The following is a 57,671-nucleotide window of genomic DNA, read 5'->3' on the forward strand; positions in this document are numbered from 1 at the left end:
TCGCCAGTCGATCGGCACTGTTGCTGGTGAAATATCTATTGCTAAACTGGGTACGGTCGCTTTTGTCCAATCCGATTTTGTTCGTAACTAGACTAAGGGTATTCAAATGAAACTATCCGTTATCGTAGCCGCTTTGTTGGCCGCACTTGCTTTGGCAGCTTGCAAAAAAGAAGAGCCAGCTTCTGAAGCTCCAGCTTCTGAAGTAGTAGCTTCTGAAGCTCCAGCATCTGAAGCACCAGCTTCTGAAGCACCAGCATCTGAAGCTCCAGCTTCTGAAGCAGCTGCATCTGAAGCACCAGCATCTAACTAATTTTAGTTAGTTGTCTGTAAAAAAGCCGGCCGTATGGTCGGCTTTTTGTTTTTGATGTTTAATTATTTGTATTTTATTTGTAATTCTTGCTAGATTATTTTGGTCGGCGCTTTAATTTAAATATCATTAAATTTCTAATTAAATCATTCATATAGATGCAAAAAAGCCGATTAAATAACCGGCTTTTTGTTAGTGAATACCTGATGCGTTAAATGCCTAGTTGATCCCATATTTCATCTATGTGTTTTTTTATTTCCGGCTTCATTATGATGGGGGTTCCCCACTCTCTAAATGTTTCTCCTGGCCATTTGTTTGTGGCATCTAACCCCATCTTACTGCCAAGTCCTGAGACTGGGCTCGCAAAGTCAAGATAGTCAATTGGTGTGTGGTCAACTAGGGTGGTATCTCTAGATGGGTCCATGCGTGTGGTAATTGCCCACATCACTTCTTTCCAGTCTCGTGTGTTTACATCGTCATCAACTACCACGATAAATTTTGTATACATAAACTGGCGTAAATAACTCCAGATACCAAACATCACTCTTTTTGCATGTCCAGGGTATTGTTTCTTAATTGAAACAACCGCCATTCGGTAAGAGCAGCCTTCTGGCGGCAGATAAAAATCTACAATTTCTGGAAATTGCTTTTGTAAAATGGGTACAAAGACTTCGTTTAGCGCAACACCAAGCACGGCGGGTTCATCGGGCGGTTTACCCGTGTAAGTACTGTGATAAATTGGGTTTTCACGCATGGTGATGCGATCTATTGTAAATACCGGGAAACGATCTTGCTCATTGTAGTAACCCGTGTGATCACCATATGGCCCTTCTAGTGCAGATTCAAAGCCACTTGCATCATTGGCATCAGGATAAATATGGCCTTCTAATACAATTTCTGCATTAGCCGGAACTTGTAGTTCGCTGCCAATGCATTTAACGAGTTCTGTCTTGCTTCCACGTAATAGTCCAGCAAATTGGTATTCGGATAAAGTATCCGGCACCGGGGTCACTGCGCCTAAAATGGTAGCGGGGTCACAACCTAGCACAACAGCAACAGGGTAGGGTGTGTTTGGAAATTGTTTGGCGTGCTCTCTAAAATCTAATGCACCACCTCTGTGAGCAAGCCAACGCATGATAACTTTATTTTTATCAATGACTTGTTGACGATAAATACCTAGGTTTTGGCGTTTTTTATTTGGACCTTTGGTAACGACCAATCCCCATGTGATCAACGGGGCGATATCGCCTGGCCAACAGTGCTGAATGGGAATGTCATTTAAATCAACATCATTACCTTCCAGCACAATCTCTTGGCAGGCGCCTTTTCGAAGCACTTTCGGTGCCATATTCCATACTTGCTTCAAAATAGGGAGTTTTTCCCATGCGTCTTTCAGGCCTTTTGGAGGTTCTGGTTCTTTTAGGTAGGCAAGTAGTTTGCCAATTTCTCTTAGAGAGCTAACTGACTCCGCGCCCATTCCCATGGCCACCCGCTTTGGCGTGCCAAATAAGTTGGTTAGAACGGGCATGGATGGTTTGCCGTTCTTGGTAATATGTGTGGGATTTGTAAAGAGTAAGGCAGGTCCTTCATGTCTCAGAACTCGGTCCGAAATTTCGGTCATTTCTAGGTTAGGAGACACCGGATGGCTGATTCGTTTTAATTCACCCTGTGCTTCAAGCTGCTTCATGAAGTCTCTTAGATCATGGTATTGCATGTAGCAATCTTTCTAATATTCAACTTGGTGCTATTGTAACGAAACCCAATCAAAACCGCTGCTTTGTGTGGCGATAATGGTTTCACAGTCGATGATATCCGTCGTTTCAATCAATGCTTTGACGAGCATTGGCTGGTTATTTTCTTTGCTTAGATGTGCCGCCACCAGAATTTGAAGTTCCGAGGTATCTAATTTTCTTAATAAGTGGATTGCTTGTTGGTTAGATAAATGACCAAACTTTCCACCAATTCTGTGCTTGAGCGAAGGAGGGTACTTGCTGTGAATCAACATGTCCTCATCGTGGTTAAATTCGAGCACTAAACCATCTAATTGGTTGAGTCTCTCAATGATGTTAGGCGTGCTGCAGCCAACATCGGTGAGAATCCCTAGTCGTAAGTGTCCGCTCTGAACCACATACTGTGTAGGTTCTTTTGCGTCGTGTGGGACGGTAAATGGTTCGACACTAAAAGGACCAATTTGAATAGGGCTTGCTTCATGACTATCAAATGGCTGCATTCGCAGCAGCTTTTCCGATATACGAGGTGCGCCATTAAAGGTGCCAAAACTTGCAAAAACAGGTATGTGATAGCGATTAGCTAATTTATCTACACCGCTAATATGATCTGCGTGCTCGTGGGTAATGAAAATACCAAGAATCGACGCGGGCGGAATTTGTTTGCTTTCAAGCCGAGCTTGCATTTCTTTCCAGCCAAAACCGCAATCGATCATGATGTATTGATCATGAGATTGTATGACTAGTGAGTTGCCTTCGCTGCCGCTACCTAAAGAGCAAAATTTCATTTCGTGTAAATATCAGGTGGATAAAAAAACGCGGCTTGCGCCGCGTTTTTTGGGGTTGGCTTTAAGCTTAACGAAGCTGTTCAAATAGAATGCCTGTCAATTTCTTGCCAATTTCAGAAGTTTCTGCCGCGCCATTCTTGTCTTGGACAAGTACTTTGCTTGCATTATCTCCATCGCCACGCACCGCGATGCGATATTGAATTACTTCTGGTTTTTTCTTGTCGTCATTGCTTCCCCATAACCAAGAGAACCAGCCGTCACCGGAGCTCTCTGGTTTTTGTTCATCTTTGTAGCTAACAAAGTAAACACCATCGGTACGGTTTCTATCTACAACGGTAAAGCCACTACGATCAAGTACTAGACCTACACGGCGCCATGCACGATCAAAGCCTTCGTCAAGTTGTACATAAGCACTGTTATCTGCTTTTACAATCTTAGCGCGCTGTATTGATGCATTTTGTTTTGCCTCTAGTGCTTGTTTAGCTGCATTTTCTTCCATGCCTAGACGAATCATTAGGCGGTTCATCATTTCCGCTTCTAGCTCTGGTTCTGCTGGACGAGGTTGCCAAACGGTAGAAGATGTGCCGTTGCCACTTTTTTCTACATAAGCTTCATACATGCCGCGATGAGAAATGTAGATTTCCGTTTTGCCATCCGCGCGTCTTTCCATGCGAGTGCGGAACTTGTCACGCTCATCAGTCGAGTAGGCACTATCAAACCATTTGCCAAATGTATTGCGAATGATGTCATCTGGAATGTTCGCTCTGTTTTCTGCCCAGTCTGTTTCCATGATGCCAGTAGTTGGCTCATCCACTTTGATGATAAACCCTAACTCTTGCCAGAAATCTTTGATTGGTAACCAAAGTTGATCTGGCGTTGCATCGACAACAAGCCAGCGTGTATTGCCGGTTTTTTCAACTGCGACTTTATTCACCTTCGGTAAGATGGTGGTATCTGTCGAGGTTGCTGCAACTTGGGTACCATCTGCATAGGTGTTGAATGATGCAGTACCCCCACGATTTACTTCTGGCATGGCAAAGCGATTGTCATAGCTTGGCTTGCTCAAGTCGGGAGGAACATCCAGTCCTGGTGCTTCGCCAGCGCTTCGGTAATCAATTTTTTTACCTTGAAATAGCGAACTGCTACAACCAGATAGTAATAAAGCGAGTAACAGGCAACTTGGAATCAGTTTCTTGCTTGAGCGCATGCACATCTTTCTTTGTTAAGTAATCGAGAGGGCGTTGAGTGCCAACAATGATTAATTACGGTTTTACAATTAATTCGCCAGCTTTTGCGATGGCAGATTGAACTGCCGCTTGGCCTGCTTCGGTCAATGGGGTTAGTGGCAAACGAATGCCGTGTTTCATTAAACCAAGTTCTGCGGCGGCCCATTTCACTGGAATTGGATTTGCTTCAACAAACAATTTGGTATGTAAGCCAAATAGTCCATCATTGATACGGCGTGCTTCAGCAATATTGCCACTACGAGCGGCAACACATAAGTCGTGCATTGCTTTTGGGGCAACGTTGGCTGTCACAGAAATCACACCATGACCACCTAGCAACATAAACGGCAGCGCAGTTGCATCATCACCAGTGTACATCGCAAATGTTTCAGGCACACGTGCAATAAGGTCTGTTGCACGCGCTAGATCTGCGGTTGCATCTTTGATACCGATGATGTTTGGAAGTTGAGCTAGACGAACAACGGTGTCGTTATGAAGATCCGCAACCGTACGACCTGGTACGTTGTATAAAATCACTGGAATGTCTACTGCTTCAACAATCGCCTTGAAGTGCTGATATAGACCTTCTTGGGTAGGTTTGTTGTAGTAAGGTACAACAGATAAGCAGGCACTTGCACCCGCTGATTTCGCTGCTTTTGTCAGTGCAATCGCTTCGTGGGTAGAGTTAGCTCCGGTGCCTGCAATAATTGGAAGGCGACCTTTTGCATGTTCTACTGCAAAACGAATTAGTTCGATATGTTCTTCAACGGTGACAGTTGGTGATTCACCTGTCGTGCCCACAACGACCAAGCCGTCAGACTTCTGTTCGATGTGAAATTCAATCAGTTGGCGGAACGCCTCGAAATCGAGCGAACCGTCTTCGTGCATGGGGGTCACAATTGCAACAAGACTGCCGGTCAGCATGGTAGAAATCTTCCAGATAAAATTAATAATATTATGGCACTTACCCAGTGTGCATCAAAGTGCGCGAGCGTGTCTCTGTCTCTAAACTGGGTAAACACTAAAAGACCATAGTGTAACCGAATCATATTACAAGAGAAAATACCGTTGTTCACCAAGAGTCTGAATTGCTTGGGTAAATATGCTAGAATTTACACATTTGATTAACAGATTCAGGGATTTAAGCAAAAGCTTACACCTGAATGGCAGATTTAATAGAGGAAATTCAAGTTGCTAAGTTCCAATAGCGTAACGATGCAGTTCGGCGCCAAACCACTATTCGAGAAGGTGTCGGTAAAGTTTGGTGACGGTAACCGTTATGGTCTGATCGGTGCGAATGGTGCCGGTAAGTCAACTTTTATGAAAATTTTAGGCGGTGATTTGGAGCCTTCTCACGGTAATGTGAGTTTAGATCCGGGTGAGCGCTTAGGTAAATTGAAGCAGGATCAATTTGCTTACGAAGATTCGCGAGTGCTAGATGTGGTGATGATGGGCCACCTAGAAATGTGGGCAGCTAGAGAAGAGCGTGATGCGATTTACGCCAATTTAGAAGCCACTGAAGATGACTACATGCGTGCAGCTGAGTTGGAAACGCGCTTCGGTGAAATGGGCGGCTATGATGCAGAAGCACGTGCTGGTGCATTGCTAATTGGTGCTGGCATCCCTGAGTCTTTGCATACAGGCCCAATGAGTGAAGTGGCGCCCGGTTTTAAACTACGTGTCCTGCTAGCTCAAGCGTTGTTCTCTAACCCTGATGTGTTGTTGCTTGACGAACCAACCAACAACTTGGACATCAATACGATTCGTTGGCTAGAAGAAGTGCTAAATAGCCGTGAGTCGACCATGATTATTATTTCTCACGATCGTCACTTCTTGAACTCTGTGTGTACTCACATTGCTGACTTGGATTATGGTGAAGTTCGTGTCTATCCTGGTAATTACGACGATTATATGTTGGCGTCTAGTGAAGCACGTGCTCGACTAATTACGGATAACGCAAAAGCAAAAGAGAAAGTGGCTGAACTGCAGGCATTTGCGGCACGTTTTGCAGCAAACAAATCAAAATCCCGCCAAGCGACTTCTCGTTTGCGTTTAGCGGACAAAATTAAGTCTGAGATGGTGACAGTGAAGCCTTCTTCACGTCAGAACCCATACATTCGTTTTGAACCAGATGACAAGAATAAACTTCACCGTCAAGCAGTTGAAATGACGAGTGTGTCTAAGTCTTTTGACAAAGCGTTGTTTAAAGATTTGAATCTGATCGTTGAAGCAGGCCAAAAGATTGCAGTGATTGGCCCTAACGGTGCGGGTAAAACCACATTGCTACGTACTTTAGTTGGCGAAGTGGCGCCGGATCATGGTGGCATTAAGTGGGCAGAAAAAGCGCAAGTAGGTTACTTTGCGCAGGATCATGCTGCTGACTTTGATACCGATATGAACCTGTACGACTGGATGTATCAGTGGGCACAACCAGGTGATGACGAGCAAGTGATTCGCGGTACGTTAGGTCGTTTGTTGTTCTCTAGTGACGACACAAAGAAGAGCGCACGTGTGCTTTCTGGTGGTGAAAAGTGCCGTATGTTGTTTGGTAAGTTATTGCTTCAAAAAGATAACGTACTGATCATGGATGAACCGACCAACCACTTAGATATGGAATCGATCGAATCATTGAACATGGCATTGGAAATGTTCAAAGGTACATTGATTTTTGTTTCACACGATCGTCAGTTTGTTAGCTCATTGGCAACGCAGGTATTGGAACTAGATGGTGAAGGCGGCTACACCCATTATCTTGGTTCTTATGATGATTACTTGCAAAGCCGTGGTTTAGAGTAATAGATGTATTTTGCGCTGCTGTTAGTGCGTTTGTATTAACAGTGGCGCAATTTATGACTGGTGTGTCTCTTCATTTTGTTTCGTCGGCAATGACGCGATCTCTTCCTGTCGCTTTTGCTTTATAAAGCGCTTTGTCGGCTCTCTGCAACAGACTGTTAATATCTCCCTCATCTTGTCCGTTCAGTACAGCAACGCCAATACTTACCGTTACTGGTATATCGATATTGAGTACATGTATTGGTGTTTGACGGATTTGCTCACATATCTGCTCGGCAATTTTCTCGGCAGCTAGTCGCGATGAGTCGGGTAACAGTACCGCGAACTCTTCTCCTCCCATGCGGGCAAGCAGGCAATTTTTACCCAGTAGATTCTGGGTCCTTAGTACTATATTTTTGAGTGCTTCGTCACCATATTCGTGTCCGTGCTTATCATTGATGACTTTGAAGTAATCTATATCCATGATTAAGGCTGATAGTGGACTATTTTTCTCTTGATGTTGGCGAATCAATTGGTCTGCTTGGCTAAAGAAGTAGCGGCGGTTGGCAATCCCCGTTAGTGGGTCAATATGTGCCATTTTTCTGAGCGCAGCAGCTTGGGCAAGCTGTTCTGTTACATCTAAATAGATATTAACGTGTTTATCTCCAATGGCACGAAAGCGGAATTCAATATTTTTCCGGCTGCCATCTTTACAACATACCTCCCAAGTTTGTGGCGGCATATCAATGCCTTTTTCGGCTGCCTCTTTCGTGGCACTCAACCAAGTATCGGATACTAGTTTTCTGTACTCCGGATCTGGGTAGGCCACTTCCCACCATTCATCTAGGGTCTGCACATCTTGCTCTGGAGTGTAGCCAAAAATGTCGAAAAACTTGTTATTGATGAAGAGTGTGTCTGCCGCTTGGGTGTTAGCCGACGCTACTTCAATTGCTACTGGCAGCCAGTTAAGAATGGCTTTCGTTTCATCACTCAGCAGGGCCATATCCTTGGGAGGGGGTGGGAATTCTGCACCGCCTGTTTTATCGATAATAGTGAGTAAAAGATGATCTGGCAGTTCTAGATTGCTGACTCGACCTACTAAAGTGCGAGTCATGCCGTTTCGTTGGCGAAGGTGAAAGGGAATCCCTGTACCAGGATGTTTGTCATGCGTGTTGTGAATGACAGGTTTGAGTGTGCCCAATGTGTCTGCATCTAGCAAAGTATCTAGTAAGACATGTTGATGCAGTTGATGATCAAACAAACGGCTCGCAGACTGATTGTACTCAGCAACAACAATTTCTCGCTCATTAAGGAGATGTAAAACCAGCAATGCCGTGCCAACCTGATGTATCCAGGGGAAATGGTTGGAGTAATCGATTGTTGCATTATCGATTGTCACGCGCTGTTCTGCCTATCAAGCAAAGTAACGGATTAAAGTACCTATCAACAAATTGTTTCCATCATAGCACTTAGTTCAACATTTTGTGGAGTGGGAATATTTCCCACATTGGTTGATGTATTGACATTACAATGACTGTTATGAATAAAGAATCCTCATCCATTTCCCCTGACCCCGTTTCGCCGCCTCCCTCTCGTATGCTGCGGGCTGCGGCTTGGGCATTAAGACCACTGGTGAAGTTGTTATTGCACCGCGGAGTGATGTATCCAGAGTTTGCCGAGCAGCTTAAGGCTGTATTTGTAGATGTGGCTGCGAAAGAGTTTCCGATTCCGGGCAAACGGGATACAGATAGCCGCATCAGTGTGCTTACCGGTATTTACCGGCGTGATGTGAAGCGTATTCGGCAGGAGCTTGCGAATGATCAAGAGACAGACGTTTCGATTGCAGATGTGAAAGCGACGGAAGAAATGTCATTAAGTGCTCGTGTAGTTGGCCTATGGACCGGACTCCCCGAATTTACCGATCAATATGGTATGCCAAAGCCGATTGCTCGCCTGGCTAGTAAAGGGGGGCAGATTTCATTTGAGGCGTTGGTTAAACGGGTAAACCGAGATACCCATGCACGTACGCTACTAGACGAGTGGGTGCGTGTGGGTGCTGCCAGTATCGATGAGCATAATGATGTGCATCTTCATATAGATGCGTTTCTTTCCGGTAAGTCCTTGGATGAGAAAGCCTTTTACTTACAACATAATGCGCATGATCACCTTGCGGCGCTTACGCATAACTTGACTGGGCAGACACCGGTGATGCTGGAGCGTTGCGTGATTTATCGAGGGTTAAGTGAGCCATCGATTCAAATCTTGGCTGCGCTAGCAAGAACCAAAGGAATGCAAGTCCTGCATCAGGTCAACCAACGTGCGATTGAATTGAAGGAAGTTGATGTCGGAAAAATGGATGCGAATTATCGGTTCAATTTTGGCACGTATTTTTATCATGAGCACAGTAAAAATGGTGAAAACGATGAGTAGGCTATTTTCTGCTTCATCTTTGCGGATCCTGCCATTCGCTATGGCGGTTAGCATTGGGCTGAAGATCACAACTGCTCAGGCAAATCCCTGTACTAATCAAGCGCCGGTTGATACGTTGACTGCAATTGCTGACCGCAAGATAGTGACGGATCCGGAAGGCTTGGGAGGAACCGGCGTTAAAGTCGCTGGTGGAAGTGATCAGCAGAATGAAGGGCCCGAGGGGTTGGGTGGAACGGGTATTGCCGGCATGATTACAGGCTTTGGCAGCATTTGTGTCAATGGTATTGAGGTAAATTACGATAGTGCCACACCAATAGAAGTGGATGGCAAATTGGTGAATGCAAGCACGCTAAAAGTCGGGCAACGGGTGGTGATCGAGGCCTTAGGACTAGGGACAGAGGTAGTTGCTAAACGCGTCTCTATCGAACCTGTTCTTGTTGGCCGAGTGGATACAGTTGCTGCGGATAAGTCGGTCATTACTATGCTTGGGCAAACGGTGGTCATGGCAAATCAAAAGCCAATTACCCCTGGGGCGACAGTACGTGTAAGTGGATATTGGGGGCCAGATGGGATTGTATATGCCAGTTTACTAGAAGAGGTTACAGATGTAACTGCACTGGTAACGGGCCCGGTGACAGTAACGAATGGGCTTATGCGTGTTGGTAATGTGCCGGTACAAGGGGTGTCGGCTGCACACAGTGGCACAATCATGAGCGTACATGGCAATTGGTCTGGTGGGGCTTTACAAGCTTCAGGTGCGCGTGAGTCTGCATCAGCTCAATTGCTTGGGAAGACGGGATTAACTAACTTTGAACTTCAAGGATTGACCCAACTGAAAGATCGTCAAACTTTGAATCTGGCTGGGCAGCAGATTCGTATCATGCCAACTACCCGCTTTGTGGGCGTCGAAGACGTGAAGTCTTCTGAGATTCAGCAGGTTCGGGTGAGCGGGCGACTGAAAGACGGACGATTGGTAGCTGAAACGGTGAAGGTGGAGAGTAAAGCCCTATCCTTTAAAGGTTCCGGAGGCGATAGGCGGAAAACTGCTGCTTGGCTAGAAAGCAAGCAGGAGCAGTCTGATGACAGTGCTGGGCGCGATGATGGGGATGATGATCATAGTGGTTCATCATCGTCTTCGGATGATGGTAAAGGGGGGAGTTCCTCAGGTTCTTCTGATGACAGCAAGGGGACGAGTTCTTCTGGCTCAAGTGGCTCAAGTGGCTCAAGTGGCTCAAGCGGTAAAGGGTCTGGCGATAGCAAAGGCTCTAAGAGTGGTTCGTCAAAGTCTTAAAAAAATTTAATTAACGCTCATCTGGGAAAACGATCAGGAATGGTCGTTTTTTTTTAACTTAAAAATAAATGGTAATTTTTACCATTTTTATGGTATCGTTAAATTATGTAAAGAAATGTTGTTGATTCACGGTGGATGTTGCAAAAGCTAGCGCTGTGAAATTGATGATAAACAAACGATGCTGGTAGGGGATAAGGCCGGATAACTGGCTTGCCTCTGCATACTTAGCTATCGGTGAATGAAGCCCACATATGAGGAGATCACAATGAATCAATTACTTGCACTACTACTGTCTGTTGTCGTTGCCTCTGCTCCTTTAACCGTTCATGCGTCGGGTACCGATGATGTAACACCGAGCACATCATCGACTACCGAGGTGGAGGTTGAGCACGGTACAGAAGTTGAATCTGAGCACGGTGCAGAGGCTGAAGGAACGCATCAAACTCGTACTCGCTCAGGTGATAGCACTAGTGATGACAATAAATCAAAAGCTAGTCGCGACTCAAAGTCTGAATCAGGCAAAAAGTGAAAGCAAAGGTTCTAGCAGTAATTCAGGAAAAGGTAGCTCGGGTGGTGGATCATCAGGCAAAGGCAGTGGTAAAAAATAATACTGGACGTGTCTAATCAAACAGCCCACATCCTATTCGTGGTGTGGGCGGTTTGATTGGGGGAACTTAGGCTGTCAGCGCCATCTGTTTTAGGGTGACGTAATCGGTTTTACCGGTACCCAACAAAGGAATCGCTTCTAATAATCGAATTTTGCGGGGGACAGATAGTTCTGGAAGTCCTTGCTGTTGTGCTGTTTGTAGTAGTCGCTCTCGCGTTAAACTTGGGTCTGTCGTAAACAACACCAATGCTTCTCCTTTGGCTGCATCTGGTTGGCTGCTAGCAGCATGCAGTTTGTCAGGACTAGTTTGTACGGCTAGCTTTTCAACTACTTCTAGCGACACCATTTCTCCTGCAATTTTGGCAAAGCGTTTGACCCGGCCTGTGATTTTGACAAAACCATCCTCGTCTAGTGCAACGACATCACCAGTATCGTACCAACCTTCGCCCACTTCAGAGAGGGCTGGTTGCAGTTCGCCAGGTTTTTCAAACTTGTAATACCCCGACATGACATTTGGTCCTTTGACATGCAAAATACCGCCGCTATCAATGCCTGGGACGGGGACTAGTTTGTGTGCTAATCCGGGGAGTAATTGGCCAACGGAACCGCTTCTAAACGCCATCGGGGTATTCACGGCAATCACTGGGGCAGTTTCTGTTGCGCCGTAGCCTTCAAAAATCCGGATGCCAAATTTTTCGAACCAAGTTTCTTTGACTGCTTGCGAGAGTTTCTCTGCACCTGCAACCACAAATCTCATACGGAAGAAATCATAAGGGTGGGCAAAACGGGCGTAGTTACCAAGGAAGGTGCTGGTGCCAAACAAAATAGTACAGCTACGATCGTATGCTACCTCTGGGATCACGCGATAATGCAGTGGGCTTGGATATAAGAACAGTCCAACACCGGCAAAAATAGGCAGCAATGTGCCTGCAGTTAAGCCAAACGAATGAAAGATTGGTAATGCATTTAATACTTTGTCTGTCACAGAGAAATCGACAATCGATCGGATTTGGGCAATGTTAGACAAGATGGCGCGATGAGATAGCGCGACGCCTTTGGGTTTGCCCTCTGAACCCGATGTGAATAACACAACGGCGATATTGTCAGAAGCCTGTTTAGGTACCGCCTTTGCAGGACACCAACGGGCAAAACCAATCCACCATAGTTTATCTTTTAGTGTTAGCAGCGCTCGCAAATCTTCCAGATAGCGAATCTGAATATCTTTTAAACCATGAATGACTTTATCTAATTTTGCTTGCTCAACAAAAGCACGGGAAGTGATGATGGTGCGAATGGTGGCCGCTGTACAGGCGCTCTGAATGCCGTCTGTGCCGGCGGTAAAATTGAGCATGGCCGGCACGCGACCATTGGCGGTGAGACCGATTAATAACCCAGCAGTCGGCGCTAGGTTCGGTAGTAATAATCCGACTCGCTCACTTGGTGCTGTAAATTTATTGCTTAAGCGACCAAGCATTAAGGTCATTTTTTGCAGGTCGCCATAGCTATATTCAATTTGTTTAATGTCTTCGACCAACTTGCGTTTGCGACCATACAAAGCACTGGCAGAAAGTAGTGATTCATACAGCGTGGTAATTGGCTGCGCAACGAAATTAAGATGCTGCATCAACTTACGCATTTCTTCGCCAGCTTTCCGCCGACGTAGCTTTGCAGATGGGGCATCAGGCATGGGGAGCTCTGTTGGCGGTAAGAAGGTGAGTGATAGTTGTGGGAACAGAGATTTTGGATGGGTGCCAGGGAGTCTAGAAAAGTAGCTATGCGATGCCCCTGTGATTTGGATGGGGCAAAGTGTGGCACCTGTTTTGGCGGCAACAAATGCGGGCCCCTCGTACACCTTCATTAAGTTACCGGTAATGGTGATACGACCTTCCGGGAAGATCACAATCGGCTGTCCGCTTTCAACGAGTTTGACAATTTTCTTCATCGCCATCGGCTGTGTTGGATCAACGGCAAGGTAATCCACCATCGATAACAACACCTTAAACAAAGGTTGTTTAGAGATGGCGGTATTGACGACGAAAATTGGTTTGATGGGTAAGAAGAGTCCTATCAATAAACCATCCAGAAATGACTGGTGGTTGGCAATGATCAATAACCGGTCATGATTAAATAAGTGCTGGTGGCCTCGAATCTGCACTCTAAAGAAGACTTTGAAAAAGAACTTGAGCAGAGGGCGAAGTAAGGTTTGCATCCATGATTTCATGATTATTGACCTTTCCCAAATAGCTGAGCGAAACCTTGGCGACAGCTTGGAAGAGCAAAAAATAGATAAGCGATGACTAGCAAGTTGATGAGCCCTGTCATCAAAAAGATGGCGTTAATCGCATAGTGAAGTGATAGCAAGACAATCGCAAAGATCGCTGATCCCACCATAAACAAGGCGTTCATTAAGTTGTTGGTTGCGATCATTCTGGAACGATAGGCTGGGTCAGACTCTGTTTGCATGAGTGTATAAAGTGGAACGCAATACAAACCACCCGACACGCCAATCATCACTAAATCGAAAATAACCCGATAACTACCTGTTTGCTGGATAAAGGAAGTGACACCCCCTAGTTGGCTGGTATGGTGAGCGGGTGTGGCTAAGTAAAGGTCAACTGCGAATAGGCTAAGTCCGATTGCCCCCAATAGTACTAGTCCAGGATTTACTTTGTGCTTTGAAATTTTGTCGCACATCATTGAACCCGCGCCAATACCAACAGAGAAAATGGCCAATAAGAAGGTGACGACTTGTTGGTTGCCTGCTAGGTGTTGTTTGGCAAAACCAGGGAATTGAGATAAGAATACCGCACCATAAAACCAAAACCATGAGATCCCCAAAATGGCCAAGTAGACAGGGCGATGTTGCTTGGCAAATCGGATATTACGGATGGTTTCGGTAATTGGATTCCAGTTTAGTTTTAGATCTGGAGCGGCAGCAGGCGCTTCGGGTACGTTTCTGCTGGTTAGATAACCAATTATCGCAATCAGTGTAATGGCGATGGTGGCATATAATGCGCCGTCATCACCCATCCCGGCTAATGTTCCACCTAAAATGGTCCCAATTAAGATAGCTAAGAACGTGCCTGACTCAATCAGTGCATTTCCGGCGATTAATTCATTCCCTTTCAGGTGCTGAGGCAGAATCGAATATTTAACTGGCCCAAAGACGGTGGAGTGCATGCCCATAAGAAAGAGCGAAACCATTAATAAAGTAATATTGGGTAATAAAAAACCCGCCCCTGCGATCACCATAATACCTAGTTCGACTAGCTTTACGACCCGAACAATGCGTGATTTCTCAAATTTATCGGCAAACTGTCCAGCACTTGCAGAGAAGAGGAACATTGGCAAAATGAATATACCTGCACATAAATTAACCCAAAGATCAGGGTTTTGAATCCCTAAGCGTGCCGATTGAAAACTGATTAAAATCACCATCGCGTTTTTAAGTACATTGTCGTTGGTGGCCCCAAAGAACTGGGTCAAAAACATGGGAAGAAATCGACGCTCGCCCAGTAATCGGAATTGGCTATTAGATGACATGAAGCTCTCCTGAAAGTGCGCTTTATGATACATGAATTTGTTGTTTGTCATGATAAGCATTCGCCCGCGCAATATGCTGTGATTGGGTCTGATAGATCCTGACAAGGCATATGGCGGCTAAGCCTGCGAATACATGTTTGAGTGAGTGGCCACTGATTAGGAGGTGGTCAAAAATGAGATGATCTTGCCATTCACATATCTTGGCGATGAGGTAGCAAGTACTGGCAAGCAAAGCCCATCGGCAAGAAACCACTCTTTGATGAAGGTAGAGGTTAAGTGGTATCCAGATAAGCGCGATAATTTGAACCAGCAGATAAAACATTAAATCACCAGTATGTCGCCACCACGCAATGCTAAAAAGCGCATACATGCTGCCAACAAATAAAGCTAACCAATTGTTTTTTTGTGAATGCGAAGTGGCAATTAGTACGGAGATGCAAGTCAGTGTAATAGGGAGTCTATCCCAGACTAAACGCACATCATTTGGCTGAAGATGATAGTAAGCAGAGCCAAATGCCGTGCCAATCAATGAATAAAAGCAGATAACCCATGCCCCTGCGTTTTTGCTGTCTTGTCGATAGTGATAAATGCCTAGTAAGCCTGCAATCAGAAATCCAATATTGGTTAATACATCCATCGTATTGGGAATCCCCATGTAGGCGTATAGATCAGCAAACGCATGATAATGGGCTGGTTGATGAATCGGGCCGTGGATTAAACCAACTGTTAGCAAGACTAAGCTGAAAGAAGCAAAACCAAATCGCCGTAAGAAGGTAGTTTGCGAATGCATCAAGGGCTCCTAATAAATAAATGAATGAGTCCATACTGCGTGCCCAATTGCATTTGCGCAATCAATGGTGATACCGTACTAAATATTGTTATAAAAGGTATTAAAATATGATGCCTGATGCGGATTTGAAAAGACTGGCAGCAACGATTCGACGAATCTTAAAAGCAAGGCAAATGACCTATGCCATGCTGGCGGAACAATTGAATTTATCCGTCCCTACGATTAAACGCTTGCTCTCGACGGGGCAAATGACGCTGGTCCGTTTGGCTGAAATTTCGAATGTATTAGGCATGACGTTGAGTGAATTAGTCAGGGAGAGTGAAGAAAACCCGCTGATCGAGCAATTGACCGAAAACCAAGAAGAGGCGCTAGTTAACACGCCTAAATTATTATTGGTGGCCGTATGCGTGATGAATCACTGGAAGTTTGAGGAAATACTCACTTACTACCGCTTAACTGAGTCGGAATGTGTTTTATTACTCTCGCAACTAGCGAAGCTGCAATTAATCGATTGGTTACCGGGAAATCGGATTCGTTTAAAAATTGCGCGTACTTTCCGGTGGCGGGAAAATGGCCCGATCTATCGCTTTTTCCGCGAAGAAGGGGAGCGCGCATTTCTTAAGGGGCAATTTAATGATGAACTTTCCCCTTATGTCTTTCTCAATGGCATGCTAACGGCGGATGCAAGGCGGGAATTTATCCGAAAAGTACATCAGCTTCAGCAAGATTTTGCGGTGCTACACCAGCAAAGTCTGCATGCGCCGCTATCCCATCGACACGGGGTAGGAGTATTATTCGCTAGTCGGGCGTGGGAGTTAGATGCTTTTGCCGCCCTCAGAAAAGATAAGTGATTACTGCTTCTGGAATCGAGAATTTAAAGGTGACGCATGACGATTGGTGCTTACATTATTGGAGATGAAATCCTCTCTGGTCGCAGAAAAGATGCGCATATGGCAAAGCTCATCGAAATGTTGGCCGCCAGAGGGCTAGAACTCTCGTGGTGCCATTATTTAGGTGATGATCGAGAAAAACAGGCCGCTGCTTATCGCCAGTCTTTTGCCTCAGATGCGATTGTTTTCTCCTTTGGTGGCATTGGTGCCACGCCGGATGACCATTCTCGGCAAGCATCTGCCATGGCGCTTGGTGTACCGTTGGCAATGCACCCCGAGGGCTTGAAAGAATTAGAAATTCAATTTGGTGCTGAAGCTTGGCCAAACCGGGTGAAGATGGTTGAATACCCAGAAGGAGCTCGAATCATTCCAAACCCAATTAACCGTGTGGCCGGTTTTTCTATTCATCGCCATCACTTCGTGCCGGGCTTTCCTAATATGGCGTGGCCGATGGTGGAGTGGGTACTTGAGAATGAATATCCCGATTTAAAGCTAGCCAGTAAAATCACGCGTAGTTTTCTATGTTTAGATGCCAGAGAAAGCGTTTTGCTTACTTTAATGGAAGCTTTTGTTGCCCGTTTTCCAACCGTGAAGTTTTCTTCCTTGCCGCATAGTATTGATCCGCAGAATCCTAAACCGCCAGTGATTGAGTTTGGTGTAACAGGTGTGCCAGAAGAGGTTGAGTCTGCTGTTGTTTGGTTAAGAACAGAATTAATGAATGCAGGCTATCAATTAGCCTAGTTTTTGCTAAGTAAATAAACAAGATTTGAAAGTAAATTGTGGTTGAAGTTGTCGATCGAGTTGTCGATCAATCGAAAGTAGATTCGCTCGTCTCGCAAGGGATTCCTTCCGCTTTTGCCAGATTATTGGCAGCAAGAGGGGTTAGCCAGCGATCTGAAATAGAATATTCTCTACAGGGACTGCCTTCATTTGAATCAATGAAAGGCATCCAGTCTGCCGCCTCGCAGTTAACGGATGCCATCTTAAACAAAAAACGCTTACTCATTATCGCGGATTACGATGCAGATGGCGCAACTGCTTGTGCCGTTGCTGTGCGCGGTTTAAGAATGTTGGGTGGATTAGTAGAGTTTATTGTCCCTAACCGGTTTGAATATGGTTATGGCTTGAGCCCAGATATTGTTGAGCTAGCAAGAGAACGACAGCCAGACTTTCTGATCACAGTGGATAATGGGATAGCAAGCATTGATGGTATCCGATTGGCAAATCAATACGGAATTGGCGTCATTGTTACCGACCATCATTTGCCAGGTGATGAGCTGCCGGATGCATTAGCCATCGTCAATCCTAACCAGCCTGGTTGTGATTTTCCATCGAAGGCGCTTGCCGGGGTCGGGGTGATGTTCTATGTATTACTCGCCACTCGGGCTGAAATGAGACGTCGCGGTTGTTATGAGCAACAACCACAACCAAATTTAGCCTCGCTATTAGATCTGGTGGCGCTAGGCACAGTGGCCGATGTCGTACCGCTCGACGCCTTAAATCGCACGTTGGTACATCAAGGGTTACAACGAATCCGTGCTGGGCAAGCATGTGCGGGGTTAAACGCATTAATGCAAGTGGCAGTAAAAGGCCATCAACAAGCAGGATGCTATGACTTGGGGTTTGTATTGGGACCTAGGTTAAATGCAGCGGGCCGGCTAGAGGACATGTCGCTAGGTATTCAATTACTGCTAACCGATACCTCGTCGGTCGCGATGGATCTTGCAGCAGAATTGGACGAACTCAATAAAGCCAGACGTGAAATCGAAGCAGATATGCAGCAAGAGGCGTTATCGCTACTTTCCATGAAGGTCGAAGACGATCGATATTCACTGGTCTTGTTTGAGAAAGATTGGCATCAAGGTGTGATTGGCCTAGTGGCTGGAAAATTGAAGGAAAAATTCCATCGCCCTGCCATTGTGTTTGCTCGTGGTAATGATGGCGAGTTAAAAGGCTCTGGCCGTTCTATACCCGGTTTTCATCTAAGAGATGCGCTAGACTTAGTCAGTAAGCAGTACCCTGGATTAATTTTAAAATTTGGCGGGCATGCCGCCGCCGCAGGGTTAACAATTGATGAGCAGCATCTAGACACCTTTATGAATGCCTTTGAGCATGTGGCACAGACTTGGTTAACGCCAAAGCAACTAAAGAAATTGGTTGAAACCGATGGCGAGTTAACCATCCCTGAGTTTGATCTTGCCTTGGCGGATCAACTGGCAAATGCGGTCTGGGGGCAGGCATTTCCTCAACCTGTGTTTAGAGGGGATTTTTTTGTCTCCGATCAAAGAATCGTCGGCGAGCGCCATTTGAAGTTGCGTTTAGTGCCAAAGGGTGGTTTGATTGAAATCGATGGAATTTTATTTAACCAGCCAGATTTTCTCCCTGAAGAAGTGTCTCTTGTCTATCGCTTGGAAGTTAACCGGTTTAGAGGAAAAACACAGTTGCAAATATCGGTGCAACATTGGGCGGGCAAGCTGTAAATCTATATTTTTATGCTATAAATAGAGAATGTGACTGATTGGTGCTTGCACCAGTGTATATCCAACTGAATTTGATAATCTGATTTAAAGGTAGAGTAGTATGCATATCGATGTAAACAAGAATAATGATGTAGCGATTGTTGGTCTATCTGGCCGTTTTGACTTTAGCGCACATCGTGATTTTCGTAATGCTTACCAACCAGCATTAGATGATGCGAGTGTCAAAGAGTTGGATATCGATTTTTCACGTGTTGAATATGTAGATAGTTCGGCACTAGGTATGTTGCTATTACTGAAAGAAAAAGCAGCGCCAATGAACAAAAAAGTAGTGTTGGTGAATTGTAGTGGTTTTGTTCTGGAAGTGTTTCAAGTGGTGAATTTCCAGCAGTTGTTTGAGATGCGTTAATTCGCCTTCTTTTACAATCTAACTGGTTGACAAGCCCCTTTGTTTAATTGAGAATTGTTCTCAATTAAACAAAGGGGCTTTTACATGTTACTGATTCGAACCTTGCTTTGGATTTTTGGAATCAAAACTAGCAAGCGGTAAGTATTTTCTTACTTTCCTAACACTGTAAGAAAACTGTCAGAAATCCTATCTTGGTAAGATATCGATGATTTTTTACTTATGTTGATGATTTATATTGGTTTTTATAAAAATCATTGCGACTAAGTACTGTAGTTGTCTTACAAAAACATCTCAAAAAACTTACTTCAAACTTACAAAATGTATTTACATTTGTAAGTTTACTGTCTATAGTTCACTCAAATTGTGAGTTACGAACCCCCGTTGCTTTCAATTTATTTACAGTGGTTTATAAAAAAATAGCCAGGAGAAAAGAGATGTCAATGAAGCTTTCAACCGTATTCAAAATGTTGGCAGTAGCCGGTGTTACTTCTTTTGCTGCTGCATCATTTGCAGGTGAAGTAGAAGTACTTCACTGGTGGACTTCAGGTGGCGAAGCAAAATCAGTTGCTGAACTGAAAAAAATGTTGCAAGCCAAAGGCCATACTTGGAAAGATTTCGCGGTAGCTGGTGGCGGTGGCGATAATGCGATGACTGTTTTGAAATCTCGCGTTGTGTCTGGTAACCCTCCTGCAGCTGCTCAAATTAAAGGTCCAGCCATTCAAGAATGGGCTGCAGAAGGCGGTGTTGCAGATATTACTGCTGTAGCTAAAGCAAACAACTGGGACAAAGTATTGCCACCAGTAGTTGCAAACCAAATGAAATACAAAGGCAAGTACGTTGCAGCGCCAGTTAACGTTCACCGCGTAAACTGGGTGTGGATCAACAAAGCTGCGCTAGACAAAGTTGGTGGTAAAGCGCCAGCAAACTGGGACGAATTCTTCAAACTAGCAGACAAGTTCAAAGCTGCTGGTATTGTGCCTGTTGCTCACGGTGGCCAAGATTGGCAAGATTTCACTACTTTTGAAGCAGTAGTATTGGGTGTTGGTGGTGCAAAATTCTACAACCAAGCATTGGTTAAACTAGACCAAACTGCGTTGAAATCACCAACCATGTTGAAGTCACTAGAAACCTTCAAAAAGATCCATTCTTATACCGATAAAGGTGCACCTGGCCGTGATTGGAACTTAGCGACAGCAATGGTTATCCAGGGCAAAGCAGGTATGCAAATCATGGGTGACTGGGCTAAAGGTGAATTCCAAGCTGCTGGTAAAAAAGCAGGTGCAGACTTTGTTTGTGCTGCAACACCAGGCAGCGCAAATGCTTACACTTACAACGTAGACAGCTTTGTTATGTTCCAGCAAAAGAACCCTGCAAATGCAAAAGCACAAGCAGATCTAGCAGCTGCAATTCTTTCTCCTGAGTTCCAACAAGTGTTTAACTTGAACAAAGGCTCAATCCCTGTTCGTACCGATGCAAAAATGGATGCATTTGATGATTGTGCAAAACAATCTAACAAAGACTTCCTAGCAACCGCGAAAAACGGCGGATTACAACCTTCAATCGCTCACGGCATGGCAGTTTCTCCTGCTGCAGCCGGTGCAATCAAAGATGCAGTGTCTAACTTCTGGAACACTGACAGCATGACTGCACAGCAAGCTCAACAGCAAATCGCACAAGCTGCACTAACTAAATAATCTAAAGGGGTCTAATGCCCCCGATGATTAATTGTTGGTAAATCCGCTAGTAAATGGTTGATCCATCACTCAATTGCTAGCGGATCCTTTCAAAAACTCTAATAACAATTAGATCGGGGCTCTTTTTGCCTAACGATCATGAAAGTCTGGTGTCTTCACCAGTCAATCGGGTTTCTTCTCTATTAGTCAACAAGCCCACGAATCGTGTCGCTAATAGAGTTAAAGGAATTAGTCTCATTGCTGACCAGAGGTGTCTATATGGCAACGCAAAAACAATCTGTCAGCCAGAAGCGTTTTGATGAGTGGCTTCCAAAGCTGGTTGTTGCTCCATCGTTTATTCTGTCGCTGATCTTTATTTATGGCTTCATTATCTGGAATGGATACCTTTCATTCTCAGCTTCTAGAATGCTACCTAATTACGAGTGGGTAGGTATCGTCCAGTATCAAAGCCTCTGGGATAATGACCGCTGGTGGGTTGCCCTAAAGAACTTAGGGATTTTTGGCGGACTATTTATTGGTGTTGGGACGGTTCTAGGCTTGTTTTTAGCCATTTTGCTCGATCAAAAGATTCGTGCAGAAGGCGCGCTTCGTAGTATTTACCTATATCCAATGGCCCTGTCTTTCATTGTGACTGGTACCGCTTGGAAATGGATTCTGAACCCAAGTTTTGGTTTAGAGCATTTAATGCAGAGTTGGGGTTTTACCAATTTCACATTTGATTGGTTGGTGAACTCAGATAAAGCAATCTACACCGTGGTGATCGCCGGTGTATGGCAGTCGTCAGGCTTTGTGATGGCACTTTTCTTGGCCGGCTTACGTGGTATCGATGATTCCATTATTAAAGCCGCGCAAGTCGATGGCGCATCACTACCAAGGATTTACTGGCGAATCATTATTCCGTCACTTCGCCCTGTGTTCTTTAGCACGATCATGATTCTAGCTCACTTGGCAATCAAGAGTTTCGACTTGGTGATGGCCTTAACCAACCGTGGTCCTGGTTATTCCACCGATATGCCTGCTTCGTTTATGTACACCATGGCATTCGAGCGCGGTCAGTTAGGTGTAGGTGCGGCAAGTTCAACCATGATGCTGGCAATGCTTGCGGCAATCGTTGTGCCTTATTTGTATTCTGAACTACGGGGATATAAGAAAAATGGCTAAGTCTACCCGTTTTATTGTGTATACCGTGTTGCTTATCGCGGCACTCTTTTATCTGTTGCCAATGTACGTGATGTTAACTACATCGATTAAGTCGATGGACGAAATCCGTAATGGCAGTTTGTTGGCCTTCCCCGCAGCAATCAGTTTTGAGGCATGGGGAAAAGCTTGGTCATCCGCTTGTACCGGTATCGAATGTAGTGGTTTAAAACCATTCTTTTGGAACTCGGTGAAAATCGTGGTGCCAGCCGTGATCCTTTCGACCATGCTGGGTGCCGTAAATGGTTATGTACTAACCAAGTGGAAGTTTAAAGGTTCAGACATCATTTTCTCGATGATGCTATTTGGTGTGTTTATGCCGCTGCAAGTGGTGTTGCTGCCGATGTCACAAACCCTTGGTTGGATGGGCTTGACCGAGTCAGTATGGGGGTTGGTGACTGTGCACGTCCTAATGGGGATTGCATCAACTACCTTATTCTTCCGTAACTACTACGTCAGTATTCCTGATGAGTTGGTTAAAGCGGCAACACTAGATGGGGCAGGGTTCTTCCGCATTTTCTGGCGCATTCTCTTACCGCTTTCAACACCAATCATCATGGTGACCTTTATTTGGCAGTTTACCAATATTTGGAATGACTTCTTATTCGGGGTGGTCTTCTCCGGTAGCGATAGCAAACCAATCACCGTCGGCTTAAATAACTTGGTCAATACATCGACAGGGGTGAAAGAGTACAACGTCGATATGGCAGCGGCAATTATCGCCGGTTTGCCAACCATGATTATCTACATCGTTGCTGGTAAATACTTTGTTCGTGGTCTAACTGCTGGTGCGGTAAAAGGCTAAAACCAAAAGATAAAATGCCTGCACCTGAATGGTGTGGGCGGGTGGTGAAACAAACTCTGCCCAAGAGAGGAATACAAAAATGCGTGCACTCAAGATCAAAAATGTTAAAAAGAGCTTTGGTGGGGTGGATATCCTAAAAGGGATTGATATCGAAATCGAACCTGGTCAGTTCCTGATTTTGGTCGGGCCGTCTGGTTGCGGAAAATCAACGCTAATGAATCTGATCGCAGGCTTGGAAACAGTGACGAGTGGTGAAATTGTGATTGGTGATCGCGTGGTAAACGATGTGCCACCAAAAGATCGCGATATCGCCATGGTGTTTCAAAGTTATGCGCTCTATCCAAACATGAACGTGAAAAAGAACATCACGTTTGGTATGGAAATGCGGAATGTGCCGAAAGACGAACAAGAAAAGATTTTGGCACGTGTCGCAAAGATGCTGCAAATCGAGCACCTGCTAGACCGTAAACCATCGCAGTTGTCTGGCGGTCAGCGTCAGCGTGTTGCAATGGGTCGTGCGCTAGCGCGTGATCCTGGTTTATTCTTGTTTGATGAGCCGTTATCAAACCTAGATGCTAAGTTGCGCGTGGAAATGCGTACAGAAATTAAGTTGTTGCATCAACGCACCAAGACAACTGTTGTGTATGTGACGCACGATCAAATTGAAGCGATGACACTTGGTGATCGTATTGCCGTGATGCGCGATGGTGTTATCCAGCAATTTGGTTCGCCGCAAGATATTTACGATAATCCAGCTAATATGTTCGTGGCAGGCTTTATTGGATCTCCTTCCATGAACTTCATTTCTACCAAAGTGGTCGCTAATGAAGGTGGTGTCGGTGCAGAGGTTCAAAGTGGGGATAATCGCTGGGTGTTCCCGCTGCAAGACCCTCAAGGAAAGTTGTCTGCATGGGTTGGCAAAGAGGTTGTTTTAGGTATTCGTCCAGAGCAATTTACGGCTGCCGATGAAGGTCAATCTGGTTACGATTGCAAGGTGGAAATTATTGAGCCAACAGGCCCAGACACCCTTGTTTTTGTTCACTTAAATGGTAAAGAAGTGGTGTGTCGCGTGCACCCGCTTAAAGCTAAATTGCCAGGTGAGGTTCAGCGCATTGCGGTGGATCTTTCTAAGGCTGTTGTTTTCGATCCAAAAACTGAAGCACGTATTCTATAAACATGCTTTAATAGATGTATCGATTGGACAATCGAACTTGGGAGCACTGTCAAAAGTGCTCCCTTTTTCTTTTGTGCTTAGGTAATGTAGTCTTGCTGATATAAAGTACAGCGAACGTAAAGATTTATATAGGATTGAGCATGGTGGGTAAACAAAACCTCCACTATGATCAATTATTAAGCCGGTTTGGATTTGTGTATGCAAGTTGCGCTCTTATCAGATATTCATGGCAATTTACCTGCACTAGAAGCGGTGGTTGCAGACATTCAAACAAGAGAGGTGGACTGGATAGTGAATCTTGGTGATTCATTGTCGGGGCCGTTGTACCCATTTGAAACAGCAGAATTTCTGATGCGCCAAAACTGGTTGCATTTAAAAGGTAATCACGAGCGTCAATTACTGACGCAGCCAATTGAAAAGCAAGGGCTCTCGGATGCTTATGCTTTTCATATACTAAAAGACGTGCATTTTAAATGGCTGGCCGGTTTGCCCGAAAGTATTGATCTGGCGGGCAAACTGTATTGTTGTCATGGTTCGGTCAGAAGCGATACCGAATACTTTTTACATTCAGTGACTGATCGCGGTGAAGTGGTGTCGGCAACTGCAATGGAAGTGTTAGATCGGTTGGCAGGGGTGAATTTTCCGGCGGTGGCCTGTGGGCATACACATCTGCCCGCGTGGCATTTGGCATTAAATGGTGCAATGGTTGTCAATCCCGGGAGTGTTGGGTTGCCGGCTTATGATGATGAGCATCCTGTTTATCACCGGGTTGAAAGTAATGATGTAAGAGCAAGTTACATGCTCATTCGGTTGAATGAATTTCCTGTTGGGGTTGAGATCGTGCGAATAGCGTACGACCATCAGTCTGTCGCTAAGCGGGCATTGAAAAATAGCCGAGCAGACTGGGCAAGTGCGCTTCAGTTTGGTGTGCTTGGTAAGGAGGTATCTCTTTAAGAGTTCAGATTGGTTTTGTCAAGCATTGGAAAAGCTGGTATAATCTGAATGTTATTAAATTCGTAGTTGTATACGATGGGCCTTGTGCCCATTTTTCGTTTCTGGAAAGCCTTATGGACGTTCGTCAATTGATTGAAAGCACCCTGTCTGGAATGGGGTACGAGCTTGTAGATATGCAGGCAACGCCACGCGGTGGCATGCAACTGTTCATTGATCGCCTAGATCATTCATCAGGCGGCGTGACAATTGACGACTGTGTAAAGGTAAGTAACCACCTTAGCAATTTGTTCTTAGTTGAAAACGTTAGCTATGAACGCCTAGAGGTGTCTTCTCCTGGCTTGGATCGTCTTTTAAATAAACCAACAGACTTTGAACGGTTTGCTGGCAAAAAAATTAAGGTCAAGTTGCGAGTGGCGGTAGAAAACCACAAAAAAGTGGTTGGTTACTTACAAGGTCTTAAAGACGATGTGTTAACGGTGACTGTGGATGGCAAAGATTGGAATTTGCCAATGCAGCAAGTTGACAAGGTACGTCTAGAACCAGACTTCTAAGTACATACTAAAAAAATAGATGAACACCAAGTTGCCGAATCGTGCAACAGGTGTTTGAACAGAATGGTAATTGTTTATTGAATTGGTGCGAATTTCGCCCGGAGGCAAGACATGAGTCGTGAAATTCTGTTGCTGGTCGATGCGCTGGCGCGGGAAAAGAATGTCGGTAAAGAAGTTGTGTTTGGTGCACTAGAATATGCGCTGGCTTCTGCAACCAAAAAGCGCTACGAAGAAGATATCGACGTGCGTGTCGAAATTGATCGCCACACTGGCGAATACAAGAGCTTCCGTCGCTGGGAAATTGTAGAACGTGATGTGTTCGAATTTCCAAGTAAGCAGATGATGCCGCACGAAATTGAAGAAGATTACCCAGAGCTAACATTGGCACTAGGTGATTATCTTGAAGAGCCACTAGAAGCGATCGAGTTCGGTCGTATTGGTGCGCAAACTGCTAAGCAAGTGATTTTGCAGCGCATTCGTGATGCTGAACGTGAACAGTTGCTAGAAGACTTCTTGGCACGTAAAGAGCATTTGGTGAACGGCGTGATCAAGCGTATGGACCGTAATGGTGCCATCGTTGAAGCCGGTAAACTAGAAGCACTGTTACCTCGCGATCAAATGATCCCGAAAGAGAACTTGCGTGTTGGTGACCGTGTTCGTGCTTTCTTGGCAAAAATCGAGCGTACTAATCGCGGTCCTCAAATTCAATTGTCTCGTACCGCACCTCAATTCATTACTAAGTTGTTTGAATTAGAAGTGCCAGAAATTGAAGAAGGTCTGATCGAGTTAAAAGGTGCTGCTCGTGACCCTGGTGTACGTGCAAAGATTGCTGTGAAAAGCAATGATCCACGTATTGACCCACAAGGTACATGTATCGGTATGCGTGGTAGCCGTGTTACAGCTGTAACAAATGAGCTAGCAGGTGAGCGTGTCGACATTATCTTGTGGTCTAGCGATGCAGCTGGTTTTGTGGTGAACGCCTTGGCGCCTGCAGAAATTAGCCGTATTGCCGTGGATGAAGAAGCGCACAGCATGGATGTAGTGGTCAGCGAAGATCAATTAGCAATTGCGATTGGTCGTGGCGGTCAGAACGTTCGCTTAGCTTCAGAACTAACTGGCTGGCAAATCAACATCATGACCGTTGATCAGGCAGAAGAAAAACATCAAGCAGAATTTGCTGCGATTCGCCAATTGTTCATCGAAGCACTAGATGTCGATGAAGAAGTGGCGGATGTGCTGGTGCAGGAAGGCTTCTCTACACTAGAAGAAGTTGCCTATGTGCCATTGGCTGAAATGCTTGAAATTGATGCGTTTGATGAAGAAACCGTCAATGAACTACGTAGCCGTGCTCGCAACTCATTGTTAACCCGTGCCATTGCTAGCGAAGAACAGCTAGAAGCTGGTGCAGTTGGTTTGCAAGAAGTTGAAGGCGTGGATAGTGATATCGCCCACAAGTTGGTCGAAAAAGGTATTCAAACCCGTGATGATCTGGCCGAGTTGGCAGTTGATGAACTGGTAGAAATTACTGGCATTGACGAGGAAAAGGCAAAAGCCCTGATCCTAAAGGCGCGTGAGCACTGGTTTAATTAAGAGCACTCCGAAATAGGGAGCGGGTATGTCAATTTCAAATGTCGCACAATTTGCTGATGAGCTAAAACTCAAGCCAGAGTTGTTGCTAGATCAGCTTAAAGCGGCTGGGGTCAACAAATCATCTATTAAAGATGAACTATCAGAGCACGATAAATCCCGGTTGCTGGATTATCTACGCCGTCAACACGGTGCAGGTGATGCATCCAAAAAAATTACGTTAACTCGTCGTCAAACGAGTGAAATTCGTCAATCAGATGGTTCTGGCCGTGCTCGTACCATTCAGGTTGAAGTAAAGAAAAAGCGTGTGTTTGAAAAGCGTGAAGCAGTAGTTGAGTCTGCAGTTGAAGCAGCTGCTGAAGAAGCTTTGAATGATGCCGCCGAAGTGGCAGAAGAATTGAGCACTGAGGTTGTTGCAGAGGTAGCTGAAGTTGTAGAGGCAGTTGTTGAAGTGCCTGTAGCCGTTGAAGAGCCTGCGCCAGAAGTGGTCGAAGTAGCTGCTGAACCTGTAGTTGAAGAGGTTGTTGTTGCAACCCCTGAGCCGGTTGTTGAAGCTGAGCCTGTGGTTGAAGCCGTTGCGCCTCAAGTTGAAGAAGTGGTAGAAGCGCCTCCAGTGGTTGTTGCAGAAGAAACAGACACGCGCGCTCGCCCACAAGGAACTCTGCACGTGAAACATTCTATTCTGACGCCAGAAGAAGTTGCTAGCCGCGAAGCTGAAGCTAAGCGCCAGCAAGAGCTACGTGCACGCCAAGACGCCGATCGCCTTGCTCGTCTAGAGCGCGAAGAGCGAATTAAGCGTGCTCAGGCTGCTCAGCAAGAGGCCGCTAATGCGCCAAAAGTTGAACAGGCTAAAGGTAACAAAGATGCCAAACCAGGTGCGAAACCTGCGAAACCAGCTACGCCACAAAAGCCAGCTGCAGCAGTGCAAGCCATGGTGGACAAGAAAGACAACAAACGTGGTGGCCGTGATGACCGTGAAGGTGATGGCGGTAAGAAGCGTGGTGGTCTGAAAGTTCGTGGCGCGACAGACGGTGGTACCGGTGATTGGAGAACGAAGAAGGGTGGCAAAAACCGTCACCAAGCTGATGTTCAACAATTCCAAGCGCCAACTGAACCAATTGTACGCGATATTGCTGTGCCTGAAACCATTACCGTGGCAGAACTTGCTCACAAGATGGCTGTGAAAGCAGCTGAAGTGATCAAGACCATGATGAAAATGGGTTCTATGGTCACGATTAACCAGGTGCTAGACCAAGAAACTGCCATGATTGTGGTAGAAGAAATGGGGCACGTGGCAAAGGCTGCTAAACTAGATGATCCAGAGTCATTGCTAGAAGCAACTGATGGCAACCAGCAAGAGTTTGCTAAATCTCATCGTGCACCAGTGGTGACAGTGATGGGTCACGTTGACCATGGTAAAACTTCGCTACTTGACCATATTCGCCGCGCGAAAGTGGCGTCTGGTGAGGCGGGTGGTATTACTCAGCACATCGGTGCGTATCACGTTGAAACTGAACGTGGCATGATTTCCTTCCTTGATACCCCAGGTCACGAAGCGTTTACCGCTATGCGTGCTCGCGGTGCGAAGGTAACTGACTTAGTTGTGTTGGTGGTTGCTGCGGATGATGGTGTGATGCCTCAAACGATTGAAGCGATCCACCATGCCAAAGCCGCTAATGTACCTATCGTGGTTGCGGTGAACAAGATTGATAAAGCGGAAGCAAACGCAGAGCGTATTCGCCAAGAGTTGACTCAGCACGAAGTGGTGCCAGAGGACTGGGGTGGCGACTCAATGTTTGTTGATGTTTCTGCAAAAACAGGTCTTGGCATTGATAACTTGCTAGAGGCGATTCTGTTGCAAGCCGAGGTGCTAGAGCTAACCGCCTCTCCAGAAGCGCCAGCTAAAGGTATTATTATCGAAGCCCGCTTGGATAAAGGTCGTGGTTCTGTTGCGACAATGTTGGTGACAGACGGTACGCTACGCCGTGGCGATATCGTTCTTGCTGGTGGCGTGTACGGCCGTGTCCGTGCGATGCTAGATGAGAACGGTAAGCAAATTAACGAAGCAGGTCCATCGATTCCTGTTGAAATCTTAGGCTTGTCTGAAGTGCCAAATGCTGGTGAAGATGCAATGGTACTGGCGGATGAGCGTAAAGCACGTGAAATTGCCTTGTTCCGTCAAGGTAAGTTCCGCGATGTGAAACTGGCTAAACAGCAAGCAGCTAAACTTGAAAATATGTTCGAGCAGATGGCTGAAGGCGAAGTGAAAACCTTGCCGTTGATCATCAAAGCAGACGTTCAAGGTTCTTACGAAGCGTTGGCACAGTCACTACAGAAACTGTCTACGCCAGAAGTAAAAGTGAACATTATTCACAGTGCGGTTGGTGCAATCAGTGAATCTGATGTGAACTTGGCAATTGCTTCTGGTGCGGTCATGATCGGCTTTAACGTACGTGCGGATGCACAATCACGCCGTCTGGCTGAAAATAATGGTGTAGATATTCGTTACTACAACATTATTTACCAAGCAGTAGATGATGTGAAATCTGCATTGTCTGGCATGTTGGCACCAGAAAAACGTGAACAAGTAATCGGTATGGTTGAGATCCGCCAAGTATTCGTGATCTCTAAAGTCGGTACGATTGCTGGTTGTTACGTGCATGATGGTGCGGTACGTCGTAACTCTGGCGTACGCGTATTGCGTAATAATGTGGTTATCCACCAAGGTGAACTCGATTCGCTCAAGCGCTTCAAAGATGATGTGAAAGAAGTGAAGAGCAACTTTGAGTGTGGTCTGTCACTGAAGAATTACAACGACCTGAAAGAAGGCGATATGTTGGAAATCTTCGAAGTGGTAGAGGTAGCCCGTTCACTGTAAGTTGCCTAATAGACAATTGCAGTCGGTAACCAAATGACGCCAAAGCTACGGATTTAACCCCGTAGCTTTGCGTTTTTGTAAGATAAGGAATAACTATGTCCAAGCACTATTCGCGTTCTGATCGCGTTGCACAACAATTGCAGCGTGATATTGCCGAATTGATTCGTGCAGAGTTGGATCACCCTAAAGCATCGTTAATCACGATTACTGACATGGAAGTAACGCGTGATTACTCGCATGCCAAAGTGTTTTATACCTTTATGGGTGATGCAGCTGAAACAGTAGAAATTACGGCAAAGTTAGAGCAGGCAAAAGGATTCTTGCGCTCTGAATTGGCACGTGGCATTAAGCTTTTTAAAATGCCTGAATTGCATTTCATTTATGATCATTCGATTGAAAATGGTATGCATTTGGATCGTTTGATTTCTGAAGCGAATCAACAACATAGCGATGATGAGTAATACGCATGAAGCGTAAGATTGATGGCGTTTTGTTGATTGATAAACCTTATGGTTGGTCTAGTAACAAAGCGTTGATGAAAACGCGTTGGTTGTTACAGGCTCAGAAAGCAGGGCATACAGGTGTACTAGATCCTTTAGCAACGGGATTATTGCCTATTTGCTTTGGTGAGGCGACTAAATATGCTCAGCGATGGCTAGATGCTGACAAAGGTTATTTGGCAACTATCTCTTTAGGTCAGACCATGACGACTGGTGACTTAGAGGGTGAGGTGTTGGAAATCAAGCCAGTTACCTGCACGGAAGCAGATGTTCACCGGGTATTAAGCCAGTTTTTAGGGCAAATTTCTCAGGTGCCTCCTCTGTATTCTGCGCTTAAGCACCAAGGTAAGCCGCTTTATGAGTATGCGCGTGCTGGTCAGGAAATTGAAAGACAAGCGCGCACAATTACTATTTATGAGTTACAATTGATATCTTGCCAACTTCCTGTGCTGGAAGTCGCTGTGCGTTGCTCTAAAGGCGCGTACATTCGAACACTAGCAGAGGATATTGGTAAAGCGTTGGGGTGTGGGGCGCATTTATCTGCACTTCGTCGCACAGGTACAGGTGGTTTTGATTTGTCTTCTTCGTATACGATTGAAGCAGTTGAAGCGCTTGATATGGACGCGCGAGAAGCGCTGCTATTACCGGTAGATCTGCTATTAGGCGATTTACCTCAATTGATTTTGCCTGCGGCAGAATCAATTAAGTTGTCTCATGGTCAGGCTGTGCGCCATAACGGTCAACCAGGGCAACAACGGGTATACAACCCTGAAGGAAAATTCATCGGTTTAGGTGAAATTCGTGAAGGTACGTTATATCCGGCGCGCATGATGGGAAACGCCTGAGTTTGGGCTTGGACGCAACCTGTTTGCAGCGGAAAAATTTAATTGACTAGTTATCTTCTTAGATAACCATACTTGGAGAAATAAAATGGCGTTTACCGTAGCCCAAAAAGCAGAAGTTGTTAAACAGTATCAGCGTAAAGATGGCGATACCGGTTCTTCAGAAGTACAAGTTGCTTTGTTGACCGCTCGTATCAACGATTTGACTGGCCACTTCAAAGAGCACAAAAAAGACCACCACTCTCGTCGTGGTTTGTTGCGCTTGGTTAGCCGTCGTCGTAAATTGCTGGACTACCTAAAACGTACAGATCTAGATCTATATCGTTCTCTGATCGAACGTCTAGGTCTGCGTAAGTAATACCTGGCGGTTGACCGCTAGCCTGTATGCCACCCGCCGCTAATGTTAGGGCTGGGTGGCATATTCGTATCGAGGGAAGGGAGTCTCTAATCGTGCCCGGCACCATTTGGGTGACGTGCAGGCTTAGAGTCTTCCTTCGGCAAGGCGAGCCGTTCGGGCATGCCGATACACCGTAGTTTTCGATTCCACTTGATGATGAGTTAGTGATTGATATCAAGCGTTGGGGAAAGAGAATGAACTGTGGTCGGGTTTAATGTGTGAAAGGAAATGTTTTGAAATTACAATTAAGCTCTGTGAAAAAAAGCTTTCAGTACGGCCAACATACCGTAACTTTAGAAACTGGTGAAATCGCTCGTCAAGCAACTGGCGCAGTGATTGCTAGCATGGGCGACACCGCTGTTTTAGTTAGTGTGGTAGCTGCATCTAGCGTCAAACCTGGTCAGGATTTCTTTCCTCTGACCGTTGATTACCAAGAACGTACATACGCTGCGGGTAAAATTCCTGGTGGCTTCTTTAAGCGTGAAGGCCGTCCTAGCGAGAAAGAAATTTTAGTTTCTCGTTTGATCGACCGTCCTCTACGTCCGTTATTCCCAGAAGGCTTCTTCAACGATATTCAAATCGTTGCGACCGTCATGTCTGTTGATCCACAGATCGATCCAGATATCCCTGCAATGTTGGGTGCTTCTGCTGCGTTGGCAATTGCTGGTGTGCCATTTGATGGTCCTATCGGTGCTGCACGTGTTGGTTTTGTGGATGGCCAATATGTATTGTGTCCAACAGTAGACCAATTGAAGAATTCATCATTGGATCTAGTGGTTGCTGGTACTGAAACCGCTGTATTAATGGTTGAGTCTGAAGCAAAAGAATTGCCTGAAGATGTGATGCTTGGCGCGGTTGTATTTGGTCACGAGCAAATGCAAGCTGCGATCAATGCAATCCTAGACTTGGCTGAAGAAGGTGGCAAAGATCTTTGGGATTGGCAAGCAGCTGCTTCTGACGAAGAAATGGAAGCGCGCGTTGCAGGTCTTGCACAAGAAGGCATTGCAAACGCTTATCGTATTCGTAACAAACAAGAACGTTCTCAAGCCCTGTCTGAATTAAAAGAAAAAGTGTTTGCAGAAGTCCTGACTGAAGACATGGGCACCGAACGTGTTAACCAGATCAAGAACATGTTCAAATCGCTAGAAGCTAGCGTTGTTCGTGGTCAGATCTTGGCTGGTGAGCCACGTATCGACGGTCGTGATACACGTACCGTTCGTCCAATCGCTATTCGTTCTGGTGTCTTGCCACGTACACACGGTTCTGTGTTGTTTACTCGCGGTGAAACACAGGCATTAGTGGTTGCTACGCTAGGTACGCCACAAGACGTACAAACAATTGATTCGATCATGGGCGAATACCAAGATCGTTTCATGTTGCATTACAACTTCCCTCCGTACTCTACCGGTGAAGTGGGCCGTGTTGGTACGCCAAAACGCCGCGAAATTGGCCATGGCAACTTGGCTAAACGTGCGTTGAAGGCTGTATTGCCAGCGCAAGAAGATTTCGCATACACCATGCGTGTTGTGTCTGAGATCACTGAATCTAACGGTTCTTCTTCAATGGCTTCTGTTTGTGGCGGTTGTTTGTCACTAATGGACGCAGGTGTGCCACTAAAATCACACGTTGCTGGTGTAGCAATGGGCTTGATTAAAGAAGGCAACCGCTTTGCTGTGTTGACCGATATCTTGGGTGATGAAGATCACCTAGGCGATATGGACTTTAAAGTAGCGGGTACCGATACTGGTGTGACCGCACTTCAGATGGACATCAAGATCAACGGTATTACTAAAGAGATCATGAAAGTGGCATTGGACCAAGCAAAAGCTGGCCGTATGCACATTCTTGGTTTGATGAAAGAAGCCGTTTCTGGTGCTAACGAAGAAGTGTCTCAACACGCTCCTCGTATGTACACCATGAAGATCAATCCGGAAAAAATCCGTGATGTGATTGGTAAAGGTGGTGCAGTGATTCGTGCGCTAACGGAAGAAACTGGCACACAGATCAATATCGAAGAAGATGGTACGATCACGATTGCTTCTGTTGGTGCTGAAGGCGCTGCATTGGCGAAAAAACGTATCGAAGAAATTACCGCTGAAGTTGAAGTCGGCGCAATCTATACTGGCCCAGTAGTAAAACTGCTTGAGTTCGGTGCGATTGTTAACCTAATTCCTAACAAAGATGGTTTGCTACACATCAGCCAGATTGCTCACGAACGCGTGAACAATGTTGCTGACTATGTGAAAGAAGGCGATACCGTTACTGTTAAGGTATTGGAAATCGACGAAAAAGGTCGTGTGAAATTGTCTATGAAGGCATTGTTACCACCTCCTGAGAAAAAAGCACCTGCAGCGCCAGCTGAAGATGCTCAAGGTTAATTGATCGCGCTTGCGAAATTAGCCCTAAGAAAGCCACCAGCAATGGTGGCTTTTTTTATTGGTGCGGTTACTTGTTTAAGGGGAGTTATAATCGAGTTCTTACTTCTGCAATGATTTGCATCGCCTCTCTTAAGCGTGCATGATCTGGGGCTGACGCAAGTGCCATACGGATGCCGGATGGGCTGGGTGTAGCGGTGGTACTAAAAACCCTGTCTGAAGCAACGCGAATACCGTGTGAGAGCAATAAATTAGCAAGAATGTGACTTTGTTGTTCGGTTTGCGTATGTAACCAACGGTGTGGGCTAAAGTGCTCATCTGTTTCAGATTGTCCAATAAACGAATCCGCAATTTGATGCCGCAAATGCATTTCCTTCTTTTGTTTTTGTAGTCGCTTTAATGCGGTGCCTGTCTTCAGCCACTCTTCTGCAATATCTGCTTGTAGCGGGTTTACATACCAACTTGTGCTGTGCCAATGTCCTTCACCAAATGGTAATTGTTTACCTGGATCAAAAATGGCACCAATTCTTAGGCCTGGCGCTACTGTTTTAGATAGGCCACTAATGTAGATTACTTTTTCGGGGCAAATAGAAACCATTGCTGGTTGTGGGTGTTTGGCAAAAGGGCCGTATACATCTTCTTCTATGACGGTGATGGGGTAGCGTCGAATGAGCGCAGCTAAGGCTTCTCTCTCTGCAATCGGCATCGTCATGGTGGTCGGATTATGCAAAGTTGGCATTAGCACCAGTGTACGAATACCGCCTTGTTTTAATTTCTTCTCTAGTTGAATTAAGTCGATCCCCGTTTTAGACATGGGAATGCCGATTAATCGAATGCCTAATTGCGTAGCGACCGTTTTTAAACCTGGGTAGGTAAGGGATTCGCAGAGGATACTTTCTCCTTTGGATACGAAACTAGCGAGTACTTCTGTTAAAGCGTGCTGTGCGCCTGTGCATAGTGTTAAATCGCTTGTATTTACTTTCCCCGTTTGGTGTTGGTGTTCAAACCAATTCGCTAAAGCATCTTTGATTGGTTGCCAATCATCCCATTGTCGATAAGCCATGGTGTGGGCGAGTGATCTGGTTTGACAAAGATGTTGCAGGGTTTCTGATAGATCTTGGTCGTCTGCATGAATCGGATAGGTGCTAACGGATAGATCTATCCAGGTAGATTCATGTTTGGCTAAGGAAAATAATTTCGGTGCTGCATTTGGGTGAGAAACAAAGGTGCCATTTCCCATGGCCGCATAGACTAGATGCTGGCTAATAGCTGTCTTATAAGCCCGGGTGACGGTAGATAAATGTACACCCAATAAATCGGCTAGCAATCTTTGTGGCGGAAGGCGTTCTCCCGGTTGTAGTTTGCCATTTCGAATATCAAATTCAATTGCAGAGACGAGCGCAAGATAGCGAGGTCCTGAATAGGTGCTGAGATCGGGTAACCACATAGCGGATAAACACAATGGATAGAGTATGAACAGTATGAAGCGCTTATAGAGGAATTGTCATGCAGACATTTGCTTTTTTTACTACAAATTGGTTAAGGATAGATGAAAACGTATCCGTTAAATTACCTAGTAGGGTGAATAACTGACTGGCGATTATTGCAAAAAGACGTCGTTTTTGTTTCATTAACTGTTTTTTACAAAGGTGAGACAGATGTTTGCCAATCTGAAAATCTCGACCAAGTTGACGGTTAGTTTTGTTTCTATTGCAGTGCTATTGCTGATTGTGATGGGAATGGGGCTGGGTAGCTTGGGTATATTAAAGTCTGGGATGTCAGATACAGCTGCCGTTGGTGAGCGTGCCCGTACGCTAAGCCAAATGGAAGCAGCAACGATGAATCTCGCCATTGTTGCAAGAGCTTCTGTCTCAGATATGAATAATGAGACGACGGATAAGAACTTGAAAGCCTTATTAGCGGGGATTAATGAGCTTGAAGCCGATGCAAATGCTTATCAAGCGGCTGCGAAAGATACGCAAACACCTGCAGAAGCGGCGATTCTGACAAAGTTGATGGAAAGCAAAGCCAAGATTGTTCCACAGTTTAAAGAGATTCATAAGTTGGTACAGTCTTATCTTCATGGCGAAGGTACGAATGTCTTTCAGACCATTGTCTGGCCTGAAATTCAAAAGCAAAAAACTTGGTACGCTGAGCTTAAAAAGCAGCAAACTGGTTTGTTAAAGGCAACAGAGCAACATGCAATTACGACCTACCAAGCGGCATTTACTGGGCTCTTGGTTGTTTCTGCTATTTCTGTGGTGCTGAGCTTAGTGCTTGGTGTGGTGGTCACCAAAAGTGTGGTGCAACCATTGCGAGATGCGGTGGATGTGGCAGAAAAAGTCGCTAGTGGTGATCTGACTGGTGAGTTGCTGGTTACCCGCAAGGATGAGACTGGGCAATTGTTGCTGGCGCTTCAAAAAATGAAGAAAAGTTTAGCAGCAACCGTGTCTACGGTTTTTGGCGGGGCAAAAGATGTAAAAGAAGCTTCAGCAAGCTTACTGGATGCAACACATGGTTTACAAGTTCGTGTGACATCGCAAGTGGAAGCCACAGCAGCAACGGCTGCTGCGGTGGAGCAAATTACCGATAGTATGAGCAATGTCGCCGATGCTGCGGATGATTTGCGCGCATTATCTGGCAAGAGCTTGCAGGCAACGCAAGAAGGCAGCAATCGCTTGGTGGAATTGACCGCGCAAATTACTTCTGTTGAAAATAGTGTGACGGATATTGCTTCTGCGGTGCAATCATTTGTGGTGAGTACGCGTGAAATTACCGCCATGACGCAGCAAGTGAGAGAGATCGCTGATCAAACCAATTTGCTAGCCTTAAATGCGGCGATTGAGGCGGCGAGGGCGGGTGAACAAGGCCGTGGATTTGCCGTGGTGGCGGACGAGGTTAGAAGGCTGGCAGAAAAGTCTGCGCTATCTGCAAGTAGTATTGATGAAGTGACACAAGAACTGGCGAAGCAATCTACCCGCGTGGCAGAGGTGATTGAAAAAGGCCGTGAAGCGATGGCAGCAGGTTCTGTTGCCGTTGTGAAAGTGTCAGAAACGTTGGCTGCTTCGCGTGATGCAGTTGAACAAGCCAATGCGGGTGTAGACGATATTGCCGCTTCTGTACGAGAACAAAAACAAGCGGCGACTGCAATTGCAATGTCGATGGAAGAAGTGGCGAGAATGTCGGATGAAAATGCATCAACCGTCGCTGCCGCTTCTTCACAAGTAGATGACATGGCTGCGGTGGCGAATCAGCTAGCATCTTCGGTGAGTGTGTTTAAAGTCTAGCTGACGATGGATCACTGAATGAAAGGCCTTGTTGAGAGACAAGGCCTTTTTCTTTTGTGTCGGCAAAATTGTCATGCAGACATTATCGATTTTATGTGCGGGATACTTAGTTCACCCAAACAGAAGGAGATAATCATGCAATGGCCAACCTTAGCGCAATTAGAAGTGGCTGCGAGCATTGTGTATGAATCAATGCCCGCTACGCCACAATATACATGGCAGCAACTAAGCCAACTATTTGGGCGTACGGTTTGGGTGAAGCATGAAAACGTCACTCCATTAGGCGCGTTTAAAATGCGGGGTGGTTTGGTGTATGTAAAAAATTTAGCTGCGCAACAACCAACTGCACGCTTAGTGTCTGCCACCAGAGGCAATCATGGACAGTCGATTGCTTTTGCGGCGGCCAAGTATGGTTTGCCGGTGACGATTGTTGTACCAGAAGGGAATAGTGAGTCTAAAAACCGGGCGATGCGTGCGCTTGGTGCGGATTTGCGCGTGATTGGAGCGGATTTTCAAGCCGCACGAGAAGCTGCTGCCCATATCGCTCAAACCGAAGGCGGTGTGTTGGTGCCTTCGTTCCATCCAGATTTAGTCATGGGGGTGGCCAGCTATGCCTTAGAGTTAATGCGCGCTGCACCTGATTTGGCACGTATTTATGTGCCTATTGGTATGGGCTCTGGCGCGGCAGGTGTGTGTTATGCCAAAGCGGCTTTAGGACATCATGTCGACATTGTTGGGGTAACTTCTGCGCATGCCCCGGCGTATGCTAGAGCGTTTGAAACAGGGGACTGTATACCAATGGAGGTGACTACGCAGCTGGCTGATGGGTTGGCATGTCGTAGTCCAGACGCGAATGCGGTTGCGGTATTACGCAAAGGGTTATCGCGTGTCGTTGAAGTAACTGATGATGAAGTTAAAATGGCGATTCGAACCTTGGCAGAAATGACGCATCATTTGGCTGAAGGGGCAGGGGCCGCATCCATGGCTGCTGCCATGCAAGACCTTCAAGCTAATCGTCTAGATGGTGTTGGCCCTATCGCTATCTTGATGACGGGGGGCAATATTGATTTACCCGTATTAGGTGAAATCTTAAATGCCCCTGTCTCTATTGGTTTGGACGAACATGTGCTGGCTTGATACAGCTACAGCATAGTGGGAGATTGAGATTCTGTCCACGTTGGATATTTCTGCATGACTGCATCAAATACGGGCTGGTTTTGCATTGCACTTAACCACGCCCGTAATTGTGGGTAATTTGCTGCTTCAAACCATACCGGGTCTACTTTAGCAAACTGCCGGATAAATGGAAAAATGGCAAAGTCAGCCAACGTAGGTGTCTCTGCAAGTAGAAAGAGATTGCTGCTTAGGCATGTTTCTAACGCTGTTAAAAAGATCTCTCCCATTTCTCTATGTGTGGTTTGAGGCAAATCCGGATAACGCTCTGGGTATTTATAGCGATCGAGTGACGCTTTAAACTCTCCATCATTGGTCGCAATGAGTGAGTCAATTTGTGCCCGTAACGATGACGGGTACCATGCTAAATCGGCTGATTGGGAAATGGCCCAATGCATGATTTCTAAGCTTTGCTCGATAACCTGCCCGTTAGCTAACACCAATACAGGGACCGTTCCCTTTGGGGACTTTTCTAACATAGGGGCAGGTTTGGCGCGTAGGCTAATTTCCCTTACTTCTACTGTCATGTTGGCTGACTTCAATGCCATGCGAGCGCGCATGGCGTAGGGGCATCGACGGTAGGAATATAAAACCGGAAAATTCATTTGGGCCTGCTACAAAAGAAAACAAAGCAGAAAGATAGCAGATTTTTCATTTCTGCTTTGTTTTGTTCTTCTTTTTATTTTGTAAGCAGCGGTAACTTCCGCACCGTCACCCTATCTTTTAGTGCATTTAATGCGATGAGATGCACCATTTCACTCACACTTGCACAACAATCCCCCAAAACTTCAATTGAGTAATCACTCGCCATGTTAGATAGCGCAGTAAAAGCAATGCAGTTATGCGTCATCATGCCTGTGAGGAGGAGTTTGTTGATGCCTAAGTTGACGAGCGTTGCTTGTAAGGTGGTTTCAATAAAGCTATCTGCATGCTGCTTGATGACGATAGGGGCGTCCGGAACGGATGCCAAAATAGCGGGGTGAATGGCGACACCTTCTGTGCCCGCATTAAAAAATGGTGCTGGCGAGCTTGGGTCGCAAATATGCTGGATAAGGATGACCGGCATGGCTGCTTGCTTGGCTTCTTCAATTGCTAATAAGGTATTGCTAAGGGCGGCATTGGGCGCCCAAAGCGGAAAGGCGCCATTTTCAAAATAATCGTTTTGGATGTCGATCACTAGCAAAGCGGTAGATGAAGTCATGATGAGTCTCCTTGGTTGTTTGTGAATGGATGTAGTCATTTTGCATCGTGACTTAGTGAATAGGTGAGTGGCCTAAATGACAATAAGTGATAAGATTGGGCCATCTAATTAGAAGGCTTTCAGATGAAAAAGCAGATTGCTATCTTTGCCTTTGAAGGGATTAGCCCTTTTCATTTGTCTGTGCCTGCCATTACATTTTCAGGCCGAGAAATAGGCGATACTCACTATGAAGTGAGCGTATGCGCAGAGCGAAAAGGGCTGTTAAAAACAAATGCCGGTTTTTCGATTGAAATTACCCATGACTTAACGCTATTTTCAACTGCAGATATCGTCATCATTCCAAGCTGGCATGAAGATGTTTCGATTACGCCCTCAGCGGCCTTAGTGGAAGCCATCCTTTCCGCACATCAGCGGAATGCTCAGATTATTGGGCTTTGCCTTGGGGCGTATGTGCTAGCTGCAACAGGGTTATTGGATGGGCAATCTGCCACCACGCATTGGGCGTTTGCAGGAGATTTTGCTGCAAGGTTTCCAGCGATTCGATTAGCAGCAGATGTTCTCTACATAAAGGCCGGTCAGTGTATGACGTCTGCCGGAACGGCAGCGGGTTTGGATTGCTGTTTGTCGATGATTCGAGAGCAGCATGGTGCGGAAGTGGCGAATCAGGTGGCGCGCTCGCTAGTGGTGCCGCCGCATCGGCAAGGCGGTCAGGCGCAATACATTGTGCAGCCGATTCCAACCTCCAAACGTAATGGGCGGTTAGATGATCTCATGGAAGAGATTCGTACTAACTTAGCCGCAGATTATTCAATTGACCAAACCGCAGATAAAGCACTAATGAGTCGAAGAACGTTTACGCGCCAATTTAAGCAACGAACGGGAAAATCATTTGGTGATTGGTTGTTAGACGAGCGGCTGTTTTATAGCCAGCGCTTATTGGAAACCACTTCATTAACGATTGAGCAAATCGCGCTCCAAGCAGGGTTTAACACCTCGGTAACGTATCGATACCATTTTTCAAATCAATTTGGGGTATCTCCCATCGCGTGGAGAAAAACCTTTGTGTAGTCTACCGATCACTTGAAAATCTGCTAAATTTTCCTATGATGAAGTAATTCATTTGTGATTTGTTGCATCCTTTTGTTTCTCTGGAGACAGCCGTGCAGAACGATCTGATGACACTTCCGCAAGAAGTGCTAAGCATGCTGTTGAATCAATCCCTTGCGGGGATTTATGTGATTCAAGATGGTCGTTTTCCCTATGTAAATCAAGGGTTTGCGGACATCTTTGGTTTCTCTTCTCCCGCTGAAGTAGTTTCCCAACTATTAGTCAAAGATTTGGTTGCGCCCGAAAGTTTGGAGCGTGTACAAGAAAATGTTCGCTTGAGAACTGCTGGCATGATCCCAGAAATGCGCTATACGTTTACTGCTTTGAAAAAAGGTGGCGAACGGATAGACGTGGAAGTGCATGGTCGAAATATTGAATTTAACAATGCACCAGCCGTCATTGGGGTGGTGTTAGATGTCTCGGATCGGCGGCAAGCAGAAAAAGCGAAGCATATTTTTCTGAGTGTGATTAGTCATGAACTACGAACGCCGCTTCATCACATTACCGCCTTACAAACACTCATGCGCAAAGAGCATGTTAGTGAAAAAGTGATGAACTACCTGAATAAGCAAGAAGAGGCGACGCAAAAACTCCAAGGCCTTGTGGAAGAAGTTTTGTCTTTTTCTTCTGTTGATACGAGCTCGGTCGATTTAGGCGTAGAAGAGATTGATTCGCAAGCATTCTTTCACCAGTTGCATACCAAAGACTACCAAAAAGCGGTTGTAAAGAATTTAGATTACCAAATTATCTTTCATAATCAACTTCCCCCCACGCTAAAAGCCTACCGCTTGCATTTAGAAAAGGTGCTAGCGTCCTTGATCGATAACGCTATCAAGTTTACAAAAGAAGGCCATGTCCATGTAAAAGTGACGATTAAAGAAATGGTGAGGCCAAGAGCACTGTTGTTTATTGAAGTAGAAGATACGGGGATGGGCGTTCACCCAGAGATGCAAAAAAATCTATTTACCCCGTTTAGCCAAGGCCCACATGCCATGGATAGACGTTTTGGCGGCGTCGGATTAGGTCTCGCCCAGAGCAAACATCTAATGTCGATGATGGGGGGAAATATTGGCTACAAAGCGTTAGTGCCTCAAGGTAGTGTTTTTTGGTTAAGCATACCTGTTTTGGTCGATGAGCCTGCTAGTCATTGATCGAATCTACCTAGTACATACTCATTCCGTTATACAATTGCATATTGTCTTGTTGTGAATAATCGGAAAAAATAATGTCTCAATCGCTAGCAAAGCCAACGGCCGAAGAAGTATTAGTTGCCACTCAAAAATGGCTTGAAAATGCCGTCATCGGTTTAAACCTTTGCCCGTTTGCCAAAGCTGTCTATGTGAAGAATCAAGTACGTATTGTGGTGAGCGAAGCGAAGCACCTAGATGCATTCCTAGAAGATCTTGACCGCGAATTGCTGCATTTGGCCGAGGTAGATCCGCAGGAAACCGATACGACGCTCTTGATTCATCCAACCTTATTGGCAGACTTCCTCACATTTAATGATGTAGTAGCGATTGCAGAAGAAGCCGTGGATGAGCATGGCCTAGAAGGTAAAATCCAAGTAGCGAATTTCCATCCGGATTATCAATTTGATGGCACCGAGCTAGAAGATTTAAGTAACTACACCAACCGTTCTCCGTATCCTACTTTGCATTTGATTCGTGAAAGTAGTATTGAAAAAGCAGCAGAAGCCTTCCCTGACCCCGCGGTGATTTTTGATCGCAATATTGCTTTAATGGAAGCATTGGGAAGATCGGGTTGCGAAGCAGTATTACGAGGCGAAAAGGTCGATTTACCAAAAGGTTTTTAAACAAGATATAAAAAATCCCCGTTATTACTAACGGGGATTTTCTTTTGTGAGGCGCAATGTGTTTATTTGCCTTGCTTCACACCATTGATAGTGAGTGAATTTTTCTCAAAGCGAACGGCCGATTTTAGAATGCCTTTTTCTTCGACTAACCAGCCCATTTTGGTGAAACTATTAATCTGATCATTCAAATTCTTGATTTCAGATTTGCGTGTACTTGCGGTCATGCTTTTTTGTGAGTTGATCACTTGCGTGACAAAACCAATTACAGCTTTTCTTGGTACAGAAAACTCGGCTGTCGCAATTACTGCTTGTTGAGCAGCTTCTGCTGGCTTTAATGTGGCATCTGCATCGCCAAGCCCCACTTTACCGGTAAATTTGAATATCCCTTGCCCTAGGTTTACGCTGAGGTCTGAAATTTCTAATTCAGGATGGGTGTTAACGTAACTTGGAAGCTTATCTAATAGTTCGTCCAACTCACCAAACGCGATGCTACCAGGCTCATCAATCGCGCTGAGTTTTTGTTGTTTCTCATGCTTATTGAAACGGTTAAGCAGCTCAACAATCGAGTTATCAATGTGGCGTAGAGAAATCGCAAAGTGGAAGTTCTTCAGATTGACTTTGTTAACACGAATCGATTGAATGCTTAAGTCTGCACTGCTATCAGTAAAGCCGGCTTCTGGGTTAGCGCCACTCTGACTACTGCCAAGCACATTTAACATTCTAAATTGTACAGGGTAGTAGCGATTAGCATCTTTCACTTCAAATGCGGCTAATGAACCTGATGCTTTACCATAGCCTAGCTCTTTATGCGTAAGGTCGAGCGTGCCTTGGGTTTTGAAGCCTTTTAGTTGACCAGACATCGTTTTGCTAACGACTTTGACTAAATCCAAGCCCACATTAAATTGACGACTTGCTTTGTCTGCCGTGGTATCAAAGTGAAGCACCAGTGGTGCTGCATTGACGCTGTCTTTCTTCTCTTTAAAAGTAAAGGCTTGTACTGAGAGTGTGGAGTAAATACTACCATCTGCTCTCAATAGGTGTTCTAGCGTGATTGGGTCACCCTTTTTCCAGAACATCGCTGCAACCAAGCGTTGCGCGGCATTCAGTAGTGGCGTGCTAGTCACTTTGACAGAACCATCAGGCAATTTAGCAATCTGATTGGCAAATTCTATTTCGTAAGGCTTGGCGTATTGGCACAGTGCACGATCTAGATTACACGGCATATTTAGTTGTAAGCTAACCGAGTCTTTAAACCCCTTGTCACTTGCTTCTACCATTTTGCCATGGTTTAAACTCACCAATTGACCGACAAGTGAGCGCTGTTCTTCTTGAATACGTTGAATCACTTGGTTGGTTTCATCTGATACGGTGGTATCGGCAAACGCGGGTGATGAAGTAGAAAAGGCAGCCATTAGGCTAAACGCAATGTAACGAGGGCGCACGTGAACTCCGCTGGGGCGATAAGAATAATTGAAGTCTATATTGTATGACTTTTTCATTTTTTGCGCGATTGTTGCGCGGCCTTTTTTCATGGCAAATCAATAAATAGGGAAATGTAATGAAAGTATCTGTTCCATTAGCAAAGTCTTATCGATTGTTAAACCATGGCCCGGTTACCTTGGTTTCTGCTGCCGATGAACAAGAACAAAACGTGATGGCGGCCGCCTGGGCAATGGCATTAGATTTTGAACCTGCAAAAGTAGCTGTTGTATTAGATAAACAAACACATACTCGCCAGTTGATCGAGAAAACCGGTGAGTTCGTGCTAAATATTCCTTCAAAGCAATTAGCCAAATTAACGCTTCAAGTAGGTTCTACCTCTGGTAAAGAAATCAACAAGTGGACAAGCTTTGATATACAAAAAGAAGCAGAAACCGATAGCCGGATTCCTTTATTGAAAGATTGTGCCGCATGGCTTCACTGCCGAGTCATTTCTGAACCGCATAACCAGCAAACCTATGATTTATTTATTGGGGAAGTGATTGCGGCTTGGGCGGATGATCTGGCATTTGAAAATGGCCATTGGGACTTCAAAGATGAGTCCTTGAAGACCCTTCACTATGTGGCTGGTGGCCATTTCTTTGTTACAGGAGAGGCAATTGAGGTGTCATCTGGGTTGGATAGTCCAGATTAGCGTCTAAATTTGGATAGTCTGCTTGCATGGCATGCGCAATGAAGAAAAAATCCGCGGCAGGCACGGCGATATGCCCAAAACGGAATGGGTATCCCCATCTTCTTTTATCAGGAATAAACGACAAACGATCGATTAATGGCAGGATAGAAGTTTTTTGACAGGGGTAAAACTCGATGTCATGTCGAAAAGGAAAGAAATCTGGCGCCATCGTTACTTGATAAGGGATATCTGAGACCACACGGCCGATGGCGGTAAATTGTTGCAAGGCAACGCCATTGTGTAAGTCGGTTTTGGGAGAATAGTAAATTAGCCCATCACCTTTTTTCATCCGCTTTAATGCGGCAACTTTCCCATGGCACAACTGGGCAAATCCACCGTCAACCCCTCTTTCCACGTGAAATTCGCTTACCACGCCAATCCAGTAATTTGTACTCATGGGCGTATACCTTTTCTTTCTAGTTTGCCGATGGCACAAAGAATCTGAGGCGATGTCCATCAGGATCAGTCACGACAAAGGTTTTGCCAAACTCCATGGCTGTTAGCGGTTGGGTGATCGCTAAACCTAGTGAAGCAGTTAACTTGACGGCTTCATTGAGTGTCGTTTCGTCTAGACAAGGGAAAGCAAGCTCTACGCCATCAACTAATGTGGTTGCCGGCACGACGGTATGTTTTGACCATAACCCTAACTTATTACCATTCTCAAAGTGAAAAAGGCAAAAGCCAGCGGACGCTTCTACGGGTTGAAATCCAAATAGCTTTGCATACAGTTTTGCGCTAGTAAGCGCATCTTCTACATAGAGAATGGTAAAATTTAAGTTAAACATCACATGTGCTCCGGTTTCGTTTTGATGAGCACCTAGTGTATTCAAGCCCACTGACAAAACCTGTCAGTAGTGTTTGCTGTCATGCCAAAAATAATTGAAAACGCAGTTACCTGATAGGAGCGCATATGTCTGATGCTGGTGAATTTTGGAATGCACGTTTTTCTGCGACGGAATATGTCTATGGTACAGAGCCAAATGATTTCTTAAAAAGCCAAGCGCATCGATTCCCTGCTAATAGTAAGGTGTTAAGTATTGGTGAAGGGGAGGGGCGTAATGCTAGCTTTTTAGCGGGTGCAGGTATTCAAATGCATGCGATTGAAGCTTCTTCTGAAGGCGCTGCAAAAATCGCAAAGTTAGCAGCCGACCGTGGTCAGCAAATTACCGTGATGCAACAAGATCTAAATACCTATACCTTTGAAGAAAATACATGGGATGGTGTTGTTTCTATTTTTTGCCATTTACCTTCAGCGCTTTCAGCCAAAGTATTACCAAGTATCGTCAACGCACTGAAGCCTGGTGGCTACTTTGTGATGGAGGTGTATACCCCTCGTCAATTGGCTTATGGTACTGGCGGCCCAAAAGATAGCGATATGCTATACGAGCCAGACGATGTAAGACGTTGGTTAAATGGCTTAGAGTTGGTACATTTTGCCGAGATTGAGCGCTCTGTTGTCGAAGGTACTTTCCATACGGGGAATTCACGCGTACTACAAGTGGTTGCTCAGAAACCGCTAGTGGGTTGGCCAACCCCAATGGCAGGCGAAGGGTATATTCGTCACTTAGATGGTGGGTATTATCGTCGCTTAGGAATTGGGCGTGATGCTGATGATGAAAATGCGCTGGTGGTATATGCCCATGTATGGCCATTTGAACCTTACGTGTGGGTGCGCCCGCAGAGCGAATTTCCTGGCCGCTTTACCGAAGTGACCGAGGCAGAAGTGGTTGCGGCAATGAAAGAAGATAGAGAAGAAGCTGGTGCTGCGGTATTGGCTGCTAAGGCATTGCGTCGAGCAAAGTCATCTAGCTAAAAAGAAAAAATGTAGTGCAAGCACCAGGGAGTGGGGTGTTTGCACTACTTAGTTTAAGTCATTTCAATAACTGGAGATGACTTAGAAACGGTACCCGATACGGAACATCGCTTCTGTTGTTTTTGGTTTGCCTGTTGTTGAGTGAGCCGTTTCCGCGCTAAAGCGAATTTGCTGGATTTCACCACCAAGCTCGATGCCATTATCTAGGGCATAGCTTACGCCAACCCCAATACCCGTGCCATGATGAGAGCGTGTGCCTGTATCTGTTGCCGAGTCACGGTATTCGCCTTTGCCCCAGTGATACGCTAGCTTTCCGTATACCAGTAGGTTTGGCTGTACTTTGTAACCTGGTGTCACAAATACAGAGTAATGTTGCTTCATTTTGGCATCAACAGTTTGTGTACCAGATGACTGATAGCTAACAGTGCCAAATTTGCGTTTGCTTAGGTCTATGCTACCACCCACACCAATCACCCAGTTACTGTCTGTACCGATGCCATAGTTAAAGGCAACGTCAGAAGCGGTGCTATTTTTCTTGGCGTCTGCATTCACAAAGCCAGAGTAGTGAACAGAGTTGCTAGAAGAGCCAATGCCAACGCTAACAGATGGGCCAACAAACGGTTCTGCCATTGCAGCTGAAGCCAAAAGGAAAGAAGTAATACCAAACAACCATTTCATACGAATAACGCCTTATAAGCCAATTGCATAACGAAAGAAAGGCGTTATATTAATGATATGTAAATAAATGTCAAATAAATATGCGATTGTGTTAATAAAAATGGCGCAATCAATGCGCCATTTTTTGTTAGCTACGCAGACGAATTAACCACGTAGTCTAGCGGCTACTCCGGCTACACGTGCACCAAACTGCTCGGCAGTTTCTAAGTCGCCTGGCAGTGGGCCTTCTTCTGGGGTGGAGTCAGCTGGTGACTGCGCCATCGCACCACTAAATGATCCTAACCAGTTAATGTCATTACGTTGTGCCGCTTTGGTATTAGATGGCATTTGGCCAGTGCCAACCCAGATCATGCCGTGTTGCATCGATAGCGTGAAAAGCGTGTGAATAGTGGCTAATTTATCGCCATTCAATGAGGCAGAGTTGGTAAAGCCCGCAGAAATTTTATCTTTCCATTTTTGTACAAACCAAGCCTTAGAAGAGGCATCCATAAATTTCTTAAACTGCCAGCTTACATTCCCCATATAAGTTGGAGAGCCAAAAATAATGGCATCCGCAGCATCCAACACTTGCCATGCCGATTCTGCAATATTGCCTTCCGCATCAATCGCAATGAGATCTACATGACTGCCTGCAATGCCTGCTGCGCCTTTTTGAACTGCTTCTGCTTGTTTAGCGGTATGACCATAACCACTATGATAAACAACGGCGATATTTGCCATGTGTGAGCTCCTATGCGATTGATAGATATGTTTCTTTGGGTAAGGGAATCCAACGGTAGACAAATACCGATTGAATAGCGCATTTCTACCTATCAGTATGCACTAGGAAATCAAATGGATGATGAAGGATTTTTGATTAGACTCTTCAAAAAAACTGACATACTTTTTTGCTCTAGCTTTCGCCAAAAATGAAAAAAGCCAGCCGATATTGGGCTGGCTCTGATTCAGTCATACGATCGCTATATTGCTAGACTTGATACTGTGCGGTAATTGTTTTTAATTCTGAAGCTAGCTGATGCAATGAGCCTGCCGCATCGTTGGTCTCTTCTGCCGCCGCGTGGTTTTCTTCTGTCATTTGCGCAATACGTTCAACTTGCTGAGCAATGCTATTACTTGCTGCGCTTTGTTCACGGATGGCTGAAGCAATGTCTTCTACATTACGCACGGTCTGTTGGCTGCTTTCTTCGATCGTTGCGATGGTTTGATTGGCTTCTTTTGCCCGCGTTACGCCCTGATCTACCTTATTCACCGCATCGTGCATGCTGCCTACTGCTTCTTGCGCGGTTTGGTGCATTGATTGGATCGTTTTGCTAATTTCTTGGGTGGCGCCCGCAGTTCGTTCTGCTAGTTTACGCACTTCATCGGCAACTACGGCAAAGCCACGGCCTTGCTCACCTGCGCGTGCAGCCTCAATTGCTGCATTTAAAGCGAGTAGGTTGGTTTGATCTGCCACTTCCCGGATAACAGAGATAACGCTTGAAATATTGTTACTTGCCGCCTGAAGTTCTTCGATATGACCAGCCGCAGATTTCACGACGATGGAGATATTATTAATATCCCCAACCGTTTGCAGAATCACGGTTTCACCCGCTTTCGCAACGTTACCACTCTCTGTCGCTAATTGGTTTGCATCTGAAGCTCGGTCGCCAACTTGCTGAATGGATACGGCCATTTCTTCCATGCTTGCTGCCATTGCAGAGGCTGCATCACTTTGTTGCATCGAGCTAGTTGAGACTTGCTCTGCCGCTGCGGCCATTTGGTAAGACGCTGCGGCGACGGTTTCTGTGTGATCTTTAATTTCTCGGAAACTAGATTGCAGTTTAGTAATTAGGCTATTAAATGCGGTAATTGTTTGGCCTGTTTCATCATTGCTTTGAACAGGAATTCGATTGCGGAAGTCAAGATTACTTACAATATGGCTAATGGCCTCTTTCATTAAGTTCAGCGGGCCTGTGATACTTTTGTACAACCAAATTCCCCAGCCAGCGAAAACTAAAACGAGTAGGACAATAATCACAATCACCGCAATCTCTGCAGAACTAGCTTTCTGTAATGCTTGCTCAACATAATTATCCGCACGATCATTATCATATTTCACTAAATCGCTAAGGCTAGATTCCACTTTTTTCCCTAATGCAGGGAAAACCTCATTGACGTATTTCATTGCGCCATCCATATCTCCTGCATGTGATAAAGAAGTTACTTTGTCATAGACAGGGAAATATTCTTGGATAAGGGCAGTTTCAGTTACCGCAAGTCTTTTCAGACCCTCCGGGTCTTTAGCCATTTTTTTATATTCTTCAAAATGGGTTTTTAAAGAGGCTTTTACCTCACCCATATTCTTTTCTACTTCTTCTTTTAATTGGACATCTTGAACGGATAAGTGCCTATAGGCCAACATTCTTAATTTAACAAACTCATATCGAATATTGCCAATGGTCTCTAGCTCTGGCATGGTTTCTTCGTGAAGCATTGCCGTGACTTGTTTTCCTGCTTCCACTTGCCAAACCGTCATGCTGCCAATCCCCGCCATGACGACGAGTACAGTAATGACTAAAGTAAGTAGTTTCTTTGAAATGCTCATCCCAACAACCTTTCACATACCATCTGATCAAATAGGGCCAATTACTCATCATGTGTTCTGTAAGCAATTTGACCGAAATGGAGTATAGGTAATTGACAATTCAAAAGGGTTGATGTGGCGCAAACTCTATTAGATAGATAATTAAAACTATGTAATGAATTTGTAAATATGAGTTTGCAATCCAAAAATAATTTGGATGAAATTGGTATTTAATTGATATATAAAAAGAAAAGCCCCTGCTAATGAGGGGCTTTTTTTCGCACTAACTAGAGTGATCTCGTTAGGCAATATCGCTAAAAATTACAGTGCTGCAATTTTTGCTTCGGCTGAAGCAATCGCCGCGGCTTTCGCTTCTTCACCCATGTTTACGCCTTCAGCGCGAACTACTTCAACATCGGTAAGGCCAACAAAACCTAGCACGGTACGCAAGTAGCTTTCTTGGTGATCAAGTGCATTGTTTTCACCGTACGCACCGCCACGAGAAGAAGCGATCACTACTTTTTTACCGGTCAATAGACCAACTGGGCCTGTTTCGGTGTATTTGAAAGTTTTGCCCGCAACTGCGATACGGTCGATCCATGCTTTTAATTGGCTAGGTACAGAGAAGTTGTACATTGGTGCGCCAATCACAATCACGTCTGCTGTATTGACTTCAGCCAAGATGGTTTCGCCCATGCCGATATCTGCACGTAGTTCTTCGCTCCAAGCAGATGGATCTGTCTGGCCAGCCATTAATACAGCGGTAGACAAGTGTGATGGTGCGTTAGCAACTAAGTCACGTTGGGTAACGGTCGCGCCTGGGTTTTTCGCTTGCAACTGTTTCACAATAGAAGCAGTTAGTTTGCGAGAAACTGAGTAATCGTTTAGTGGGCTAGAATCAATTTGCAAGATTTTCATGGTGGTATCCTTTTGTCAATCAAACCAATGTGGTTGTGTGTTGCATGGGATGAAGTATTCCACGATCTATTCTGTTTGATTAGCTAGCTAAAAACGGATTGATTGTTCTATGATTGCAACAATCAATCGATTTGGAGAGAAAAATGAGCAAAATTCTTCCGATTAATAGTGGTGGACCAGAGTGGAATGATCTGTTCTTTTTTACCCAAGTTGCTTTGCAAGGTGGTTTTGCATCTGCAAGCAGAGTGCTGGGGATTCCTAAATCGAGATTATCTAGAAGAGTTGCCGAGCTAGAAAAGCAATTGGGCGTTCGCTTACTGCAGCGAACCACACGTAGCTTAGCGCTCACGGATGTTGGCCAACGCTACTTGCAGCATTGCCAAAGTATGTTGCTTGCGGCACAAGAAGCAGACGATACCGTTCGGCAACTTAACAATACGCCCCGAGGCCCGATTCGTGTCAGTTGCCCAATTGTTTTATCTCAAGGATTGATGACCGAAATCTTGCCGGAATTTATGCGGCAATACCCAGAAGTGTCTGTCCATTTAGATGCAACGAATCGACGAGTCGATTTAATTGAAGATGGCATTGATGTCGCGATTCGGGTGAGAACTGTAGCGTATGAAGATGCTTCTTTAGTTATGCGGAGTTTTGGCTTTAGCTCTTCGCATTTGTTTGCCAGCCCTGATTGGATTGCGCGTCACCCACCTATTAGCGATCCGCGTGATATTACCGGGACAGATACCCTCAGTATGGTGCCTTACGATGGGCGCTATTTAATGGGGTTTGAATCTGGTGGCCAATCCGTATCGGTGCCGCACACGCCAAAATTAGTCACTGATGATATGTTCTTGCTCCACGCAGCAGCGGTTGGCGGGGTAGGGGCGGTGGTCTTGCCAGACTTTTTGTGTAAACACGCCGTAGACACTGGCAAACTACAAGTTTTGCTGCCGGATTGGAATCTGCCAGAGGGTAACTTGCATATTGTGTTTCCGACTAGACGTGGTCTGGTACCTGCGGTGAGGGTTTTTATTGATACCTTGGCTTGTGCATTGCCAAAGTTGGCGACCGAAGTCGGCGTGTCTATTCGCTTGTAGTTGTTCAAATGTGGTTCAAACTATCTAATCTGTAAAAAGTGTAAATACAGAAGACAATTCTAATCGAGAGGTTTATTATTGATATATCAATTATTGATAAGTCAATTATATGTTTTCGCCCGCCATATTAGAAAAATACCCCGCGTTGTCTCCGGCCATGCGCCCCAAGCTATTTGCAATGATTGGCTTGTGTTTTGTCTTGATGATGGTGGCCTTAGACCAAACCGTGGTTGGTACGGCGCTGCCGACTATTGTGGCGGAACTGCATGGTTATGATCTATATGCATGGGTGGGGACTTCTTATCTACTTACCTCCGTGATTACGATTCCTATTTTTGGTCGGCTGGGCGACGAATATGGCAGAAAGCCATTTGTCTTGGCCGCGATTGTCCTGTTTACCCTCGCTTCGATGTTGTGTGGCCTAGCGCAAACCATGCTGCAACTGGTGTTAGCGAGGGGGCTGCAGGGGATTGGTGGCGGCATGTTAGTCGGCACTGCTTTTGCCTGCGTGCCCGATATGTTCCCAGATGCGCACCAACGCTTACGTTGGCAAGTGATGTTTAGTAGTGCTTTTGGTATTGCCAATGCGATTGGCCCTTCATTAGGCGGTTTTCTCACCACTTGGTACGGTTGGCGCTGGGTGTTCTATGTCAACTTACCGGTTGGCATGATGAGTCTTTGGTTTTTAACAAGACATTTGCCGCTAATTCGTCACTCAGACAAGCCACCCGCCGCACTCGATTGGCCGGGGGCATTGCTCATTGCCATTGGCTTAGGTGGTTTGCAATTGTTTGTCGAATGGCTGCCAACGCATCATTCTGTGTGGACGCTTAGCTTGATTGGTACGTTATCACTGGCTGCGATTGGCTTATTTGTCTGGCAAGAGAAAAGAGCGGTTTCTCCTCTGATTCCGCTATCGATGCTGACATCAAAGAGTTTGCGAAACCTGTTTGTTTTGTCTCTTGTGATGGGGTTTTGTTTATTTGGGATTATGTATTACGCACCACTCATGTTCCAAGGTGGCTTTGGGCTAACACCAGATCAGGCAGGGTTACTAATTACCCCGTTGGTCGTCAGTATCACGATTGGCAGCATTGTGAATGGCCGGATTGTGATTCACCTAGAGCACCCTAAACGCATGTTGTATGTGGGGATTACACTATTTGCTGGTGCTGCACTCTGTATGACACGCATGAACGTGCACATGCCACATGAAGTCATTATGTGTATTATGGCGGCCGCAGGCTTAGGACTGGGATTAACCCTACCCAACCTAACGATTTTTGTGCAATACAACGCGGATAAGGCTCAGCTAGGGATTGCAACCGCCATGCTGCAATCGCTCCGTATGACAGGCGGAATGTTGGGCACCGCGCTAATTGGTACATGGGTGAATCACCAATACGCTGCGGGGTTAAGCGAACGGCTAGGTAAGTATGCTGATCAACCGTGGTCGCAAGGCTTGTATGATCCGCAATCGCTCATTGCTGGCTCTCAACACCAAACCGTGGTTTCTCAATTGATTATGGCGGGTAGAAATTACCTCACCTATTTTGAAGAAGCCCGTTCATCCCTAGTTGCTTCTGTGCATACCAGTCAAATGATGGTGGCGGTGATGCTGGTGGTCGCCTTTGTGTTGGTGTTATTACTGCCACCCATTAAAATTACTAAAGATAAAAAAAACGCCGCAACGATGGATGAAGGCATATGAGTTATTCCTTAGAACGAAATTTACTGCAGCAACTTGGCCGAACAAGTCGGGCCATGTATAGCGCCTTCGAGAGCGAAGTAGGAGAGGCGCTACCAAAGATGCGAATCTTGTTACAAGTAGAAAAGCATGCGCCAGTTGGCCAAAAACAACTAGCGCAAGTCATTGGTATTGATCCAGCTTCATTAACCAGACAAATGAAACAACTAGAACTAGATGGTTTGGTAAAAAGAGAAAGTGATCTAAAAGACAATCGCCACACAATTGTCACGCTGACCGCAAAAGGGGAAAAACGTTTGGCCGAACTGCGCCCGAAGCGCCAAACCTTCCTGAATGATGCGTTGGCAGGCTTTTCAGAAGAGCAACTTAGCATGGTTGAACAAGTATTAAGCAGATTAGAGCAGCGCTTTCAGTCGGTAGAAGGTACGGACCAACCCTAGATCTAGGGATTCTTACTCCAGTTCATTCCCTATATTTTGCTTATTCTTTGCGCAAAACACTAAATGTAGTGTTTTGCGCTACACGCAAGGCAAATCAGTCATAAAAAAATTTTGCCGACTAAATTCCTTGTTTTTTGATCTTTTTTTGCCTCAAACACACACTTTAGGTTTCGCCGCTATCTTCCTGATTTATAAACTAAAGTTCGTTTACATTTCTTAGCATATTCGCATGAATAAATGCATTTATCCTGCTGATTTATAAAGAACATAGTCATAAACAGCTATTTCCCTATACCTGATTTTTTAGAAAAATCAATCTTGCGAATTAATTTTTCTAGCACTAGAATTGGTGCAGTCTTAAAGAATAAACACTAGATGTAGTGGTTATTCACAAATTATCCACAGCTTGTTCACAGAACTATCCACGTTCAGTAGAACAACTGATTTACCCCGCTTACATTGGAGGCCATGCATGCAAACTGTTGCTGAACCTACGCTGCCAGAAACCAACTCTTTTGGACTGGATCATCAGGATCAGGGCACCTATGCCAATTACAAAATCATTCGTCGTAATGGTTCTGTGGTTGCATTCGAACCCGTAAAGATCTCTGTCGCGATGACCAAGGCGTTTATCGCGGTACATGGCAGCCAAGCCGCAGCAAGTTCACGTGTGCGTGAAACCATTGAAACACTGACCCAAAATGTAGTGAACGCATGCGTTCGCCGCAAACCAGAGGGCGGTGCGATTCATATTGAAGACGTACAAGACCAAGTTGAACTCGCTTTAATGCGTTCTGGTGATCACGATGTAGCACGTGCCTACGTGCTTTACCGTGAAGAACGTAACCGTGAGCGTCATGCGCAAGGTGCGCCAGAACACCACTTAGCAATTAATGTGATTGCTGAAAATGGTTCTTCTAGCCCACTAGACATGAAAAAACTGCGCGACTTGTTCGAGTCTGCCGCAAAAGGCTATGAATCGATTGTTGATATCGATCACCTACTCGCTGAAACCCTGAAAAACCTATACGACGGCGTACCAGCAGAAGAAGTACGTAAGTCTACTATCCTTGCCGCTCGCGCAATGATTGAGCAAGACCCAGCGTACAACTTTGTGACTGCTCGCTTGCTACTAAATACCATTCGCCGTGAAATCATGGGCGAAGAGCTTAGCCAACAAGAAATGGCTGAGCGTTATGCAGATTACTTCCCACGTTTCATCAAAAAGGGTATCGAAGCCGATATTCTGGATTCGAAACTAGCGCAGTTCGATTTGCAAAAACTAGCTGCCGCACTAGATGCAGACCGCGATTACCAATTCGGTTACCTAGGCTTACAAACCCTGTACGACCGCTACTTCTTGCACGTACACGGTACACGTATCGAAATGCCACAGGCATTCTTTATGCGTGTCGCGATGGGCATGGCGTTAAACGAGATCGATCGTGAAACCCGTGCGATCGAGTTCTACCAAGTGTTGTCTAGCTTTGACTTCATGTCATCTACACCAACCTTGTTTAACTCTGGCACCTTGCATAGCCAATTGTCTTCTTGCTACTTAACTACCATTGCAGATGACCTAGACGGCATCTACGAAGGGATTAAAGAAAACGCCTTGCTATCTAAATACGCTGGCGGCTTGGGTAACGACTGGACACCAGTACGTGCACTAGGTAGCCATATCAAAGGTACAAATGGTAAATCACAAGGCGTGGTGCCATTCCTAAAAGTGGTGAACGACACGGCCGTTGCGGTTAACCAGGGTGGTAAGCGTAAGGGTGCTGTATGTGCCTACCTAGAAACTTGGCACGCAGACATCGAAGAATTCCTAGAGTTGCGTAAGAACACCGGTGATGACCGTCGCCGTACGCACGACATGAACACCGCAAACTGGATTCCAGACTTGTTCATGAAGCGTGTGATGGAAGGCGCAGACTGGACACTATTTAGCCCATCTGAAGTACCAGATCTACATGATCTATACGGTAAAGCATTTGAAGCCGCATACACCCGTTACGAAGCGAAAGCAGAACGTGGCGAAATGCGTCTTTCTAAGAAAGTGCCAGCACTAAGCCTATGGCGCAAAATGCTGACCATGCTGTTTGAAACAGGCCACCCATGGATTACCTTCAAAGACCCATGTAACTTGCGTAGCCCACAGCAGCATTCTGGCGTGGTTCACAGCTCTAACCTGTGTACAGAAATTACACTAAACACCAACGACAACGAAATTGCGGTGTGTAACCTAGGTTCGATCAACCTAGTGGCTCACCTAAAAGACGATGGCAATGGTGGCAAGGTGCTCGATACCGAAAAACTAAAACGCACCGTGAAAATCGCGATGCGTATGCTAGACAACGTGATCGACATCAACTTCTACCCAGTGAAGAAAGCACGCAACTCAAACTTGCGTCATCGTCCAGTGGGTATGGGTATCATGGGCTTCCAAGATTGCTTGCACGAACTACGTATTCCTTACGGTAGCGAAGCTGCGATGGAATTTGCTGATCGCTCTATGGAACACGTTGCGTTCCACGCATACTGGGCTTCTTCAGAGCTAGCAGAAGAGCGTGGCCGTTACCACACCTTCAAAGGTAGCTTGTGGGATCGAGGCATTCTGCCAATCGACTCTATCGAGTTGCTAGCAGAATCACGCGGCGAATACCTGAAAATGGATCGCAGCACCACGCTAGATTGGGCATCACTACGTAGCCGTATCCAAGAGTACGGTATGCGTAACTCAAACTGCTTGGCGATTGCCCCAACAGCGACAATTGCTAACATTATTGGTGTATCGGCTTCTATCGAGCCTACTTACCAAAACTTGTTTGTGAAATCAAACTTGTCTGGTGAGTTCACCGTGGTGAACGACTACTTGGTACGTGAACTAAAAGCACGTGGCTTGTGGGACGAAGTCATGGTTAGCGACTTGAAATATTTCGATGGTTCGCTAGGCCGTATCGACCGTGTACCACAAGACTTGCGTGACTTGTACGCGACCGCGTTTGAACTAGATCCACGCTGGTTAGTAGAAGCGGCTTCTCGCCGTCAGAAATGGATTGACCAAGGTCAGTCACTCAACCTGTATGTTGCAGGCGCATCTGGTAAGAAACTAGATGACCTATACAAACTAGCTTGGGTGAAAGGTATTAAGACGACTTACTATCTACGTACCTTGGCAGCGACTTCAGCAGAGAAATCTACTGGCCGTGGTGGTGAACTGAATGCCGTACCAGTCAGTGGTGGCGTATCTGCTGCCGCAGAAGCAGCAACGGCACTCGCCGCTGCAGCCGCAGTAGAACCAGCAAGTGATGTGAAGTTCTGCAGCATCGACAATCCAGATTGCGAAAGCTGCCAGTGAACTGATCGCCCGGAAACAGAAGGGGAGGCCGAGCCTCCCTGTCTGGAAGCGGAGCCAGTAGCGGAAAACTTGCTGCCTGTTGAAGTACTTGATGTAACCGAAGCGAACGAGATGCCCGTCATCACAGA

51 protein-coding genes (1 of these 51 only partly in view) are annotated in these 57,671 nt (G+C 45.6%); 33 read left to right on the forward strand and 18 right to left on the reverse strand.

The annotated features are described in order from the left end of the window. Nucleotides 1-106: 106 nt before the first annotated feature. Nucleotides 107-310 carry a hypothetical protein gene (locus LIN78_RS00250; protein WP_227177332.1) on the forward strand — a complete coding sequence of 68 codons (204 nt, stop codon included), beginning with the start codon at nt 107-109 and terminating at the stop codon, nt 308-310. Nucleotides 311-518: 208 nt separating this feature from the next. Here the strand turns inward: LIN78_RS00250 and ubiD are convergent, their stop codons facing one another. From ubiD to dapA, 4 genes are all read right to left on the reverse strand, one after another. Further along, on the reverse strand, nt 519-2,021 hold the full coding sequence (gene ubiD / locus LIN78_RS00255; RefSeq protein ID WP_227177333.1) for a 4-hydroxy-3-polyprenylbenzoate decarboxylase: 1,503 nt from the start codon (nt 2,019-2,021) through the stop codon (nt 519-521). Nucleotides 2,022-2,051: 30 nt separating this feature from the next. Next, complete coding sequence (locus LIN78_RS00260) at nt 2,052-2,822, reverse strand: MBL fold metallo-hydrolase (RefSeq protein ID WP_227177334.1); 771 nt, start codon at nt 2,820-2,822, stop codon at nt 2,052-2,054. A 67-nt stretch (nt 2,823-2,889) separates the two neighbouring features. Then, nucleotides 2,890-4,029 (reverse strand): NlpB/DapX family lipoprotein, encoded by a 1,140-nt coding sequence (bamC, locus tag LIN78_RS00265; RefSeq protein ID WP_227177335.1) that lies wholly within the window; start codon nt 4,027-4,029, stop codon nt 2,890-2,892. A gap of 55 nt (nt 4,030-4,084) precedes the next feature. Continuing rightward, complete coding sequence (gene dapA / locus LIN78_RS00270; protein ID WP_227177336.1) at nt 4,085-4,972, reverse strand: 4-hydroxy-tetrahydrodipicolinate synthase; 888 nt, start codon at nt 4,970-4,972, stop codon at nt 4,085-4,087. A gap of 267 nt (nt 4,973-5,239) precedes the next feature. Between dapA and LIN78_RS00275 the strand changes: the two genes are divergently transcribed. Beyond that, a complete protein-coding gene (locus tag LIN78_RS00275; protein ID WP_227177337.1) occupies nt 5,240-6,844 on the forward strand; it encodes an ABC-F family ATPase in 1,605 nt (534 codons plus the stop codon). A gap of 70 nt (nt 6,845-6,914) precedes the next feature. On the opposite strand, the gene LIN78_RS18295 is transcribed toward LIN78_RS00275, so the two are convergent. Beyond that, complete coding sequence (locus tag LIN78_RS18295; RefSeq protein ID WP_227177338.1) at nt 6,915-8,219, reverse strand: sensor domain-containing diguanylate cyclase; 1,305 nt, start codon at nt 8,217-8,219, stop codon at nt 6,915-6,917. Nucleotides 8,220-8,350: 131 nt separating this feature from the next. Between LIN78_RS18295 and LIN78_RS00285 the strand changes: the two genes are divergently transcribed. The 3 genes from LIN78_RS00285 to LIN78_RS00295 all read left to right on the forward strand — a co-directional run bounded on the left by LIN78_RS00285 (nt 8,351) and on the right by LIN78_RS00295 (nt 11,070). Continuing rightward, a complete protein-coding gene (locus LIN78_RS00285) occupies nt 8,351-9,250 on the forward strand; it encodes a DUF6502 family protein (protein ID WP_227177339.1) in 900 nt (299 codons plus the stop codon). After that, nucleotides 9,243-10,541, forward strand: coding sequence for a DUF5666 domain-containing protein (locus LIN78_RS00290; RefSeq protein WP_227177340.1), 1,299 nt, complete (start codon nt 9,243-9,245; stop codon nt 10,539-10,541). Before LIN78_RS00285 ends, LIN78_RS00290 begins: the two co-directional genes overlap by 8 nt. A gap of 265 nt (nt 10,542-10,806) precedes the next feature. Next, nucleotides 10,807-11,070: a hypothetical protein gene (locus LIN78_RS00295; RefSeq protein WP_227177341.1), complete on the forward strand. Its 264-nt coding sequence runs from the start codon at nt 10,807-10,809 to the stop codon at nt 11,068-11,070. A 145-nt stretch (nt 11,071-11,215) separates the two neighbouring features. Here the strand turns inward: LIN78_RS00295 and aas are convergent, their stop codons facing one another. From aas to LIN78_RS00310, 3 genes are read right to left on the reverse strand one after another with little or no spacing between them, the layout of a single operon-like run. After that, nucleotides 11,216-13,369 carry a bifunctional acyl-ACP--phospholipid O-acyltransferase/long-chain-fatty-acid--ACP ligase gene (aas, locus tag LIN78_RS00300; protein ID WP_227177342.1) on the reverse strand — a complete coding sequence of 718 codons (2,154 nt, stop codon included), beginning with the start codon at nt 13,367-13,369 and terminating at the stop codon, nt 11,216-11,218. 2 nt (nt 13,370-13,371) lie between these two features. Next, a complete protein-coding gene (locus tag LIN78_RS00305; RefSeq protein ID WP_227177343.1) occupies nt 13,372-14,691 on the reverse strand; it encodes an MFS transporter in 1,320 nt (439 codons plus the stop codon). A gap of 22 nt (nt 14,692-14,713) precedes the next feature. Beyond that, the gene (locus LIN78_RS00310) at nt 14,714-15,481 is read right to left on the reverse strand and encodes a hypothetical protein (RefSeq protein WP_227177344.1); all 768 of its coding nucleotides are present in this window, start codon (nt 15,479-15,481) and stop codon (nt 14,714-14,716) included. A gap of 107 nt (nt 15,482-15,588) precedes the next feature. Between LIN78_RS00310 and LIN78_RS00315 the strand changes: the two genes are divergently transcribed. The 16 genes from LIN78_RS00315 (at nt 15,589) to pnp (ending at nt 34,214) form a co-directional block, all read left to right on the forward strand. Beyond that, entirely contained in the window at nt 15,589-16,332 is a 744-nt protein-coding gene (locus LIN78_RS00315; protein ID WP_227177345.1) for a helix-turn-helix domain-containing protein, read from the forward strand. 36 nt (nt 16,333-16,368) lie between these two features. Beyond that, complete coding sequence (locus tag LIN78_RS00320) at nt 16,369-17,112, forward strand: competence/damage-inducible protein A (RefSeq protein ID WP_227177347.1); 744 nt, start codon at nt 16,369-16,371, stop codon at nt 17,110-17,112. A 38-nt stretch (nt 17,113-17,150) separates the two neighbouring features. Then, the gene (gene recJ, locus LIN78_RS00325; RefSeq protein WP_227177348.1) at nt 17,151-18,851 is read left to right on the forward strand and encodes a single-stranded-DNA-specific exonuclease RecJ; all 1,701 of its coding nucleotides are present in this window, start codon (nt 17,151-17,153) and stop codon (nt 18,849-18,851) included. 100 nt (nt 18,852-18,951) lie between these two features. Then, nucleotides 18,952-19,257 carry an STAS domain-containing protein gene (locus LIN78_RS00330; RefSeq protein ID WP_227177350.1) on the forward strand — a complete coding sequence of 102 codons (306 nt, stop codon included), beginning with the start codon at nt 18,952-18,954 and terminating at the stop codon, nt 19,255-19,257. Nucleotides 19,258-19,691: 434 nt separating this feature from the next. Next, on the forward strand, nt 19,692-20,951 hold the full coding sequence (locus LIN78_RS00335; RefSeq protein WP_227177351.1) for an ABC transporter substrate-binding protein: 1,260 nt from the start codon (nt 19,692-19,694) through the stop codon (nt 20,949-20,951). Between the two features lie 258 nt (nt 20,952-21,209). Beyond that, nucleotides 21,210-22,112, forward strand: a complete 903-nt coding sequence (locus LIN78_RS00340) for a carbohydrate ABC transporter permease (RefSeq protein WP_227177353.1) — start codon at nt 21,210-21,212, stop codon at nt 22,110-22,112. Continuing rightward, the gene (locus tag LIN78_RS00345) at nt 22,105-22,953 is read left to right on the forward strand and encodes a carbohydrate ABC transporter permease (RefSeq protein WP_227177355.1); all 849 of its coding nucleotides are present in this window, start codon (nt 22,105-22,107) and stop codon (nt 22,951-22,953) included. Before LIN78_RS00340 ends, LIN78_RS00345 begins: the two co-directional genes overlap by 8 nt. 79 nt (nt 22,954-23,032) lie before the next feature. Next, the gene (locus LIN78_RS00350; RefSeq protein WP_227177357.1) at nt 23,033-24,127 is read left to right on the forward strand and encodes an ABC transporter ATP-binding protein; all 1,095 of its coding nucleotides are present in this window, start codon (nt 23,033-23,035) and stop codon (nt 24,125-24,127) included. Nucleotides 24,128-24,325: 198 nt separating this feature from the next. Further along, entirely contained in the window at nt 24,326-25,081 is a 756-nt protein-coding gene (locus LIN78_RS00355) for a metallophosphoesterase family protein (RefSeq protein WP_227177359.1), read from the forward strand. Nucleotides 25,082-25,194: 113 nt separating this feature from the next. Then, nucleotides 25,195-25,632: a ribosome maturation factor RimP gene (gene rimP / locus LIN78_RS00360; protein WP_227177360.1), complete on the forward strand. Its 438-nt coding sequence runs from the start codon at nt 25,195-25,197 to the stop codon at nt 25,630-25,632. Nucleotides 25,633-25,743: 111 nt separating this feature from the next. Next, nucleotides 25,744-27,222 carry a transcription termination factor NusA gene (gene nusA / locus LIN78_RS00365; RefSeq protein WP_227177362.1) on the forward strand — a complete coding sequence of 493 codons (1,479 nt, stop codon included), beginning with the start codon at nt 25,744-25,746 and terminating at the stop codon, nt 27,220-27,222. A gap of 25 nt (nt 27,223-27,247) precedes the next feature. Beyond that, nucleotides 27,248-30,097, forward strand: coding sequence for a translation initiation factor IF-2 (gene infB, locus LIN78_RS00370; protein ID WP_227177364.1), 2,850 nt, complete (start codon nt 27,248-27,250; stop codon nt 30,095-30,097). 95 nt (nt 30,098-30,192) lie between these two features. Continuing rightward, nucleotides 30,193-30,558, forward strand: a complete 366-nt coding sequence (gene rbfA / locus LIN78_RS00375; protein ID WP_227177366.1) for a 30S ribosome-binding factor RbfA — start codon at nt 30,193-30,195, stop codon at nt 30,556-30,558. A 5-nt stretch (nt 30,559-30,563) separates the two neighbouring features. Continuing rightward, complete coding sequence (truB, locus tag LIN78_RS00380; protein WP_227177368.1) at nt 30,564-31,442, forward strand: tRNA pseudouridine(55) synthase TruB; 879 nt, start codon at nt 30,564-30,566, stop codon at nt 31,440-31,442. 85 nt (nt 31,443-31,527) lie between these two features. Then, nucleotides 31,528-31,797, forward strand: a complete 270-nt coding sequence (rpsO, locus tag LIN78_RS00385; RefSeq protein WP_227177369.1) for a 30S ribosomal protein S15 — start codon at nt 31,528-31,530, stop codon at nt 31,795-31,797. 272 nt (nt 31,798-32,069) lie between these two features. Beyond that, nucleotides 32,070-34,214: a polyribonucleotide nucleotidyltransferase gene (gene pnp, locus LIN78_RS00390; RefSeq protein WP_227177371.1), complete on the forward strand. Its 2,145-nt coding sequence runs from the start codon at nt 32,070-32,072 to the stop codon at nt 34,212-34,214. A gap of 85 nt (nt 34,215-34,299) precedes the next feature. Here pnp and LIN78_RS00395 read toward each other — a convergent pair whose 3' ends face one another. Beyond that, nucleotides 34,300-35,658, reverse strand: coding sequence for an aminotransferase-like domain-containing protein (locus LIN78_RS00395; RefSeq protein ID WP_227177373.1), 1,359 nt, complete (start codon nt 35,656-35,658; stop codon nt 34,300-34,302). 211 nt (nt 35,659-35,869) lie between these two features. Here LIN78_RS00395 and LIN78_RS00400 point away from each other — a divergent pair, with 211 nt between their 5' ends. Beyond that, on the forward strand, nt 35,870-37,498 hold the full coding sequence (locus LIN78_RS00400; protein ID WP_227177375.1) for a methyl-accepting chemotaxis protein: 1,629 nt from the start codon (nt 35,870-35,872) through the stop codon (nt 37,496-37,498). 135 nt (nt 37,499-37,633) lie between these two features. Next, on the forward strand, nt 37,634-38,635 hold the full coding sequence (locus tag LIN78_RS00405; RefSeq protein WP_227177377.1) for a threonine dehydratase: 1,002 nt from the start codon (nt 37,634-37,636) through the stop codon (nt 38,633-38,635). A gap of 5 nt (nt 38,636-38,640) precedes the next feature. Here LIN78_RS00405 and LIN78_RS00410 read toward each other — a convergent pair whose 3' ends face one another. Then, a complete protein-coding gene (locus LIN78_RS00410) occupies nt 38,641-39,276 on the reverse strand; it encodes a glutathione S-transferase (protein ID WP_227177379.1) in 636 nt (211 codons plus the stop codon). A 74-nt stretch (nt 39,277-39,350) separates the two neighbouring features. Next, entirely contained in the window at nt 39,351-39,872 is a 522-nt protein-coding gene (locus tag LIN78_RS00415) for a cysteine hydrolase family protein (RefSeq protein ID WP_227177381.1), read from the reverse strand. Nucleotides 39,873-39,995: 123 nt separating this feature from the next. Here LIN78_RS00415 and LIN78_RS00420 point away from each other — a divergent pair, with 123 nt between their 5' ends. The 3 genes from LIN78_RS00420 to LIN78_RS00430 all read left to right on the forward strand — a co-directional run bounded on the left by LIN78_RS00420 (nt 39,996) and on the right by LIN78_RS00430 (nt 42,792). Continuing rightward, nucleotides 39,996-40,940 (forward strand): GlxA family transcriptional regulator, encoded by a 945-nt coding sequence (locus LIN78_RS00420; protein WP_227177383.1) that lies wholly within the window; start codon nt 39,996-39,998, stop codon nt 40,938-40,940. 92 nt (nt 40,941-41,032) lie between these two features. Beyond that, nucleotides 41,033-42,130: a PAS domain-containing sensor histidine kinase gene (locus tag LIN78_RS00425; protein ID WP_227177385.1), complete on the forward strand. Its 1,098-nt coding sequence runs from the start codon at nt 41,033-41,035 to the stop codon at nt 42,128-42,130. A 74-nt stretch (nt 42,131-42,204) separates the two neighbouring features. Then, nucleotides 42,205-42,792 carry a DUF1415 domain-containing protein gene (locus LIN78_RS00430; RefSeq protein WP_227177387.1) on the forward strand — a complete coding sequence of 196 codons (588 nt, stop codon included), beginning with the start codon at nt 42,205-42,207 and terminating at the stop codon, nt 42,790-42,792. Nucleotides 42,793-42,854: 62 nt separating this feature from the next. Here LIN78_RS00430 and LIN78_RS00435 read toward each other — a convergent pair whose 3' ends face one another. Then, nucleotides 42,855-44,234, reverse strand: a complete 1,380-nt coding sequence (locus tag LIN78_RS00435) for a DUF945 family protein (RefSeq protein WP_227177389.1) — start codon at nt 44,232-44,234, stop codon at nt 42,855-42,857. A gap of 116 nt (nt 44,235-44,350) precedes the next feature. On the opposite strand from LIN78_RS00435, the gene LIN78_RS00440 reads away from it, so the two are divergent. Then, nucleotides 44,351-44,926: a flavin reductase family protein gene (locus LIN78_RS00440; RefSeq protein ID WP_227177391.1), complete on the forward strand. Its 576-nt coding sequence runs from the start codon at nt 44,351-44,353 to the stop codon at nt 44,924-44,926. On the opposite strand, the gene LIN78_RS00445 is transcribed toward LIN78_RS00440, so the two are convergent. Both LIN78_RS00445 and LIN78_RS00450 read right to left on the reverse strand, forming a co-directional pair. Next, nucleotides 44,877-45,362: an EVE domain-containing protein gene (locus tag LIN78_RS00445; RefSeq protein ID WP_227177393.1), complete on the reverse strand. Its 486-nt coding sequence runs from the start codon at nt 45,360-45,362 to the stop codon at nt 44,877-44,879. The two genes, LIN78_RS00440 and LIN78_RS00445, sit on opposite strands and share 50 nt — an antisense overlap. Before the next feature lie 19 nt (nt 45,363-45,381). Then, complete coding sequence (locus tag LIN78_RS00450) at nt 45,382-45,750, reverse strand: VOC family protein (protein ID WP_227177394.1); 369 nt, start codon at nt 45,748-45,750, stop codon at nt 45,382-45,384. A 125-nt stretch (nt 45,751-45,875) separates the two neighbouring features. On the opposite strand from LIN78_RS00450, the gene LIN78_RS00455 reads away from it, so the two are divergent. Beyond that, complete coding sequence (locus LIN78_RS00455) at nt 45,876-46,778, forward strand: class I SAM-dependent methyltransferase (protein ID WP_227177396.1); 903 nt, start codon at nt 45,876-45,878, stop codon at nt 46,776-46,778. An 81-nt stretch (nt 46,779-46,859) separates the two neighbouring features. On the opposite strand, the gene LIN78_RS00460 is transcribed toward LIN78_RS00455, so the two are convergent. From LIN78_RS00460 to LIN78_RS00475, 4 genes are all read right to left on the reverse strand, one after another. Then, on the reverse strand, nt 46,860-47,456 hold the full coding sequence (locus LIN78_RS00460) for an outer membrane protein (RefSeq protein ID WP_227177398.1): 597 nt from the start codon (nt 47,454-47,456) through the stop codon (nt 46,860-46,862). A gap of 144 nt (nt 47,457-47,600) precedes the next feature. Beyond that, complete coding sequence (locus LIN78_RS00465; protein ID WP_227177400.1) at nt 47,601-48,176, reverse strand: flavodoxin family protein; 576 nt, start codon at nt 48,174-48,176, stop codon at nt 47,601-47,603. 247 nt (nt 48,177-48,423) lie between these two features. Continuing rightward, complete coding sequence (locus LIN78_RS00470; RefSeq protein ID WP_227177402.1) at nt 48,424-50,040, reverse strand: methyl-accepting chemotaxis protein; 1,617 nt, start codon at nt 50,038-50,040, stop codon at nt 48,424-48,426. A 300-nt stretch (nt 50,041-50,340) separates the two neighbouring features. After that, a complete protein-coding gene (locus LIN78_RS00475; RefSeq protein ID WP_227177404.1) occupies nt 50,341-50,937 on the reverse strand; it encodes an FMN-dependent NADH-azoreductase in 597 nt (198 codons plus the stop codon). Nucleotides 50,938-51,080: 143 nt separating this feature from the next. Between LIN78_RS00475 and LIN78_RS00480 the strand changes: the two genes are divergently transcribed. The 5 genes from LIN78_RS00480 to LIN78_RS00500 all read left to right on the forward strand — a co-directional run. Then, on the forward strand, nt 51,081-52,034 hold the full coding sequence (locus LIN78_RS00480) for a LysR substrate-binding domain-containing protein (protein ID WP_227177406.1): 954 nt from the start codon (nt 51,081-51,083) through the stop codon (nt 52,032-52,034). Between the two features lie 109 nt (nt 52,035-52,143). Next, nucleotides 52,144-53,745: an MDR family MFS transporter gene (locus LIN78_RS00485; protein WP_227177408.1), complete on the forward strand. Its 1,602-nt coding sequence runs from the start codon at nt 52,144-52,146 to the stop codon at nt 53,743-53,745. Continuing rightward, the gene (locus LIN78_RS00490) at nt 53,742-54,182 is read left to right on the forward strand and encodes a MarR family winged helix-turn-helix transcriptional regulator (RefSeq protein WP_227177409.1); all 441 of its coding nucleotides are present in this window, start codon (nt 53,742-53,744) and stop codon (nt 54,180-54,182) included. Before LIN78_RS00485 ends, LIN78_RS00490 begins: the two co-directional genes overlap by 4 nt. 472 nt (nt 54,183-54,654) lie before the next feature. After that, nucleotides 54,655-57,543 carry a ribonucleoside-diphosphate reductase subunit alpha gene (locus tag LIN78_RS00495; RefSeq protein ID WP_227177411.1) on the forward strand — a complete coding sequence of 963 codons (2,889 nt, stop codon included), beginning with the start codon at nt 54,655-54,657 and terminating at the stop codon, nt 57,541-57,543. A 69-nt stretch (nt 57,544-57,612) separates the two neighbouring features. After that, a protein-coding gene (locus tag LIN78_RS00500) for a hypothetical protein (protein WP_227177413.1) crosses the window boundary here: on the forward strand, nt 57,613-57,671 show its start. Its footprint extends 253 nt past the window's final position; 59 of the gene's 312 nt are visible here — the first part of the coding sequence; the start codon lies at nt 57,613-57,615; its stop codon lies off the right edge, out of view.

This window comes from Leeia speluncae, from assembly GCF_020564625.1.
In the GTDB taxonomy this organism is placed as follows: domain Bacteria; phylum Pseudomonadota; class Gammaproteobacteria; order Burkholderiales; family Leeiaceae; genus Leeia; species Leeia speluncae.

Coding starts and splice junctions, on each gene's coding strand:
- LIN78_RS00250 (WP_227177332.1), top strand. CDS start 107: ATGAAACTATCCGTTATCGTAGCCGCTTTGTTGGCCGCACTTGCTTTG.
- ubiD (WP_227177333.1), bottom strand. CDS start 2,021: ATGCAATACCATGATCTAAGAGACTTCATGAAGCAGCTTGAAGCACAG.
- LIN78_RS00260 (WP_227177334.1), bottom strand. CDS start 2,822: ATGAAATTTTGCTCTTTAGGTAGCGGCAGCGAAGGCAACTCACTAGTC.
- bamC (WP_227177335.1), bottom strand. CDS start 4,029: ATGCGCTCAAGCAAGAAACTGATTCCAAGTTGCCTGTTACTCGCTTTA.
- dapA (WP_227177336.1), bottom strand. CDS start 4,972: ATGCTGACCGGCAGTCTTGTTGCAATTGTGACCCCCATGCACGAAGAC.
- LIN78_RS00285 (WP_227177339.1), top strand. CDS start 8,351: ATGACTGTTATGAATAAAGAATCCTCATCCATTTCCCCTGACCCCGTT.
- LIN78_RS00290 (WP_227177340.1), top strand. CDS start 9,243: ATGAGTAGGCTATTTTCTGCTTCATCTTTGCGGATCCTGCCATTCGCT.
- LIN78_RS00295 (WP_227177341.1), top strand. CDS start 10,807: ATGAATCAATTACTTGCACTACTACTGTCTGTTGTCGTTGCCTCTGCT.
- aas (WP_227177342.1), bottom strand. CDS start 13,369: ATGAAATCATGGATGCAAACCTTACTTCGCCCTCTGCTCAAGTTCTTT.
- LIN78_RS00305 (WP_227177343.1), bottom strand. CDS start 14,691: ATGTCATCTAATAGCCAATTCCGATTACTGGGCGAGCGTCGATTTCTT.
- LIN78_RS00310 (WP_227177344.1), bottom strand. CDS start 15,481: ATGCATTCGCAAACTACCTTCTTACGGCGATTTGGTTTTGCTTCTTTC.
- LIN78_RS00315 (WP_227177345.1), top strand. CDS start 15,589: ATGATGCCTGATGCGGATTTGAAAAGACTGGCAGCAACGATTCGACGA.
- LIN78_RS00320 (WP_227177347.1), top strand. CDS start 16,369: ATGACGATTGGTGCTTACATTATTGGAGATGAAATCCTCTCTGGTCGC.
- LIN78_RS00330 (WP_227177350.1), top strand. CDS start 18,952: ATGCATATCGATGTAAACAAGAATAATGATGTAGCGATTGTTGGTCTA.
- LIN78_RS00335 (WP_227177351.1), top strand. CDS start 19,692: ATGTCAATGAAGCTTTCAACCGTATTCAAAATGTTGGCAGTAGCCGGT.
- LIN78_RS00340 (WP_227177353.1), top strand. CDS start 21,210: ATGGCAACGCAAAAACAATCTGTCAGCCAGAAGCGTTTTGATGAGTGG.
- LIN78_RS00345 (WP_227177355.1), top strand. CDS start 22,105: ATGGCTAAGTCTACCCGTTTTATTGTGTATACCGTGTTGCTTATCGCG.
- LIN78_RS00350 (WP_227177357.1), top strand. CDS start 23,033: ATGCGTGCACTCAAGATCAAAAATGTTAAAAAGAGCTTTGGTGGGGTG.
- LIN78_RS00355 (WP_227177359.1), top strand. CDS start 24,326: ATGCAAGTTGCGCTCTTATCAGATATTCATGGCAATTTACCTGCACTA.
- rimP (WP_227177360.1), top strand. CDS start 25,195: ATGGACGTTCGTCAATTGATTGAAAGCACCCTGTCTGGAATGGGGTAC.
- nusA (WP_227177362.1), top strand. CDS start 25,744: ATGAGTCGTGAAATTCTGTTGCTGGTCGATGCGCTGGCGCGGGAAAAG.
- infB (WP_227177364.1), top strand. CDS start 27,248: ATGTCAATTTCAAATGTCGCACAATTTGCTGATGAGCTAAAACTCAAG.
- rbfA (WP_227177366.1), top strand. CDS start 30,193: ATGTCCAAGCACTATTCGCGTTCTGATCGCGTTGCACAACAATTGCAG.
- truB (WP_227177368.1), top strand. CDS start 30,564: ATGAAGCGTAAGATTGATGGCGTTTTGTTGATTGATAAACCTTATGGT.
- rpsO (WP_227177369.1), top strand. CDS start 31,528: ATGGCGTTTACCGTAGCCCAAAAAGCAGAAGTTGTTAAACAGTATCAG.
- LIN78_RS00395 (WP_227177373.1), bottom strand. CDS start 35,658: ATGTGGTTACCCGATCTCAGCACCTATTCAGGACCTCGCTATCTTGCG.
- LIN78_RS00400 (WP_227177375.1), top strand. CDS start 35,870: ATGTTTGCCAATCTGAAAATCTCGACCAAGTTGACGGTTAGTTTTGTT.
- LIN78_RS00405 (WP_227177377.1), top strand. CDS start 37,634: ATGCAATGGCCAACCTTAGCGCAATTAGAAGTGGCTGCGAGCATTGTG.
- LIN78_RS00410 (WP_227177379.1), bottom strand. CDS start 39,276: ATGAATTTTCCGGTTTTATATTCCTACCGTCGATGCCCCTACGCCATG.
- LIN78_RS00415 (WP_227177381.1), bottom strand. CDS start 39,872: ATGACTTCATCTACCGCTTTGCTAGTGATCGACATCCAAAACGATTAT.
- LIN78_RS00420 (WP_227177383.1), top strand. CDS start 39,996: ATGAAAAAGCAGATTGCTATCTTTGCCTTTGAAGGGATTAGCCCTTTT.
- LIN78_RS00430 (WP_227177387.1), top strand. CDS start 42,205: ATGTCTCAATCGCTAGCAAAGCCAACGGCCGAAGAAGTATTAGTTGCC.
- LIN78_RS00440 (WP_227177391.1), top strand. CDS start 44,351: ATGAAAGTATCTGTTCCATTAGCAAAGTCTTATCGATTGTTAAACCAT.
- LIN78_RS00445 (WP_227177393.1), bottom strand. CDS start 45,362: ATGAGTACAAATTACTGGATTGGCGTGGTAAGCGAATTTCACGTGGAA.
- LIN78_RS00450 (WP_227177394.1), bottom strand. CDS start 45,750: ATGTTTAACTTAAATTTTACCATTCTCTATGTAGAAGATGCGCTTACT.
- LIN78_RS00455 (WP_227177396.1), top strand. CDS start 45,876: ATGTCTGATGCTGGTGAATTTTGGAATGCACGTTTTTCTGCGACGGAA.
- LIN78_RS00460 (WP_227177398.1), bottom strand. CDS start 47,456: ATGAAATGGTTGTTTGGTATTACTTCTTTCCTTTTGGCTTCAGCTGCA.
- LIN78_RS00465 (WP_227177400.1), bottom strand. CDS start 48,176: ATGGCAAATATCGCCGTTGTTTATCATAGTGGTTATGGTCATACCGCT.
- LIN78_RS00470 (WP_227177402.1), bottom strand. CDS start 50,040: ATGAGCATTTCAAAGAAACTACTTACTTTAGTCATTACTGTACTCGTC.
- LIN78_RS00475 (WP_227177404.1), bottom strand. CDS start 50,937: ATGAAAATCTTGCAAATTGATTCTAGCCCACTAAACGATTACTCAGTT.
- LIN78_RS00480 (WP_227177406.1), top strand. CDS start 51,081: ATGAGCAAAATTCTTCCGATTAATAGTGGTGGACCAGAGTGGAATGAT.
- LIN78_RS00485 (WP_227177408.1), top strand. CDS start 52,144: ATGTTTTCGCCCGCCATATTAGAAAAATACCCCGCGTTGTCTCCGGCC.
- LIN78_RS00490 (WP_227177409.1), top strand. CDS start 53,742: ATGAGTTATTCCTTAGAACGAAATTTACTGCAGCAACTTGGCCGAACA.
- LIN78_RS00495 (WP_227177411.1), top strand. CDS start 54,655: ATGCAAACTGTTGCTGAACCTACGCTGCCAGAAACCAACTCTTTTGGA.